The sequence below is a fragment of the Salmonella sp. A7 genome (assembly GCF_020181675.1).
GTDB lineage: Bacteria > Pseudomonadota > Gammaproteobacteria > Enterobacterales > Enterobacteriaceae > Salmonella > Salmonella enterica.
The window spans coordinates 3,324,154-3,380,849 of record NZ_CP084001.1 but is presented as its reverse complement, the minus strand read 5'-3'; the positions used below and the strand labels follow the sequence as shown (position 1 = coordinate 3,380,849).

Annotated in this window: 56 protein-coding genes and 2 pseudogenes (2 of these 58 only partly in view); 32 read left to right on the top strand and 26 right to left on the bottom strand. The window is 53.6% G+C overall.

Going from position 1 to position 56,696, the window contains the following annotated elements:
- A protein-coding gene (gene malZ, locus LCS67_RS16620; protein ID WP_080183958.1) for a maltodextrin glucosidase crosses the window boundary here: on the top strand, positions 1-1,096 show its 3' portion. It extends 722 nt beyond the left edge of the window; the window shows 1,096 of its 1,818 coding nt (coding positions 723-1,818); its start codon lies off the left edge, out of view; its stop codon occupies positions 1,094-1,096.
- Between the two features lie 71 nt (positions 1,097-1,167).
- On the opposite strand, the gene LCS67_RS16615 is transcribed toward malZ, so the two are convergent.
- Together LCS67_RS16615 and acpH are read right to left on the bottom strand one after the other, a co-directional pair.
- The gene (locus LCS67_RS16615; protein ID WP_000244731.1) at positions 1,168-1,770 is read right to left on the bottom strand and encodes a peroxiredoxin; all 603 of its coding nucleotides are present in this window, start codon (positions 1,768-1,770) and stop codon (positions 1,168-1,170) included.
- 209 nt (positions 1,771-1,979) lie between these two features.
- Complete coding sequence (gene acpH / locus LCS67_RS16610) at positions 1,980-2,561, bottom strand: ACP phosphodiesterase (RefSeq protein WP_001009858.1); 582 nt, start codon at positions 2,559-2,561, stop codon at positions 1,980-1,982.
- Positions 2,562-2,654: 93 nt separating this feature from the next.
- Between acpH and queA the strand changes: the two genes are divergently transcribed.
- The 8 genes and pseudogenes from queA (at position 2,655) to tnpA (ending at position 9,906) form a co-directional block, all read left to right on the top strand.
- Complete coding sequence (gene queA, locus LCS67_RS16605) at positions 2,655-3,719, top strand: tRNA preQ1(34) S-adenosylmethionine ribosyltransferase-isomerase QueA (protein WP_001266525.1); 1,065 nt, start codon at positions 2,655-2,657, stop codon at positions 3,717-3,719.
- A gap of 196 nt (positions 3,720-3,915) precedes the next feature.
- Positions 3,916-5,043: a tRNA guanosine(34) transglycosylase Tgt gene (tgt, locus tag LCS67_RS16600; RefSeq protein WP_000667310.1), complete on the top strand. Its 1,128-nt coding sequence runs from the start codon at positions 3,916-3,918 to the stop codon at positions 5,041-5,043.
- Positions 5,044-5,065: 22 nt separating this feature from the next.
- Positions 5,066-5,398: a preprotein translocase subunit YajC gene (gene yajC / locus LCS67_RS16595; RefSeq protein WP_000007628.1), complete on the top strand. Its 333-nt coding sequence runs from the start codon at positions 5,066-5,068 to the stop codon at positions 5,396-5,398.
- A gap of 27 nt (positions 5,399-5,425) precedes the next feature.
- The gene (secD, locus tag LCS67_RS16590) at positions 5,426-7,273 is read left to right on the top strand and encodes a protein translocase subunit SecD (protein WP_000934811.1); all 1,848 of its coding nucleotides are present in this window, start codon (positions 5,426-5,428) and stop codon (positions 7,271-7,273) included.
- 10 nt (positions 7,274-7,283) lie between these two features.
- Positions 7,284-8,255, top strand: a complete 972-nt coding sequence (gene secF / locus LCS67_RS16585; RefSeq protein WP_000046629.1) for a protein translocase subunit SecF — start codon at positions 7,284-7,286, stop codon at positions 8,253-8,255.
- A gap of 93 nt (positions 8,256-8,348) precedes the next feature.
- The gene (yajD, locus tag LCS67_RS16580; protein WP_000974826.1) at positions 8,349-8,696 is read left to right on the top strand and encodes an HNH nuclease YajD; all 348 of its coding nucleotides are present in this window, start codon (positions 8,349-8,351) and stop codon (positions 8,694-8,696) included.
- Between the two features lie 437 nt (positions 8,697-9,133).
- Positions 9,134-9,241 carry a type I toxin-antitoxin system toxin Ldr family protein gene (locus LCS67_RS22775; protein ID WP_000176312.1) on the top strand — a complete coding sequence of 36 codons (108 nt, stop codon included), beginning with the start codon at positions 9,134-9,136 and terminating at the stop codon, positions 9,239-9,241.
- Between the two features lie 220 nt (positions 9,242-9,461).
- Positions 9,462-9,906 (top strand): annotated as a pseudogene (tnpA, locus tag LCS67_RS16570) (IS200/IS605 family transposase).
- Positions 9,907-10,021: 115 nt separating this feature from the next.
- On the opposite strand, the gene LCS67_RS16565 reads toward tnpA, so the two are convergent.
- Both LCS67_RS16565 and LCS67_RS16560 read right to left on the bottom strand, forming a co-directional pair.
- Positions 10,022-10,885, bottom strand: coding sequence for a nucleoside-specific channel-forming protein Tsx (locus LCS67_RS16565; RefSeq protein ID WP_000752021.1), 864 nt, complete (start codon positions 10,883-10,885; stop codon positions 10,022-10,024).
- 299 nt (positions 10,886-11,184) lie between these two features.
- Positions 11,185-11,724, bottom strand: coding sequence for a DUF3251 domain-containing protein (locus LCS67_RS16560; RefSeq protein ID WP_000198486.1), 540 nt, complete (start codon positions 11,722-11,724; stop codon positions 11,185-11,187).
- A 151-nt stretch (positions 11,725-11,875) separates the two neighbouring features.
- Between LCS67_RS16560 and nrdR the strand changes: the two genes are divergently transcribed.
- From nrdR to pgpA, 6 genes are all read left to right on the top strand, one after another.
- On the top strand, positions 11,876-12,325 hold the full coding sequence (gene nrdR / locus LCS67_RS16555; RefSeq protein ID WP_000543533.1) for a transcriptional regulator NrdR: 450 nt from the start codon (positions 11,876-11,878) through the stop codon (positions 12,323-12,325).
- A 3-nt stretch (positions 12,326-12,328) separates the two neighbouring features.
- A complete protein-coding gene (gene ribD / locus LCS67_RS16550) occupies positions 12,329-13,432 on the top strand; it encodes a bifunctional diaminohydroxyphosphoribosylaminopyrimidine deaminase/5-amino-6-(5-phosphoribosylamino)uracil reductase RibD (RefSeq protein WP_001150223.1) in 1,104 nt (367 codons plus the stop codon).
- 88 nt (positions 13,433-13,520) lie between these two features.
- Entirely contained in the window at positions 13,521-13,991 is a 471-nt protein-coding gene (gene ribE, locus LCS67_RS16545; RefSeq protein WP_001021370.1) for a 6,7-dimethyl-8-ribityllumazine synthase, read from the top strand.
- Between the two features lie 20 nt (positions 13,992-14,011).
- Positions 14,012-14,431 carry a transcription antitermination factor NusB gene (nusB, locus tag LCS67_RS16540; RefSeq protein ID WP_000801129.1) on the top strand — a complete coding sequence of 140 codons (420 nt, stop codon included), beginning with the start codon at positions 14,012-14,014 and terminating at the stop codon, positions 14,429-14,431.
- Between the two features lie 78 nt (positions 14,432-14,509).
- Positions 14,510-15,487: a thiamine-phosphate kinase gene (gene thiL, locus LCS67_RS16535; RefSeq protein ID WP_000752146.1), complete on the top strand. Its 978-nt coding sequence runs from the start codon at positions 14,510-14,512 to the stop codon at positions 15,485-15,487.
- A complete protein-coding gene (gene pgpA, locus LCS67_RS16530) occupies positions 15,465-15,980 on the top strand; it encodes a phosphatidylglycerophosphatase A (protein WP_000154063.1) in 516 nt (171 codons plus the stop codon). Before thiL ends, pgpA begins: the two co-directional genes overlap by 23 nt.
- 103 nt (positions 15,981-16,083) lie before the next feature.
- Here the strand turns inward: pgpA and LCS67_RS16525 are convergent, their stop codons facing one another.
- Genes LCS67_RS16525 through xseB form a run of 4 tightly spaced genes read right to left on the bottom strand, consistent with a single transcriptional unit; the run spans position 16,084 to position 20,143 of the window.
- Positions 16,084-17,058, bottom strand: a complete 975-nt coding sequence (locus LCS67_RS16525) for an aldo/keto reductase (protein WP_001199854.1) — start codon at positions 17,056-17,058, stop codon at positions 16,084-16,086.
- Between the two features lie 56 nt (positions 17,059-17,114).
- A complete protein-coding gene (gene dxs / locus LCS67_RS16520) occupies positions 17,115-18,977 on the bottom strand; it encodes a 1-deoxy-D-xylulose-5-phosphate synthase (RefSeq protein ID WP_000006780.1) in 1,863 nt (620 codons plus the stop codon).
- A gap of 23 nt (positions 18,978-19,000) precedes the next feature.
- Positions 19,001-19,900 carry a (2E,6E)-farnesyl diphosphate synthase gene (gene ispA / locus LCS67_RS16515; RefSeq protein WP_000348074.1) on the bottom strand — a complete coding sequence of 300 codons (900 nt, stop codon included), beginning with the start codon at positions 19,898-19,900 and terminating at the stop codon, positions 19,001-19,003.
- The gene (gene xseB, locus LCS67_RS16510) at positions 19,901-20,143 is read right to left on the bottom strand and encodes an exodeoxyribonuclease VII small subunit (RefSeq protein WP_001124944.1); all 243 of its coding nucleotides are present in this window, start codon (positions 20,141-20,143) and stop codon (positions 19,901-19,903) included.
- Positions 20,144-20,352: 209 nt separating this feature from the next.
- On the opposite strand from xseB, the gene thiI reads away from it, so the two are divergent.
- Positions 20,353-21,801, top strand: coding sequence for a tRNA uracil 4-sulfurtransferase ThiI (thiI, locus tag LCS67_RS16505; RefSeq protein WP_000668648.1), 1,449 nt, complete (start codon positions 20,353-20,355; stop codon positions 21,799-21,801).
- A 43-nt stretch (positions 21,802-21,844) separates the two neighbouring features.
- On the opposite strand, the gene phnV is transcribed toward thiI, so the two are convergent.
- The 5 genes from phnV to phnR all read right to left on the bottom strand — a co-directional run bounded on the left by phnV (position 21,845) and on the right by phnR (position 26,553).
- Positions 21,845-22,642 (bottom strand): 2-aminoethylphosphonate ABC transport system, membrane component PhnV, encoded by a 798-nt coding sequence (gene phnV / locus LCS67_RS16500; RefSeq protein WP_000909790.1) that lies wholly within the window; start codon positions 22,640-22,642, stop codon positions 21,845-21,847.
- Between the two features lie 2 nt (positions 22,643-22,644).
- Positions 22,645-23,505 carry a 2-aminoethylphosphonate ABC transporter permease subunit gene (gene phnU, locus LCS67_RS16495; RefSeq protein ID WP_000052718.1) on the bottom strand — a complete coding sequence of 287 codons (861 nt, stop codon included), beginning with the start codon at positions 23,503-23,505 and terminating at the stop codon, positions 22,645-22,647.
- A 2-nt stretch (positions 23,506-23,507) separates the two neighbouring features.
- Positions 23,508-24,617, bottom strand: a complete 1,110-nt coding sequence (gene phnT / locus LCS67_RS16490; RefSeq protein WP_000928796.1) for a 2-aminoethylphosphonate ABC transport system ATP-binding subunit PhnT — start codon at positions 24,615-24,617, stop codon at positions 23,508-23,510.
- 5 nt (positions 24,618-24,622) lie between these two features.
- Positions 24,623-25,636: a 2-aminoethylphosphonate ABC transporter substrate-binding protein gene (phnS, locus tag LCS67_RS16485; RefSeq protein ID WP_000778000.1), complete on the bottom strand. Its 1,014-nt coding sequence runs from the start codon at positions 25,634-25,636 to the stop codon at positions 24,623-24,625.
- Positions 25,637-25,833: 197 nt separating this feature from the next.
- Complete coding sequence (gene phnR / locus LCS67_RS16480) at positions 25,834-26,553, bottom strand: phosphonate utilization transcriptional regulator PhnR (protein ID WP_031564525.1); 720 nt, start codon at positions 26,551-26,553, stop codon at positions 25,834-25,836.
- Between the two features lie 139 nt (positions 26,554-26,692).
- On the opposite strand from phnR, the gene phnW reads away from it, so the two are divergent.
- The 3 genes and pseudogenes from phnW to LCS67_RS22845 all read left to right on the top strand — a co-directional run.
- Positions 26,693-27,796 carry a 2-aminoethylphosphonate--pyruvate transaminase gene (phnW, locus tag LCS67_RS16475; protein WP_000203956.1) on the top strand — a complete coding sequence of 368 codons (1,104 nt, stop codon included), beginning with the start codon at positions 26,693-26,695 and terminating at the stop codon, positions 27,794-27,796.
- Between the two features lie 9 nt (positions 27,797-27,805).
- Positions 27,806-28,615: a phosphonoacetaldehyde hydrolase gene (phnX, locus tag LCS67_RS16470; protein WP_001527428.1), complete on the top strand. Its 810-nt coding sequence runs from the start codon at positions 27,806-27,808 to the stop codon at positions 28,613-28,615.
- Positions 28,616-28,620: 5 nt separating this feature from the next.
- Positions 28,621-28,703 (top strand): annotated as a pseudogene (locus tag LCS67_RS22845) (hypothetical protein); the annotation flags it as partial.
- An 8-nt stretch (positions 28,704-28,711) separates the two neighbouring features.
- Here LCS67_RS22845 and yajL read toward each other — a convergent pair.
- Both yajL and panE read right to left on the bottom strand, forming a co-directional pair.
- The gene (gene yajL, locus LCS67_RS16465) at positions 28,712-29,302 is read right to left on the bottom strand and encodes a protein deglycase YajL (RefSeq protein WP_001275803.1); all 591 of its coding nucleotides are present in this window, start codon (positions 29,300-29,302) and stop codon (positions 28,712-28,714) included.
- Positions 29,265-30,176 carry a 2-dehydropantoate 2-reductase gene (gene panE / locus LCS67_RS16460; RefSeq protein WP_000705814.1) on the bottom strand — a complete coding sequence of 304 codons (912 nt, stop codon included), beginning with the start codon at positions 30,174-30,176 and terminating at the stop codon, positions 29,265-29,267. The genes yajL and panE overlap by 38 nt, the downstream gene beginning before the upstream one ends.
- A gap of 125 nt (positions 30,177-30,301) precedes the next feature.
- Here panE and LCS67_RS16455 point away from each other — a divergent pair, with 125 nt between their 5' ends.
- Positions 30,302-30,793, top strand: coding sequence for a YajQ family cyclic di-GMP-binding protein (locus tag LCS67_RS16455; protein ID WP_001138913.1), 492 nt, complete (start codon positions 30,302-30,304; stop codon positions 30,791-30,793).
- Between the two features lie 46 nt (positions 30,794-30,839).
- Here LCS67_RS16455 and LCS67_RS16450 read toward each other — a convergent pair whose 3' ends face one another.
- The 8 genes from LCS67_RS16450 to LCS67_RS16415 form a co-directional block, all read right to left on the bottom strand.
- Positions 30,840-32,204 (bottom strand): MFS transporter, encoded by a 1,365-nt coding sequence (locus LCS67_RS16450; RefSeq protein WP_001000935.1) that lies wholly within the window; start codon positions 32,202-32,204, stop codon positions 30,840-30,842.
- Positions 32,205-32,424: 220 nt separating this feature from the next.
- Positions 32,425-33,315 carry a heme o synthase gene (cyoE, locus tag LCS67_RS16445; RefSeq protein WP_000971352.1) on the bottom strand — a complete coding sequence of 297 codons (891 nt, stop codon included), beginning with the start codon at positions 33,313-33,315 and terminating at the stop codon, positions 32,425-32,427.
- An 11-nt stretch (positions 33,316-33,326) separates the two neighbouring features.
- Positions 33,327-33,656, bottom strand: a complete 330-nt coding sequence (locus tag LCS67_RS16440; protein ID WP_000019878.1) for a cytochrome o ubiquinol oxidase subunit IV — start codon at positions 33,654-33,656, stop codon at positions 33,327-33,329.
- Positions 33,656-34,270, bottom strand: a complete 615-nt coding sequence (locus LCS67_RS16435; RefSeq protein ID WP_000179833.1) for a cytochrome o ubiquinol oxidase subunit III — start codon at positions 34,268-34,270, stop codon at positions 33,656-33,658. Before LCS67_RS16435 ends, LCS67_RS16440 begins: the two co-directional genes overlap by 1 nt.
- Positions 34,260-36,251 (bottom strand): cytochrome o ubiquinol oxidase subunit I, encoded by a 1,992-nt coding sequence (gene cyoB / locus LCS67_RS16430; RefSeq protein WP_000467158.1) that lies wholly within the window; start codon positions 36,249-36,251, stop codon positions 34,260-34,262. Before cyoB ends, LCS67_RS16435 begins: the two co-directional genes overlap by 11 nt.
- A gap of 10 nt (positions 36,252-36,261) precedes the next feature.
- Positions 36,262-37,218: a cytochrome o ubiquinol oxidase subunit II gene (gene cyoA / locus LCS67_RS16425; protein ID WP_001239448.1), complete on the bottom strand. Its 957-nt coding sequence runs from the start codon at positions 37,216-37,218 to the stop codon at positions 36,262-36,264.
- A gap of 452 nt (positions 37,219-37,670) precedes the next feature.
- Positions 37,671-39,146: a muropeptide MFS transporter AmpG gene (gene ampG, locus LCS67_RS16420; protein ID WP_000098467.1), complete on the bottom strand. Its 1,476-nt coding sequence runs from the start codon at positions 39,144-39,146 to the stop codon at positions 37,671-37,673.
- 43 nt (positions 39,147-39,189) lie between these two features.
- Positions 39,190-39,768, bottom strand: coding sequence for a lipoprotein (locus tag LCS67_RS16415; RefSeq protein WP_001539323.1), 579 nt, complete (start codon positions 39,766-39,768; stop codon positions 39,190-39,192).
- Positions 39,769-40,071: 303 nt separating this feature from the next.
- Between LCS67_RS16415 and bolA the strand changes: the two genes are divergently transcribed.
- The 9 genes from bolA (at position 40,072) to fadM (ending at position 50,637) form a co-directional block, all read left to right on the top strand.
- Positions 40,072-40,389, top strand: coding sequence for a transcriptional regulator BolA (gene bolA / locus LCS67_RS16410; protein ID WP_000973433.1), 318 nt, complete (start codon positions 40,072-40,074; stop codon positions 40,387-40,389).
- A gap of 346 nt (positions 40,390-40,735) precedes the next feature.
- Complete coding sequence (tig, locus tag LCS67_RS16405) at positions 40,736-42,034, top strand: trigger factor (protein WP_001198406.1); 1,299 nt, start codon at positions 40,736-40,738, stop codon at positions 42,032-42,034.
- A gap of 247 nt (positions 42,035-42,281) precedes the next feature.
- Positions 42,282-42,905 (top strand): ATP-dependent Clp endopeptidase proteolytic subunit ClpP, encoded by a 624-nt coding sequence (gene clpP / locus LCS67_RS16400; protein WP_000122257.1) that lies wholly within the window; start codon positions 42,282-42,284, stop codon positions 42,903-42,905.
- A gap of 251 nt (positions 42,906-43,156) precedes the next feature.
- Positions 43,157-44,428: an ATP-dependent protease ATP-binding subunit ClpX gene (clpX, locus tag LCS67_RS16395; protein WP_000130314.1), complete on the top strand. Its 1,272-nt coding sequence runs from the start codon at positions 43,157-43,159 to the stop codon at positions 44,426-44,428.
- 185 nt (positions 44,429-44,613) lie between these two features.
- Positions 44,614-46,968 (top strand): endopeptidase La, encoded by a 2,355-nt coding sequence (lon, locus tag LCS67_RS16390; protein WP_001067723.1) that lies wholly within the window; start codon positions 44,614-44,616, stop codon positions 46,966-46,968.
- A gap of 190 nt (positions 46,969-47,158) precedes the next feature.
- Positions 47,159-47,449 carry a nucleoid-associated protein HU-beta gene (gene hupB, locus LCS67_RS16385; protein ID WP_254888479.1) on the top strand — a complete coding sequence of 97 codons (291 nt, stop codon included), beginning with the start codon at positions 47,159-47,161 and terminating at the stop codon, positions 47,447-47,449.
- Between the two features lie 290 nt (positions 47,450-47,739).
- On the top strand, positions 47,740-49,611 hold the full coding sequence (ppiD, locus tag LCS67_RS16380; RefSeq protein ID WP_023197727.1) for a peptidylprolyl isomerase: 1,872 nt from the start codon (positions 47,740-47,742) through the stop codon (positions 49,609-49,611).
- Positions 49,612-49,760: 149 nt separating this feature from the next.
- Positions 49,761-50,135: a helix-hairpin-helix domain-containing protein gene (locus LCS67_RS16375; RefSeq protein ID WP_000680322.1), complete on the top strand. Its 375-nt coding sequence runs from the start codon at positions 49,761-49,763 to the stop codon at positions 50,133-50,135.
- Positions 50,136-50,238: 103 nt separating this feature from the next.
- Positions 50,239-50,637 carry a long-chain acyl-CoA thioesterase FadM gene (fadM, locus tag LCS67_RS16370; RefSeq protein WP_001194543.1) on the top strand — a complete coding sequence of 133 codons (399 nt, stop codon included), beginning with the start codon at positions 50,239-50,241 and terminating at the stop codon, positions 50,635-50,637.
- Positions 50,638-50,742: 105 nt separating this feature from the next.
- Here fadM and queC read toward each other — a convergent pair whose 3' ends face one another.
- On the bottom strand, positions 50,743-51,438 hold the full coding sequence (queC, locus tag LCS67_RS16365) for a 7-cyano-7-deazaguanine synthase QueC (RefSeq protein WP_023262843.1): 696 nt from the start codon (positions 51,436-51,438) through the stop codon (positions 50,743-50,745).
- Positions 51,439-51,508: 70 nt separating this feature from the next.
- Positions 51,509-53,203 carry an SgrR family transcriptional regulator gene (locus LCS67_RS16360; RefSeq protein ID WP_001238183.1) on the bottom strand — a complete coding sequence of 565 codons (1,695 nt, stop codon included), beginning with the start codon at positions 53,201-53,203 and terminating at the stop codon, positions 51,509-51,511.
- A gap of 99 nt (positions 53,204-53,302) precedes the next feature.
- Between LCS67_RS16360 and cof the strand changes: the two genes are divergently transcribed.
- Entirely contained in the window at positions 53,303-54,121 is an 819-nt protein-coding gene (cof, locus tag LCS67_RS16355) for an HMP-PP phosphatase (RefSeq protein ID WP_000113030.1), read from the top strand.
- A 48-nt stretch (positions 54,122-54,169) separates the two neighbouring features.
- Here the strand turns inward: cof and cdsH are convergent, their stop codons facing one another.
- Entirely contained in the window at positions 54,170-55,225 is a 1,056-nt protein-coding gene (gene cdsH, locus LCS67_RS16350) for a cysteine desulfhydrase (protein ID WP_000987850.1), read from the bottom strand.
- 112 nt (positions 55,226-55,337) lie between these two features.
- On the opposite strand from cdsH, the gene decR reads away from it, so the two are divergent.
- A complete protein-coding gene (gene decR, locus LCS67_RS16345) occupies positions 55,338-55,796 on the top strand; it encodes a DNA-binding transcriptional regulator DecR (protein WP_000884593.1) in 459 nt (152 codons plus the stop codon).
- A 40-nt stretch (positions 55,797-55,836) separates the two neighbouring features.
- A protein-coding gene (locus LCS67_RS16340; protein ID WP_001235559.1) for a SmdA family multidrug ABC transporter permease/ATP-binding protein crosses the window boundary here: on the top strand, positions 55,837-56,696 show its 5' portion. The gene runs 913 nt beyond the window's last position; only the first 860 of its 1,773 coding nucleotides appear in the window; its start codon is at positions 55,837-55,839; its stop codon lies beyond the right edge, outside the window.

The window sequence follows — 56,696 nt, the reverse complement described above, 5'->3', positions numbered from 1 at the left end:
GAGGCTGGTGCTGGATGGCGTGTTTAATCATAGCGGCGACTCGCATGCGTGGTTTGACAGGCATAACCGCAGCACTGGCGGCGCGTGCCATCACCCGGACTCGCCGTGGCGCGACTGGTACTCCTTTTCACCACAAGGCGTGGCGCTGGACTGGCTGGGTTATCCGAGCCTGCCGAAACTCGATTATCAATCAGAAACGCTGGTGGATGAGATCTATCGCGGTGAGGACAGTATCGTTCGTCACTGGCTAAAGGCACCGTGGAATATGGACGGCTGGCGGCTGGATGTCGTACATATGCTGGGTGAGGCGGGCGGGGCGCGCCACAATTTGCAGCACGTCGCCGGCATTACCCGGGCGGCAAAAGAGGCGCAGCCTGAAGCCTATATTGTGGGGGAACATTTCGGCGATGCGCGGCAGTGGCTACAGGCCGATGTGGAAGATGCCGCCATGAATTATCGCGGCTTCACCTTCCCGCTGTGGGGATTTCTCGCCAATACTGATATCGCTTACGAACCACAGCATATCGATGCCCGGACCTGTATCGCGTGGATGGATAACTACCGCGCCGGGCTGTCACATCAGCAACAACTGCGCATGTTTAATCAACTCGACAGTCATGATACTGCGCGCTTTAAAACTCTGCTGGGTAAAGACGCGGCGCGCCTGCCGCTGGCGGTGGTCTGGCTGTTTACCTGGCCCGGCGTGCCATGTATTTATTACGGCGATGAAGTCGGCGTGGACGGTGCAAATGACCCCATGTGCCGCAAACCGTTCCCGTGGGATGAACGCAAGCAGGACGGCAACTTGCTGGCGCTGTACCAGCGTATGGCGAAACTGCGTCAGCGCAGTCTGGCGCTGCGTCGTGGCGGATGCCAGGCGCTGTATGCCGAAGGTGACGTAGTGGTATTCGTGCGAGTTTATCAGCAGCAGCGGGCGCTGGTGGCGATTAACCGGGGCGAGGCCTGTGAAGTAGTGCTGGAAGCGTTGCCGTTGCTGAACGTGGCCGGATGGCAATGTAAAACGGGGAGCGGTGACATCCGCAAGGGAAGACTTAGTTTACCCGCGATTTCCGCGACGGTATGGATGAATCGTTGAGGCGAGGTGGTTCGTAACACCTCACGCATAAAAAAGGCTCGCGATGGCGAGCCTTTTATCAATGCACTGACTTACAGGCTGGAAATGTTCTCAGCCAGGTATTTAGCCACGCCGTCCGGAGAGGCGTTCATGCCTTCTTTGCCTTTTTCCCACTGCGCCGGGCAGACATCGCCGTGCTCTTCGTGGAACTGCAGCGCGTCGACCATACGCAGCATTTCGTCGATGTTACGACCCAGCGGCAGATCGTTTACGACCTGGTGGCGAACAATACCGTTAGCGTCAATCAGGAAAGAGCCGCGCAGCGCAACGCCTTCGTCCGGATGTTCGATACCGTAAGCTTTCTGAATTTCACGCTTCACGTCAGCAACCATTGCGTATTTCACCGGGCCAATGCCGCCTTTATCGACAGGGGTGTTACGCCATGCGTTGTGGACGAACTCAGAGTCGAAAGAAACGCCGACCACTTCAACGCCGCGCTTCTGGAATTCTTCATAACGTTTATCGAAGGCGATCAGCTCAGACGGGCAAACAAAAGTGAAGTCCATCGGCCAGAAGAACAGAACGGTTGTTTTACCATTGGTGTGCTGTTTGAAGTTGAATTTATCAACAATCTCACCGCTACCCAGTACCGCCGCAGCGGTGAAATCCGGGGCCTGACGAGTAACCAGTACCATAATAATTCTCCTGCAATATTAAGGGTTTTAGAACGCAACGCGGGCAGTATAGGGAGGGCGAAGCGACAAAACAATGCGGTCTTGACAATCAATGAGACAGCTTTTGCCTATCGATCGGGTCATTATAAATCGTAATGATGACCCCTTTATGACAGCGAACCATCTTTCTGCCAACGGCGGATCTGACGCACGCCCTCGCTATCAGGCCGTCACAGCGCTTTGCGGGCGGCCTGTGCCATCATACGCGGATAAAAATGCCAGAAGCGCTCTTCTAACGCGTCGTAGTGCGCGTCCAGATCGTACCAGGAATCACGCAAGGCATCCAGCCGGGGACGGCGATTCGCCATGCCATTCAGCACGTTTTGAATGAAATCCATATCGCGATACCGCTCTAACCATTTTTCTGACCAAAGATAATCATTCAGGTTGACAAAGCGCGGCGGGGAGTCGGGCAGAATCGTCGCGACCTGCGCATGGGCGTAGCCGACAAACGCCTGAAGTGGAAAATCAGGAGAGATTTGCGTCCAGTGGCGCGATAAAAAATGATCCCACATGACGTCCAGCGTAATGGGCGCCACGCGCCGCGTTTCATGGCGGAACCACTCTCGCGCCTCACGAACTTCCGGCAGGTTGTCGGTCATGACGTCAATACGCCGATGCATATAAATACCCTCTACGACGTCAGGAGGATAATGCGTTGCCGGGTTACCGCGGACAAAATCGGCCAGCAGATTACCGGAAAGCGAGCTGTCGGCAAGGTGCGCCAGATGCAGGTGAGCAAGAAAATTCATTATTGATTCTCTGTCCAAAAAGCGGGTAACGGTTGCAGCGGGAACGCCCCGGCACTAGACTACCCGCCTCTTATTTTAGTCTGAGTCAGAGTCATGCGCGTTACCGATTTTTCCTTTGAACTACCCGAATCCCTGATTGCCCACTACCCACAGCCGGAACGCAGTCGCTGCCGTTTGCTGTCATTAGAGGGGCCGACGGGCGCGCTGACGCACGGTACTTTCACCGATCTGCTCGATAAGCTCAACCCTGGCGATTTGCTGGTCTTCAATAATACCCGCGTGATCCCGGCGCGGCTGTTTGGCCGTAAAGCCAGCGGCGGCAAGATAGAAGTGCTGGTCGAACGTATGCTCGATGATAAACGCATCCTGGCGCATATTCGCGCTTCTAAAGCGCCAAAACCGGGCACGGAACTGCTACTGGGCGACGACGAAAGTATTCACGCGACCATGACTGCGCGTCATGGCGCTCTGTTTGAAGTTGAGTTTAATGACCCGCGTCCGGTGCTGGATATTCTTAACGCCATCGGCCATATGCCGTTGCCGCCGTATATCGACCGTCCGGACGAGGACGCCGACCGCGAACTGTACCAGACGGTCTACAGTGAAAAACCGGGCGCCGTCGCCGCGCCGACGGCCGGGCTGCACTTTGATGAGCCGCTGCTGGCGGCGCTTCGTGAGAAAGGTATCGAAATGGCGTTTGTTACGCTACACGTAGGCGCGGGCACTTTCCAGCCGGTGCGTGTCGATACCATTGAAGATCACATCATGCACTCCGAATATGCTGAGGTGCCGCAAGAGGTGGTCGACGCGGTGCTGGCGGCGAAAGCGCGCGGCAACCGCGTGATTGCGGTCGGCACCACCTCGGTACGCTCGCTGGAAAGCGCGGCGCAGGCGGCAAAAAGCGATTTGATTGAGCCATTCTTCGGCGATACGCAAATCTTTATTTATCCAGGTTATCAATACAAAGTGATTGATGCGCTGATCACCAACTTCCACCTGCCGGAATCGACGTTGATTATGCTGGTTTCCGCATTTGCCGGTTATCAACACACCATGAATGCCTATAAGACTGCGGTAGAACAAAAATATCGCTTTTTTAGCTACGGGGACGCGATGTTTATCACGTACAATCCGCAGGCTATTTCTGAGCGTCCGTAAGAAGGCTATCTCACTTGCCATTTTGACGCCGGGCAGTGCTCGCCATCCTCACGTACTGCGTGTACGCTCCGGTGGCTGTGCGCTGGCCGACCCCAAACTGGCTGCGCCGATGACGCCTTCGGGAATTTATTAGCTATGGAATCATTCCGTAGCGAGTCGTTAAACGTCGGACTGTTTTTCTGACGCAGGAGTGATAATGAAATTTGAGTTAGATACCACCGATGGTCGCGCGCGTCGCGGTCGTCTGGTGTTTGATCGTGGCGTAGTGGAAACGCCTGCTTTTATGCCTGTGGGTACTTACGGTACCGTGAAAGGCATGACGCCGGAAGAAGTGGAAGCGACCGGCGCGCAGATTATTCTCGGCAACACTTTCCACCTGTGGCTGCGCCCGGGTCAGGAAATCATGAAGCTGCATGGCGATCTGCACGATTTTATGCAGTGGAAAGGGCCGATTCTCACCGATTCCGGCGGCTTCCAGGTTTTCAGCCTCGGCGATATTCGTAAGATTACCGAGCAAGGTGTGCACTTCCGTAACCCGATCAACGGCGATCCGATTTTCCTCGATCCGGAAAAGTCGATGGAGATCCAGTACGATCTCGGTTCCGATATCGTGATGATCTTTGATGAATGTACGCCGTATCCGGCAAACTGGGACTATGCTAAACGCTCGATGGAGATGTCGTTGCGTTGGGCGAAGCGTAGCCGCGACCGTTTTGATAGCCTTGGCAATAAGAATGCGCTTTTTGGCATCATTCAGGGCAGCGTTTACGAAGATTTACGCGATATCTCGGTGAAAGGTCTGGTAGAGATTGGCTTTGATGGCTACGCTGTCGGCGGTTTGGCTGTCGGTGAGCCGAAAGCAGATATGCACCGCATTCTGGAGCACGTTTGCCCGCAGATTCCGGCTGACAAACCGCGTTACCTGATGGGCGTGGGTAAACCGGAAGATCTGGTGGAAGGGGTGCGTCGCGGTATTGATATGTTTGACTGTGTCATGCCAACGCGAAATGCCCGTAATGGTCATCTGTTTGTGACCGACGGCGTGGTGAAGATTCGTAATGCAAAGCATAAGAGCGACACCAGCCCGCTTGACGCCGAGTGCGATTGCTACACTTGTCGCAATTATTCACGCGCTTACTTGCATCATCTCGACCGTTGCAACGAAATATTAGGCGCGCGTCTCAATACCATTCATAACTTGCGTTACTACCAGCGTTTGATGGCGGGTTTACGCAAGGCTATTGAAGAGGGTAAATTAGAGAGCTTCGTAACCGAGTTTTACCAACGTCAGGGGCGACCCGTTCCACCTTTGAACGTTGATTAATTTTAATAATGAGGGAATTTGAATGAGCTTTTTTATTTCTGATGCGGTAGCGGCAACAGGTGCTCCGGCGCAGGGCAGCCCGATGTCTCTGATTTTAATGCTGGTGGTGTTTGGTCTGATTTTCTATTTCATGATCCTGCGCCCGCAGCAGAAGCGCACCAAAGAGCACAAAAAGCTGATGGACTCCATTGCGAAAGGTGATGAAGTTCTGACGAATGGCGGTCTGGTCGGTCGAGTGACCAAAGTAGCGGAAGCCGGCTACATTGCCATCGCGCTGAATGACACCACGGAAGTGGTTATCAAACGTGACTTCGTAGCTGCCGTTCTGCCGAAAGGCACCATGAAGGCGCTGTAATATTTCGTTTTCCCAAAGGGAACTGCCGTGTTAAACCGTTATCCTTTGTGGAAGTACATCATGCTGGTCGTCGTGATTATCGTCGGCCTGCTTTACGCACTTCCCAACCTGTATGGTGAGGATCCGGCTGTTCAAATCACTGGCGTGCGCGGCGTCGCCGCCAGTGAGCAAACGCTGATCCAGGTCCAGAAAACGTTACAAGAAGAAAAAATTCCCGCTAAGTCTGTGGCACTGGAAGAGGGCGCTATTCTTGCGCGCTTCGACACCACCGATACCCAGCTACGCGCCCGTGAAGCGCTGATGAGCGTGCTGGGGGATAAATATGTCGTGGCGCTTAACCTTGCGCCGGCTACGCCGCGCTGGTTGGCGGCTATTCACGCCGATCCGATGAAGCTCGGTCTTGATCTGCGCGGCGGCGTTCACTTCCTGATGGAAGTGGATATGGATACCGCGTTAGGTAAACTCCAGGAACAAAATATCGATAGCCTGCGCAGCGATCTGCGTGAAAAAGGCATTCCTTATACCACCGTTCGTAAAGAAAATAATTATGGGTTGAGCATCACGTTCCGTGACAGCAAAGCGCGTGATGAGGCGATCGCCTATCTGACGCCGCGTCATCGTGACCTGGTGATTTCCAGCCAGAGCGGCAATCAACTTCGCGCGGTAATGACCGATGCGCGCCTGAGCGAAGCGCGTGAATACGCCGTTCAGCAGAACATTAATATTCTGCGTAACCGTGTTAACCAACTGGGCGTCGCGGAGCCTGTCGTACAGCGTCAGGGCGCAGACCGTATTGTGGTTGAGCTGCCGGGTATCCAGGATACCGCTCGTGCGAAAGAAATTCTCGGCGCGACCGCGACGCTGGAATTCCGTCTGGTGAATACCAACGTTGACCAGGCCGCTGCTGCTGCCGGGCGCGTACCGGGTGATTCCGAAGTGAAACAGACCCGCGAAGGCCAGCCGGTGGTATTGTACAAACGCGTGATCCTCACCGGCGACCATATCACCGACTCGACGTCCAGCCAGGATGAATATAACCAACCGCAGGTTAACATCTCGCTGGATAGCGCAGGCGGCAATATCATGTCTAACTTCACTAAGGACAATATCGGCAAACCGATGGCGACCCTGTTTGTGGAGTATAAAGACAGCGGTAAGAAAGACGCTAACGGTCGCGCTGTACTGGTGAAACAGGAAGAGGTGATTAACATTGCCAACATCCAGTCTCGGCTGGGTAACAGCTTCCGTATTACCGGTATCAGCAACCCGAACGAAGCGCGTCAGCTCTCGTTGTTGCTGCGTGCGGGCGCCCTGATCGCGCCGATTCAGATCGTTGAAGAGCGCACCATTGGCCCGACTTTGGGTATGCAGAACATCAAGCAGGGCCTGGAAGCCTGTCTGGCCGGTCTGGTGGTCTCCATCCTGTTCATGATCTTCTTCTATAAGAAGTTTGGTCTGATTGCGACCAGCGCGTTAGTGGCTAACCTGGTGTTGATTGTCGGTATCATGTCGCTGTTGCCGGGGGCAACGCTCAGTATGCCGGGGATTGCGGGTATCGTGTTAACCCTTGCGGTGGCGGTCGACGCCAACGTTCTGATTAACGAACGTATCAAAGAAGAGTTGAGTAATGGCCGCACAGTACAGCAGGCAATAAACGAAGGCTATGCCGGCGCGTTCAGTTCCATCTTCGATGCGAACATCACGACGCTGATTAAAGTCATCATTCTGTATGCTGTCGGTACCGGGGCAATTAAAGGGTTCGCGATTACGACCGGTATCGGTGTGGCGACGTCGATGTTTACCGCGATTATCGGTACGCGTGCTATCGTAAACCTGCTATATGGCGGCAAGCGCGTCACTAAGCTGTCAATCTGAGGAGTGCGATGTGGCACAGGAATACACTGTTGAACAACTAAACCACGGCCGTAAAGTCTATGACTTTATGCGCTGGGACTTCTGGGCATTCGGCATCTCCGGGCTGTTGCTGATCGCGGCCATTGTCATTATGGGCGTACGCGGGTTTAACTGGGGGCTGGATTTCACCGGTGGCACGGTAATTGAAATCACGCTGGAAAAACCGGCTGAAATGGACGTGATGCGCGAAGCGCTGCAAAAAGCGGGCTATGAAGAGCCGCAGTTGCAGAACTTTGGCAGCAGTCACGACATTATGGTGCGTATGCCGCCAACCGAAGGTGAAACCGGCGGTCAGGTACTGGGTAGCAAAGTGGTGACGATCATTAATGAAGCCACCAACCAGAACGCGGCCGTGAAGCGTATTGAATTCGTGGGGCCAAGCGTGGGCGCCGATCTGGCGCAAACCGGCGCTATGGCGCTGCTGGTGGCGTTGATCTCTATCCTCGTTTATGTCGGTTTCCGCTTTGAGTGGCGACTGGCGGCAGGGGTGGTCATCGCGCTGGCGCACGACGTGATCATTACGCTGGGGATACTGTCGCTTTTCCATATCGAGATTGACCTGACCATTGTGGCATCGTTGATGTCGGTGATCGGTTACTCGCTGAACGACAGTATCGTGGTCTCTGACCGTATTCGTGAAAACTTCCGCAAAATCCGTCGCGGGACGCCTTACGAAATCTTTAACGTGTCGCTGACCCAGACGCTACACCGCACGTTGATTACCTCCGGTACGACGTTAGTGGTAATTCTGATGCTGTACCTCTTCGGCGGTCCGGTACTGGAAGGCTTCTCGCTGACGATGCTGATCGGTGTCTCTATTGGTACGGCATCTTCTATCTATGTCGCATCGGCGCTGGCGCTGAAACTCGGTATGAAGCGCGAGCATATGCTGCAGCAGAAAGTCGAAAAAGAAGGGGCGGATCAGCCGTCCATTCTGCCGTAAGCTGGCGTTAACATGACTGAAAAAAGCCGCAACATCGCAGGGTGCTGCGGCTTTTTATTATCCAGAATAAACTCGATTGCATGAGGAACTATCATGGCTATCATCCCAAAAAACTACGTGCGCCTGGAAAGCGGCTATCGTGAAAAAGCGCTGAAGCTGTTTCCGTGGGTGTGCGGACGTTGTTCCCGTGAGTTTGTGTATTCAAATCTGCGTGAGCTGACGGTGCATCATATCGATCATGACCACACCAATAATCCGGAAGACGGCAGCAACTGGGAGCTATTGTGCCTCTACTGCCACGATCACGAGCATTCCAAATATACCGAAGCCGATCAGTATGGTTCGACGGTCATTGCCGGGGAAGATGCGCAAAAAGATGTCGGCGAGGCGACTTATAACCCGTTTGCCGATCTGAAAGCGATGATGAACAAAAAGAAATAAGCAGGCTGCTGACAAAGTTGTTGGTGCTGTTGAATGTTAGGTTACGCTTCGCTCCACCCAACGGAATCCGCAATATAAATGAATTATTGGTTTTCGTAGGTCGGATGCAATCCGACATTTTTTCAGCCCCGGAGTTTGTCGCCAGCCCCAAACGTCCTGTAACGCATACATTGTCACTGGAATCCCGATCGCAAGGTTGGGATTTTTTTGTTTTTAATTCATGCCGATACTGGCGAGCAGAGTAGAATCAGCGGTAAGCCGGGGCAACCCGGTGAGGCGCAATGTTGCGGGGGCTTGATCCCCGGTGGCCTTGTCGCTGGAAAGAGAAAACCCCCGCACATTGTTCGGTATTCACCGGCAACATTACGGGGGCTAACTTGACCCTAGACAAGTTGAGGATAGCCGCGAACCGTTGCCATTGCAACAAAGGCGGCAATATGACGCTCACAGAGTTGAGCATTACTATCTGGCACGATCTGGCGGCACCAACGCTGGTCGGGATTGCGACAGGTCTGTTTTTAGGCTGGTGGCATCGCCGGAAGTAATGTGAAGTGGGCGCGACTCGCCGCCGGATGGCAGCATGCGCCCGAAACGGGCCAGAGGGCGACCTCTGGCCTTTTTTGTCTATGGAAAACCGCCAGCTAGGCTGGGGGTTCCGGAAAGCTTTCAGCTTTAAGTCAGTTATTAAAACCCCTTTTGATTTGTTAAAACATCTTGCGGTCTGGCAACTGCAAAAGTTCAACAAGAAATCAAAAGGGGGTCCCAATGGGGGACGAAAAGAGCTTAGCGCACACCCGATGGAACTGTAAATATCACATAGTTTTCGCGCCCAAATACCGAAGACAAGCGTTCTACGGAGAGAAGCGAAGGGCAGTAGGCAGCATATTAAGAAAATTGTGTGAATGGAAAAACGTACGAATTCTGGAAGCGGAATGTTGTGCAGATCATATTCACATGCTTCTGGAGATCCCGCCGAAGATGAGTGTGTCGAGCTTCATGGGATATCTGAAGGGTAAAAGTAGTCTGATGCTTTACGAGCAGTTTGGGGATCTAAAATTCAAATACAGGAACAGGGAGTTCTGGTGCAGAGGGTACTATGTCGATACGGTGGGTAAGAACACGGCGAAGATACAGGACTACATAAAGCACCAGCTTGAAGAGGATAAAATGGGTGAGCAATTCGGGCAGCCCGTTTACGGGCCGTAAGTAACGAAGTTTGATGCAAATGTCAGATCGTATGCGCCTGTTAGGGCGCGGCTGGTAAGAGAGCCTTACAGGCGCATCAGAAAAACCTCCGGCTATGCCGGAGGATATTTATTGCAGGTTTAGAAGTTGTAACCCACGACCAGGTAGCCGCCCCAGCCGGTAGATTTCGCGCTGAAATCGCCGTCGCCCCAGTTCAGTTTGGCGCCATTCTGCCACTGTCCGCCGTTATGGAAGTAACGCGCAACGACCGAGTAGTGCCAGTGATCGTAGTTCAGCGCCAGGATATGGCTGGAAGCGATGGAGTTGCTGGTACGGTTCGGATCGTCGCCTAAATCAGATCCCCAGTCAAAGTTGGTAAAGCCGATATAGCTCAGTTTACCGCCCCACAGATCGGTGATGGGGACGAAGTATTTCACTTTGAAACGGTAGCCGTCCCATTCGTTTTCATTGGACGCGCCGTAGTTTTGCCACTGATATTTCGCATACACGTTCAGCGACAGGCCCATCGGCAGGCCGGTGTCGATATCAGTCCCCAGACCCATATACCACGTGCTCTGGCGGCTGGCTTTGTTATCGCCCATATCGTAGATGTAGTTGTTGGCGAAATACCACTCTTTAAACGGACCGAAGCTCAGGTCTGCGCCGGTCAGCTTATCAATCGAGAAACGCGGTTCGATTTCCATGAACAGCGGAGAACCGTCGGACCAGATACCTTTATCGTTGCCGTTACCCCAATCAAAGGTTTTGGGAATATCGATATAGCCGTAGAAATCAAACCAGTCTTTTTTGGCAAATGCTTCATATTCCAGATAGACGTCGTTGTTCAATTTCGGCGAGAAACGGGTATGGTAGCTACCTACCACGTTTACGCTCTGGTGCCACCAGTCGGACAAATACTGCGGCTGATCATTTTCTGCTGCGTTAGCAGTAAAAGATGAGGTGAGCGCCAGCGCTGCGCTGACTGCGAGTAAAGTTTTTTTCATATGTATGCCACTGTTTGAAATCCCTTGCGGGAGTGAAAAGAACGCAATTTGCGTTTCTAAATATTTCGTGTTTCTGCGGAGCCTATTATAAAAATCATTGCTCACAAAAATATGTCTTGTTTCACATATCTATCATTTACGTAATCGATTGCGTTCACGTTTGCGCACTTTAGGCGCGGCGACAGTACTATCTTTCATGAATATTACCAATCCATGTCATAAATGACGGAAATGTCAGTAGGGCAACAAAAGTCGCGCGGGGGATGTTGCGGAACGCACAAAACGCTCCGCCAGAACGTTTATTGATTAACAGGCTGAATATCATGGATGCGAATGAAGCCTAACTGCGCCGGTGTGATCCCCTTCAACGGTAACGAAATATTGACATCACTGGGCGCCAGCAAACTGGCAGGGGCATTTACCAGAAGGCTCTGTGCATTTACCTCCTGATAGTTCTCCGTAGTGCCCTGAATTTGCCCGTACTCTACGGTAGCGCTGAATGCCGGCAGCGGATCGCGGGACTCGCCCTGAATGCGTAACGTTGCGTGAGCGCCGTCTGCGACAGGCGTAATCTCCAGCAATGTCATACGTAGCGTACCGATCTGACTCTCCAGCCGGGCAGGCGTATTGGCGCCAGGCAACAAATAGACGCCGCGGGTTGACTCCGCATTCAGCTTATTTTGTTGGGTAATTTTTACCGTTTCCTGATTCAGTTGGGTCATCTCTTTATTCAGGGTGCTAATGCTTTGATGCATCTGGCGAACTTCGCTCTGCGGCGCGCAGGCGGTCAGGCTCAAGAGACTTCCCACCAGGAGAATTCTTAGGTAACGTCTTGTCATGTCGATCATTTCCTTCGTGGTCCGATAGCGTAATGGTAGTGCGCTATACACACAAAGGCACCGATCCTTTATCTCAAAAGCGCTCCGCCTTTGTTGTCGCGCCAGTTCAGGGTAAAATAGCGTTTTCTAAATCATCTGGTCAGGACGCCGTATGCATTGCCCATTTTGTTTCGCCGTAGATACCAAAGTCATTGACTCTCGTCTTGTAGGCGAGGGCTCGTCCGTGCGCCGCCGTCGGCAGTGTCTGGTGTGTAATGAACGCTTTACGACCTTTGAAGTGGCTGAACTGGTCATGCCGCGCGTGATAAAAAGCAACGATGTGCGCGAACCCTTTAATGAGGATAAGCTGCGTAGCGGCATGTTGAGAGCGCTGGAAAAAAGACCCGTCAGCGCAGATGATGTTGAAATGGCATTGAACCATATTAAGTCACAATTACGTGCCACTGGGGAGCGTGAAGTTCCCAGCAAGATGATTGGCAACCTGGTCATGGAGCAGCTGAAAAAACTCGATAAAGTCGCGTATATTCGCTTTGCCTCCGTCTATCGCAGTTTCGAAGATATCAAAGACTTTGGCGAAGAAATCGCTCGCCTACAGGACTAAGCCATGCAGGATGAGTTTTACATGGCGCGAGCGCTCAAACTGGCGCAGCGTGGACGTTTCACCACTCACCCGAACCCTAATGTCGGCTGTGTCATTGTTAACAATGGCGACATCGTCGGCGAAGGTTATCACCATCGCGCCGGAGAGCCGCACGCCGAGGTCCATGCTCTGCGGATGGCGGGCGCAAAAGCCAAAGGCGCAACCGCCTATGTCACGCTTGAACCCTGTAGCCATCATGGGCGAACGCCGCCATGTTGCGATGCGCTGATTGCGGCCGGCGTCGCGCGCGTGGTCGCCGCGATGCAGGACCCAAATCCACAGGTCGCCGGGCGCGGGCTGTATCGCCTGCAACAGGCGGGTATTGCGGTCAGCCACGGGTTAATGATGAGTGAAGCGGAGGCGCTCAATAAAGGCTTCCTCAAGCGGATGCGTACCGGATTCCCTTATCTTCAGCTTAAACTGGGCGCCTCCGTGGATGGACGGACGGCGATGGCCAGCGGCGAAAGCCAGTGGATCACCTCGCCGCAGGCCCGGCGCGACGTACAGCGCTTGCGTGCGCAAAGCCACGCTATTTTAACCAGTAGCGCGACGGTATTGGCTGACGATCCGGCCTTGACGGTGCGTTGGACAGAGTTAGACGCTTCTACGCAGGCGTCTTACCCGCAGGAAAATCTGCGCCAGCCGGTGCGAATTGTTATCGACAGCCAAAACCGGGTAACGCCTGCGCATCGTATTGTGCAGCAGCCTGGCGAAACGTGGATTGCGCGTACCCAGGAAGATAGCCGCACGTGGCCCGATTCGGTTCGTACTATCAGCGTACCAGCGCACAACGGACATTTGGATCTGGTTGTGCTGATGATGCAGTTAGGCAGGCAGCAGATTAATAGCATATGGGTTGAAGCCGGACCGGGACTGGCGGGCGCGTTGCTGCAAGCCGGGCTGGTGGATGAACTGATTGTCTATGTCGCGCCTAAATTGTTGGGAACCCAGGCGCGGGGATTATGCGAATTGCCAGGGCTTGAGAAGCTCGCCGACGCGCCGCAATTTACCTTCAGCGAAATACGACATGTCGGCCCGGATGTTTGCCTGCATATGGTGAGCGTATGAGTTCTCCCGTCGAAAGGGGAGCAGCGCTCAAATTATTATGATAAAATCCGCCCCCCTGCGGGGCCAAATGAACCCTGGAAGAGAGAATATGAACATTATTAAAGCTAACGTTGCAGCCCCTGACGCTCGCGTCGCCATCACTATTGCGCGTTTCAATCAGTTTATCAACGACAGCCTGCTGGATGGCGCGGTTGATGCCCTGACGCGTATTGGTCAGGTAAAAGATGATAATATTACCGTAGTGTGGGTGCCTGGCGCCTATGAACTGCCGCTGGCGACCGATGCGCTGGCGAAAAGCGGTAAATATGACGCTGTGGTTGCGCTGGGAACCGTGATTCGCGGGGGGACTGCGCACTTTGAATATGTGGCAGGCGGCGCCAGCAATGGCCTGGCAAGCGTTGCCCAGGACAGTGGCGTGCCGGTAGCCTTTGGTGTTCTGACCACCGAGAGTATTGAACAAGCCATCGAACGTGCTGGTACAAAAGCCGGTAATAAAGGCGCAGAAGCTGCGCTGACCGCGCTTGAAATGATTAATGTATTGAAAGCCATTAAGGCCTGATTTTTTGTAAGGGGAATTCCGTGAAACCTGCTGCTCGTCGCCGCGCCCGTGAGTGTGCCGTCCAGGCGCTTTACTCCTGGCAGTTGTCCCAGAACGACATCGCTGATGTTGAATACCAGTTCCTGGCGGAACAGGACGTAAAAGACGTCGACGTTCTCTATTTCCGTGAACTGCTATCCGGGGTGGCGACTAACAGCGCGTACCTGGATGGTTTAATGAAACCGTATCTGTCCCGCCTGCTTGAAGAGCTGGGACAGGTTGAAAAAGCCGTGCTGCGTATTGCGTTGTTTGAGCTGTCAAAACGCAGCGATGTGCCTTATAAAGTGGCCATCAACGAAGCGATTGAACTGGCGAAAACCTTTGGCGCTGAAGACAGCCACAAATTCGTCAACGGCGTACTGGATAAAGCAGCTCCGGTGATTCGTCCTAACAAAAAGTGATTCACAGGCCGGAAAGATAGCGGGCGATCGATACCCGCCGTCTCCGGCCTTTTCTTTTTTTCTGCTGAGGCATAACGTATGGCATGTGGCGAGTTTTCCCTGATTGCCCGTTATTTTGACCGTGTAAGAAGCTCTCGTCTTGATGTTGAAACCGGTATTGGCGACGATTGCGCGCTCCTGAATATTCCTGAAAAGCAGACCCTGGCGATCAGTACCGATACGCTGGTGGCGGGCAACCACTTCCTCCCCAATATCGATCCTGCCGATCTGGCTTATAAAGCGTTGGCGGTGAATTTAAGCGATCTGGCCGCGATGGGGGCCGACCCGGCCTGGTTAACGCTGGCGTTAACGTTGCCGGAAGTGGATGAGCCGTGGCTGGAGGCTTTTAGCGACAGTCTGTTTGCGCTATTGAATTACTACGATATGCAGCTCATTGGCGGCGACACCACGCGTGGACCGCTGTCGATGACGCTGGGTATCCACGGTTATATCCCGGCAGGGCGCGCGCTCAAGCGATCTGGCGCGAAGCCGGGCGACTGGATTTATATCACCGGTACGCCGGGCGACAGCGCTGCCGGGCTGGCGGTTTTGCAAAACCGGCTACAGGTGTCGGAGGAGACAGACGCTCACTATTTAATTCAACGGCATTTACGCCCGACGCCGCGTATTTTACACGGCCAGGCGCTGCGTGATATCGCCAGCGCGGCTATCGATCTTTCCGATGGTTTGATTTCCGATCTGGGGCATATCGTCAAGGCCAGCGGCTGTGGGGCAAGAGTAGATGTTGATGCGCTGCCAAAATCCGATGCGATGATGCGCCATGTTGATGACGGGCAGGCGCTGCGTTGGGCGCTTTCCGGCGGCGAAGACTATGAGCTGTGCTTTACGGTGCCGGAACTGAATCGTGGCGCGCTGGATGTCGCCATTGGTCAACTGGGTGTTCCCTTTACCTGCATAGGTCAAATGAGCGCAGATATTGAAGGGCTGAATTTTGTACGTGACGGAATGCCTGTCACCTTTGACTGGAAAGGATATGACCATTTTGCCACGCCATAAAGATGTTGCGAAAAGCCGCCTGAATTTGCGCAATCCGTGGCACCTGCTCGCTACCGGCTTTGGCAGCGGGCTGAGCCCCGTGGTGCCGGGCACGATGGGCTCGCTGGCGGCGATCCCCTTCTGGTATCTGATGACGTTTCTGCCGTGGCAGCTTTATTCGCTGGTCGTGATGTTTGGGATCTGCATTGGCGTTTATCTTTGCCATCAGACGGCGAAAGATATGGGCGTACACGACCACGGCAGTATTGTCTGGGATGAATTTATCGGTATGTGGATAACGCTGATGGCGTTGCCGACGACGGACTGGCAGTGGGTGGCTGCCGGGTTCGTTATTTTCCGCATTCTGGATATGTGGAAACCCTGGCCGATCCGTTGGTTTGATCGCAACGTGCACGGCGGCATGGGGATTATGATCGATGATATCGTCGCCGGGGTGATATCCGCCGGCATACTGTATTTTATCGGTCATCACTGGCCGCTCGGTATTATTTAAAGGGTTTGCCGGATGGCGGCGTAAACACCTTATCCGGCCTAACCCCGAACAATATGTCGATTTCACAGGCCCGATAAGCGTCGCGCCATCGGGCAATGGCGGATTATTTAAATCCCACCACCGGATGCTGTTTGTACGGTGTTTCGAGTTCGGCAATCTGCTCCGGTTTGAGCGTTAAATCAACGGCATTCAGCAACTCATCTAACTGCTCTTCACGCGAAGCGCCGATAATCGGCGCGGCGACGCCTCGTTTGCTGAGTAGCCAGGCCAGCGCGACCTGCGCTCGCGTTGCGCCAAGCGCCTCGCTGACGCCAGCCAGCCGTTCCGCTATTTGCGCATCATTTTTATCGCTTTCAGCGTATAAATTTTTACCCACGTCATCCGAGACCAGCCGGGCCGTGGTTTCTCCCCAGGGGCGAGTTAAGCGCCCGCGCGCCAGCGGACTCCACGGAATCACGGCGACGCCTTCCTGCCAGCACAGCGGTAGCATCTCACGCTCTTCCTCGCGGTAGATCAGGTTATAGTGATCCTGCATGGTGACAAACGGCGCCCAGCCGTGTTGTTTTTGTAGCGCCAGCGCCTGGGCAAATTGTGAGGCGTGCATTGAGGAAGCGCCGATATAGCGGGCTTTACCCGCCTTCACCACGTCGTTTAGCGCTTCCAGAGTTTCTTCTATCGGCGTGGTGTAATCCCAGCGGTGGATTTGCAGGATATCGACATACTCCATTCCCAGACGGGTGAGGCTATCGTCAATAGAGCGCAGGATTTGCGCGCGGGACAATCCTTCCGGCAGATCGCCGACGCGATGGAAGACTTTCGTCGCTACCACCACCTCGTCGCGCCGGGCGAAATCACGCAGCGCGCGACCGACAATCTCTTCGCTGCTGCCGTCGGAGTAGCTGTTGGCGGTATCAAAAAAGTTAATGCCGCCCTCAAGGGCGCGCTTGATGATGGGACGGCTGCTCTCTTCGGGAAGCGTCCAGGCATGATTGCCGCGACTCGGCTCGCCGAATGTCATGCAGCCCAGACAAAGGCGGGACACCTGAAGATCTGTATTTCCTAACGTGTTGTATTGCATGACTCCGCTCCTGTTATACCCGTCACTCTTCAAGCATAGCAGGAGCAAAGAGGGGATTATGCCAGCCAGGCCTTGATTTTGGCTTCAATGCCTGCGGCGTCGAGCCCCAGTTCCGTGCGGGCTTCTTCCTGCGTTCCTTGCGGGATAAAGAAATCCGGAAGACCGATATTCAGCACAGGTACAGGTTTACGATGGGCCATTAGCACTTCGTTTACGCCGCTGCCAGCGCCGCCCATAATGGCGTTTTCTTCCAGCGTCACCAGCGCGTCATGCTGCGCGGCCATCTCCAGAATTAACGTGTCGTCCAGCGGTTTAACAAAGCGCATGTCGACCAGCGTGGCGTTCAGCGCTTCGGCGACTTTCGCCGCCTCAGGCATTAAGGTACCAAAGTTCAGAATCGCCAGTTTTTCGCCATGACGCTTCACAAGGCCTTTACCAATAGGCAGTTTTTCCAGCGGGGTTAGCGCCACGCCCTGCGCATTACCGCGTGGATAACGTACTGCCGTCGGGCCGTCGTTATAGTGATACCCGGTAAATAACATCTGGCGACATTCGTTTTCGTCGCTTGGCGTCATGATCACCATATCCGGGATGCAGCGCAGATAGGAGAGATCGAACGCGCCCTGGTGTGTTTGTCCATCCGCGCCAACGATACCGGCGCGATCGATGGCGAACATGACCGGCAGTTTCTGGATAGCGACGTCATGGATGACCTGATCGTAGGCGCGTTGCAGGAAAGTAGAGTAGATCGCCACGACGGGCTTATAGCCGCCAATCGCCAGACCTGCGGCGAAGGTGACGGCATGCTGCTCGGCGATGGCGACGTCAAAATAGCGATCCGGGAATTTACGTGAAAATTCCACCATGCCGGAACCTTCGCGCATTGCCGGGGTGATCGCCATCAGTTTGCTGTCTTTGGCGGCGGTTTCACACAGCCAGTCACCGAAGATTTTTGAATAACCGGGCAGACCGCCGCTGCTTTTCGGCAAACATCCGCTGGAAGGATCAAATTTAGGCACCGCATGGAAAGTGATCGGATCTTTTTCCGCGGGCTCATAGCCGCGGCCTTTCTTGGTCATGATATGCAGGAACTGCGGGCCTTTCAGGTCGCGCATGTTCTTCAATGTGCTGATAAGCCCCATGACATCGTGACCATCGACCGGCCCGATGTAGTTAAAGCCCAGCTCTTCGAACAGTGTGCCCGGCACAACCATGCCTTTAATATGTTCTTCGGTACGCTTGAGCAGTTCTTTAATTGGCGGTACGCCGGAGAAGACCTTTTTTCCGCCTTCGCGCAGAGAAGAGTAAAGCTTACCGGAAAGTAGCTGCGCCAGATGGTTGTTGAGCGCGCCGACGTTTTCCGAAATCGACATTTCATTGTCGTTCAGAATGACCAGCATGTCGGGCCGGATATCGCCTGCGTGATTCATTGCTTCAAACGCCATACCGGCGGTGATGGCGCCGTCGCCTATCACACAGACGGTGCGGCGATCTTTGCCTTCTTTCTCCGCCGCCACGGCAATGCCGATACCGGCGCTGATGGAGGTGGAGGAATGCCCAACGCTCAGCACATCGTATTCGCTTTCTCCGCGCCACGGGAACGGGTGCAGACCGCCTTTCTGGCGAATGGTGCCGATTTTGTCGCGACGACCGGTAAGGATTTTATGTGGATAAGCCTGGTGTCCAACATCCCAGATTAGCTGGTCAAACGGGGTGTTGTAGACATAATGCAGCGCCACGGTAAGTTCTACCGTGCCCAGCCCGGAAGCGAAGTGCCCGCTGGAACGGCTTACGCTGTCGAGTAAGTAGCGGCGTAGCTCGTCGCAGAGTTTCGGCAGACTCTCTTTCGGTAACAGTCGTAACTCCTGGGTGGAGTCGACCAATGCCAGGGTAGGGTATTTGGCTATATCAAAACTCATCGCAAGCTCATTGGATATGGGGTTTATTTATCACGCTGGATTATGTAGTTCGCTAGCGCTTCCAGTGCCGAGGTGTCCAGTGATTGCGCGGCCAGCTGATGTAACGACTGACGGGCGTCCTCTATCAGGTCCCGGGCTTTATTCCGGGCTTGCTCAAGACCCAGAAGTGCAGGGTAGGTACTTTTGCCAAGCTGCTGGTCTGCGCCCTGACGTTTACCTAACGTTGCAGTATCGCCCACCACATCCAGAATGTCATCCTGAACCTGGAAGGCAAGGCCGATACTCTCTGCATAGCGGTCAAGTATCGGCAGAGTATTCCGTCCTTTATCGCCCGCGCTCAACGCGCCAAGTCTAACGGCGGCGCGAATGAGCGCGCCGGTCTTATGGCGATGAATGCGTTCCAGCGCGTCCAGAGTGATCCGCTGGCCTTCTGCCGCCAGATCCAATGCCTGACCGCCGCACATACCGGCGATGCCGCTGGCGTTCGCCAGTTCGGCGATCATCGCGATACGATCGCGATCGGCGACTTCCGGCATCGGCGCGTCGCTGATAATGGCAAACGCCAGCGTTTGCAACGCGTCTCCCGCCAGGATTGCGTTGGCTTCGCCAAATTTAATATGGCAAGTCGGCAGGCCGCGACGCAAATCGTCATCGTCCATTGCTGGCAGGTCGTCATGGATCAGCGAATAGGCATGAATGCATTCGACCGCCGCAGCTGGCGCATCCAGCGTTGCCGTACTGACGCCAAACATTTGACCGGTGGCGTAAACCAGAAATGGCCGCAGGCGTTTACCGCCTAATAATGCGCCATACTGCATGGCTTCGACCACGGGAGTGTTCTGAAAGGGCAGTGGCGCGATAAAACGGCTCAGCGCCTGATTCGCTTGCGTTACGCAAGCCTGTAGCTGCTGCGTAAAGTCCATTTACTCATTATCCGCGATAAAAGGCTCAGGTGAAGCCTCTTCATTATCAGACAGCAAAATTTGCACGCGCTGTTCCGCCTGCTGCAGTTTTGCCTGCCCCTGACGCGCCAGTTGTACGCCGCGCTCGAATTCATTCAGCGCGTCTTCCAGCGGCAAATCGCCGCTTTCCAGGCGGGTAACAATATGTTCCAGCTCGCTCAGCGCAGTTTCAAAGCTGGCGGGCGCCTCATTTTTCTTCGGCATGATGACTGTTTGACTCTCTGTAATGGCAGCACAAGTCTATGGTAACGGACTCACACTGATAAGCAAATAACGCGCAATGGTAAGGGGAAATGCGCAAGATGTCCGTGATAGTGATATACTTCCGCGCCTGGATGCAGCCGTAGGTATGGGCTGCTGTACTATTTCTCCACGACAAGCCTTAGATAGCTTGCTAAAGAACCATTGCCGCCATGAAGTTTATCATTAAATTGTTCCCGGAAATCACTATCAAAAGCCAATCTGTGCGTTTGCGCTTTATAAAAATTTTAACCGGGAACATCCGTAACGTTTTAAAGCACTACGATGAGACCCTCGCGGTTGTCCGTCACTGGGATAACATTGAAGTTCGCGCCAAAGATGAAAACCAGCGTCTGGCGATTCGCGACGCGCTGACCCGCATTCCGGGGATTCACCATATTCTTGAAGTCGAAGATGTGCCGTTCACCGATATGCACGACATTTTCGAGAAAGCGTTGGCGCAGTATCGCGAGCAGCTTGAAGGCAAAACCTTCTGCGTGCGCGTAAAACGTCGCGGTAAGCATGAGTTTAGCTCCATTGAGGTGGAGCGCTATGTCGGCGGCGGATTAAATCAGCATATTGAATCGGCGCGCGTGAAGCTCACTAACCCGGATGTGACGGTGCATCTGGAAGTGGAAGATGATCGCCTGCTGTTGATCAAAGGGCGTTATGAAGGTATTGGCGGTTTCCCGATTGGCACCCAGGAAGATGTGCTGTCGCTGATCTCCGGCGGTTTTGACTCCGGCGTCTCCAGCTATATGCTGATGCGTCGCGGCTGCCGCGTACACTACTGCTTCTTTAACCTCGGCGGCGCGGCGCATGAAATCGGCGTTCGCCAGGTGGCGCATTACCTGTGGAACCGCTTTGGCAGCTCCCATCGCGTGCGTTTTGTAGCGATTAACTTCGAACCGGTGGTCGGCGAGATTCTGGAGAAAGTTGACGACGGCCAGATGGGCGTGGTGCTCAAACGTATGATGGTACGCGCGGCGTCGAAAGTGGCGGAACGTTACGGCGTACAGGCGCTGGTGACCGGCGAAGCGCTGGGCCAGGTGTCCAGCCAGACGCTAACCAACTTGCGCTTGATCGATAACGTGTCTGACACGCTGATCTTGCGCCCGCTGATCTCTTACGATAAAGAGCACATTATCAACCTGGCGCGCCAGATTGGTACGGAAGATTTTGCCCGTACGATGCCGGAATACTGTGGCGTGATTTCCAAAAGTCCGACGGTGAAAGCCATTAAAGCGAAAATTGAAGCCGAAGAAGAAAATTTCGACTTCAGTATTCTCGATAAGGTGGTAGAAGAAGCGAACAACGTCGATATTCGTGAAATCGCCCAGCAGACCCAGCAGGAGGTGGTGGAAGTAGAAACCGTGAGCGGTTTTGGCGCCAACGATGTGATTCTGGATATCCGTTCTGTCGATGAGCAGGATGACAAGCCGCTGAAAGTGGAAGGCGTCGACGTCGTTTCGCTGCCTTTCTACAAGCTGAGCACTAAATTTGGCGACCTCGATCAGAGCAAAACCTGGCTGCTATGGTGCGAACGCGGCGTAATGAGTCGCCTGCAGGCGCTCTATCTGCGCGAGCAGGGGTTTGCCAATGTGAAGGTGTATCGTCCGTAATTCCTTTGCCGGGTGGCGGCTATGTCCTACCCGGCCTACCGTTTTATTTGTGCCCCAACCGTTTTGCAATGCGCTCCAGCTTCATCATCAGCAGCAGCGTAATGGCCACCAGCACAATGGTCAGCGCCGCGCCGTCGGCGATATTTCCACGGTCGGTCAGGCTAAAGATAGCCACCGGTAGCGTCGTCCAGCCCGGCGGATAAATCATCATCGTCGCGCCCAACTCCCCCATGGAGAGCGATAAACTCAGCGCCAGCGCTGACATCATCCACGGCATCAATAACGGCAACGTCACGTGACGCAGACGATACCAGGGCGATGCCCCCAGACTCGACGCGACGTTTTCAATATCGGCGGAAATTCGCGCCAGTCCGGTCGACACGTTACTGAAGGTAAAGGCGGAAATCAGCACAAAGTGCGCTGTCAGCACAATCCATAGGGTGCCGTTCATTTGCAATGGCCCCTGGCTGAAAGCAACCAGAATGCCCAGGCCCACGGATACTGACGGAATCGCACTCGGCAGATAGAACACCATACTTAACCATTTCTGCGTTTTCACCCCATATTGACGCAGCGCCAGCGCCGCCCAAACGCCGCAAAGCAGCGCAAACAGGCTGGCGCAAAAGCCAATCGTGAGGCTGGCAAGTAGGGCGTCCCATGCCGCACCGTGCAGAGCGTTAACAAAGTGGTTCAGTGTGAAGCCACTCGGCAGAATACCGTTCCACTGCTGGCTAAGGCTGGACATCAGAATCACTGCCAGCGGCAGGAAAAAGAACACGATAAACAGTACGCTAGCCACAACGCCCGCCGCTGCGCGTCCTTTAGGTGACCAAATTAGCATGGCTAGCTCCTTACGCTGGTACGCGATGCCGCCAGGCGATAGAGGGAGAACAGCCCCAGCGACAAGACAATGTTAATCAACGCAATCATGCAGGCGACCGTATAGTCGGACTCCAGAATCGCTTTGCTGTAAACCATCATCGGCAGGGTGTTAACTCCCTTCGCGCCAATAAACAGTACGATGCCAAACTCGTTAGTGGTCAACAGCAGGCACAGGCTGCCACCAGCCATCAGCGCCGGTAGCGCCGCCGGGAAAATCACCTGCCCAATCACCCGTAATGGGTGCGCCCCCAGAATGCTGGCTGCCTCTAGCTGGCTTTTATCAATTTGCCGCAGCGCGGCCATCAGTGGCCGCATCACCAGCGGAGTGAACACCGTGATCTCCGCCAGAATGACGCCCTGCATCGAGTAGAGAAAATCCACCGGCGGTAGCTCAAAGGCAAACAGGCTCATCAGCGTACCGTTGAGCAGACCCGCTGACCCATAAATAAAGGTGAACGCCAGCGTAATCAGGAAGGTCGGCAGCGCAATAAAAGTATCGACGACCCGACCAATCAACTCGCTTCCGGGGAAAGGAATAAACACCAGAATCAGCGACATCACGCTGCCCAGCAGCAGGCAACCGGCGGTGGCGAAAAAGGCGATTTGCAACGTGTTCAGCAACGCGCCGACAAAGCGTTTCGAGTCGACCACCTGGCGGAAGGTCTCGAGCCCGATCTCGCCATTGGCACCGCGTAGCGCCTGTTCAACGATGAGCGACAGAGGCCAGAAAAACAGTGTCGCCAGCACCAGCAACGGGAGCAGCAGCCACAGCAGCGGGCGTAGGTTAAGCGCCGGTTTTTCCAGAGGTAAAATGAGTGACATGGTTATACCTCAATCAGGACCGCATCATCCGGTTCGAACCACAGCGCCAGCTTGTCGCCCACGCGCGGCAGCGGATTGACATGCGTCAACACCATCCGCACCGTTTCGCCAGCAACGTCACACAACAGATGGGTTAAATCGCCCTGCCAGTGCACCGATTGCAGTGTGGCGTTGAAGCGGTTGCTGTAGGCCGAACGCGGCGTCAGGCTGAGGTGCTGAGGACGAATGCACAGCAGTTTGTTGTAACCGTGGTGGCTGCCCCGGCTGAACGCGCGAATCACCGCACCGCCGCAGCTGACGTCCACCAACCCCGGAATCTCCGTTATCCCCAGCGCAATGGCGGAGAGAATATTGGCGCGACCTAAGAATTCGGCGGCAAAACGATTGGGCGGATGCTGATATAGCGCGCGGGTTTCGCCGTGAGCAATCAGCGAGCCATCCTTCATAATGCCGATTTTATCGGCCAGGGTGAGCGCTTCCGTTTGATCGTGGGTGACGTAGAGAATAGTGAGTTCCGGCAGCTCACGGTGAAGACGGGCGATTTCTTCCACCATATTATGACGAATCTGTGCGTCCAGCGCTGACAGTGGTTCATCCAGCAACAGCACGCGCGGGCGCACGGCAATCGCGCGGGCGATGGCCACGCGTTGCTGCTGGCCGCCGGAAAGTTGATGCGGATAACGGGTGGCGTAATCACTCATGCCAACCGTTTTCAGCGCCTGCGTTACACGCTCATTAATTAGCGCCTTTGGCTGCTTCTGCGCACGCAGGCCAAAAGCGACGTTGTCTTCCACTTTCAGATGCGGGAACAAGGCGTAGTTCTGCACCACCATCGCCAACCCGCGTTTATAGGGTGGCAGATGGGTGACGTCCGTATCGCCAATCAGAATACGGCCGCCTGCAGGTTGCACAAAGCCCGCAACCGCACGCAGCACCGTCGTTTTTCCAGATCCTGATGGGCCAATCAGCGCCAGCACTTCGCCAGGTTCAATCGTCAAAGAGAGCGGTTTAAGCACCACGTTGCCGTGATACGCAACGCGCAGTGAGTCGAGGACTATCCCCGATGTCCCCTGCGATGCAGGGGCGTGAACGGCGGTCGTTTTCATCAGCATCAGGCTTACTCGCTTTCGGTCACTTTGTGCCAACGGCTAATATCTGCCGACAGCGAAACGGCTACGTCATCCCAATTTGGCTGCCAGCTCTGCACGCCTTCTAACGCGGCAGTGGCGGCCTTGTAATGTTCGTCGCTCGGCGTCACGTCGCTGCGTACCGGCATTCCCCAGGAGAGTTCGCTGACGCGAGTCTGCGCTTCTTTACTCAGCAGGAAGTTAATCAGCTTTTTACCGTTTTCACTCTGCGGTGCCCCCTGGACCAGGCCAATGACATAAGGGATGGCCAGCGCGCTGCGCTCGCCTTTGTCGTTGGCCGGCCAGAAGATTTTCACGTTCGGGTTACGTTCCATCTGCGCGAGGTTCATTTGCAGGTCGCCGTTAGCGACGTAGATTTCACCTTTATTAACCAGCGCGGTTAGCTTGCCGGTAGAGGCAGATGGCCCGACGTTATTGGCCTGCAGCTTGCCGAGATACGCAAAACCGGCATCTTTACTGCCGAAGCTGTGGAAAGCCTGCAGCATTACCGCCGTGCCGTCAGCGGCCTGACCTGGCGTGGAATACTGGAGTTTATTTTTGAATTTACCGTCAAGCAGATCCTGCCAGCTCGCCGGGGCAGTTTTCAGCAGTTTGCTGTTGTAGATAAAGCTCAGATAGTTCTTTACCAGCGGCGAATAAAGGTTGTTGGCATCGGGGATAGCCGATGCGGCGTCGGTGTTAAAGTTCGCCAGCAGCTTTTCGGCGGCGGCGCGCTGAATGAATGGCGGCGCGGTTACCAGCACGTCGGCTTGCGGATTCGTACGCTCTTTTGCCAGACGTTCCACTACCACGCCACCACCGCCTTCAACATAGCGTACGGTAATGCCGGTCGCTTTAGTGAATGCGTCAAACTGCACCTGGTACCAGCTGTTATCGCCATCGTGCAGCCCGTCGATGGAGTACACTGTGACCACTGATTCCGCCCATGACGGTGCGCTGGCGAGAGCGAAGGCAGACAGCAGAGCAAGTCGGGAAAGTTTCATCGTAATAGCCTCATAGCGTACATTGCATTTTCTGGCCTATACCAGGTTTGCTTTTTACGCTAAACGGCTTATGTGACAAAACGATGAAAAAGAAATAAATCAGTCCACGCTGGATGATGCTGCGCTTATCCGGATAGCCGTGAGACGATACGATTGACAGGCCGGATAAGGCTCGCAGCCAACATCCGGCGCACCCGCTAGTGGGTATCTACCTCAATGCGCAGGCTGTCGTGACGCCAGTATTCGATATCCAGATCCAGCACTCGCCCGTGTTGATCGTAGTTCAGACGGCGCAGCAACAGCGCCGGGCGTCCTTCCATAACTCCCAGCGCATGTGCGGCCTGCGCAGGCATGGCGGTGGGGTAGAACGACAGATGCATGCTGGTATAGGTGAGGTTGTAGTGCGACTCGTATACCTCGGTCAGGCTGCCGTTGAGATCGTACTGCAGCAGCTCAGGCACGCGGGCGGGCAAACAATGGTTTTCGCAGTAGCACACGGCGCGGCCATCGGCGTAACGCAGACGGGTCAGCAGATAGATTTGATCAAACGGCTGGAGCTGGAGGGGCTCCATAACCTCGACAGGCACGGTGGTTAACACGCCGCTCAGTAGCGCGGTTTTTGGCTCCCGCCCCTGCTCGCGACAAAGCTTATGGAAGTTGGTGTTCTGGGTCGGATCCAGCCACAGGCGTTCCGGCGTAACGAACCAACCGCGACGATCGGCGCGCCAGATAAGCCCACTGGACTCCAGCTGCGCCAGACTTTCGCGGATAGTAATGCGCGTGGTGTTGAAGATCGCGCACAGTTCGCGTTCAGACGGCAGTTTATCACCGCTTTTCAACGCACCGCTCTGAATACGCGCCTGAAGCTGCGCCTTGATCAACAGGTACTGCGGGATATCGCCCGGGATAGATTTCATGCTTACTCGCTTCCGTTTTGCCTGCCGCCATTATACAAGCAGAGATGAATTTTTTGTTGCAGCGCGATTTTCTCTTTGACCCGTCGCGGCAAAGATCGTCATGATAAATGCAATCTGGTATAGACCAAAGGTAAATAACATGACTTCGCGTAACTATCTGCTGCTGACTCCTGGCCCGCTCACCACCTCTCGCACCGTGAAAGAAGCGATGTTGTTCGATAGCTGTACCTGGGATGATGATTACAATATCGGCGTGGTAGAACAGATCCGCCAGCAGTTGACCGCACTGGCAACGGCCTCCGAAGGCTACACCTCCGTACTGCTGCAAGGCAGCGGCAGCTATGCTGTGGAAGCCGTACTGGGCAGCGCATTGGGGCCGCAGGATAAGGTGCTGATCGTCAGCAACGGTGCATACGGCGCACGAATGGTCGAGATGGCCGGCCTTATGGGTATCGCCCATCACGCTTACGACTGCGGCGAAGTTGCGCGCCCGGACGTGCAGGCGATCGACGCGATCCTCAACGCCGACCCGACGATCAGCCATATCGCCATGGTGCATAGCGAAACGACCACCGGGATGCTCAACCCCATTGATGAGGTGGGCGCTCTGGCGCATCGCTATGGCAAAACCTACATCGTTGACGCCATGAGCAGCTTCGGCGGCATCCCCATGGATATTGCAGCATTACACATCGATTATCTGATCAGCTCCGCCAATAAATGCATTCAGGGCGTGCCGGGTTTTGCTTTCGTGATTGCCCGCGAGCAAAAACTGGCCGCGTGCAAAGGGCGTTCCCGCTCGCTGTCGTTAGATCTCTACGCCCAGTGGCGCTGCATGGAGGATAACCACGGCAAATGGCGTTTTACTTCGCCCACTCATACCGTCCTGGCGTTTGCCCAGGCGTTGAAAGAGCTGGCGGAAGAAGGTGGCGTGGCGGCACGTCATCAACGCTATCAGCAAAATCAGCGCAGCCTGGTGGCCGGAATGCGGGCGCTGGGCTTTAACACGCTGCTGGATGACGAACTTCATTCGCCCATTATCACCGCCTTTTATTCACCGGAAGACCCGCAGTATCGCTTTAGCGAATTTTATCGCCGCCTCAAAGAGCAGGGCTTTGTTATCTATCCAGGCAAAGTGTCGCAAAGCGACTGCTTTCGCATCGGCAACATTGGTGAAGTATATGCCGCCGATATCACTGCCCTGCTGACCGCCATTCGTACCGCCATGTACTGGACGAAATAAGGAACCATGATGAACCGTATTCACGCTGTTATTCTCGACTGGGCGGGCACCACCGTCGATTTTGGCTCCTTCGCGCCGACGCAAATTTTCGTCGAGGCGTTCCGTCAGGCATTTGATGTGGAGATCACCCTCGCCGAAGCACGCGTGCCAATGGGGCTGGGTAAATGGCAACACATTGAAGCGCTGGGAAAATTACCTGCTGTTGACGCGCGCTGGCAGGCAAAGTTTGGCCGCTCCATGAGCGCAGCAGATATTGATGCCATCTATGCCGCCTTCATGCCGCTACAGATTGCTAAAGTTGTCGATTTTTCTTCTCCTATTGCCGGAGTTATCGACACGATCGCGGCGCTACGAGCCGAGGGTATCAAGATAGGCTCCTGCTCCGGTTACCCACGAGCGGTGATGGAGCGCCTGGTTCCCGCCGCCGCCGAGCATGGCTATCGTCCGGATCATTGGGTGGCAACGGACGACCTGGCCGCGGGTGGTCGCCCGGGGCCGTGGATGGCGCTGCAAAACGTGATTGCGCTGGGCATTGATGCGGTCGCGCACTGCGTGAAGGTAGATGATGCCGCGCCGGGCATTAGCGAGGGGCTTAACGCGGGGATGTGGACGGTGGGGCTGGCGGTATCGGGTAACGAATTCGGCGCAACATGGGACGCCTATCAGACAATGTCGCAAGAGGACGTTGCGACCCGCCGCGAGCACGCGGCCAGCAAGCTGTATGCCGCCGGGGCGCATTACGTGGTGGATTCACTGGCGGATTTACCTGGGGTGATTGCGCATATTAATGCGCGTCTGGCGCAGGGCGAACGCCCGTAAAATAACTGCCGGATGGCGCTGCCGCTTATTCGGCCTACAGACTGTACCGTTTTGTAGGCCGGATAAGGTATTTACGCCGCCATCCGGCAATCATTCTTACTCGTAGTAGTTATAAATCCCCGCCGCCATCACCAGTTGCGAAGCCACTTCATGCGCTTTTTCACGACCAACCAATAGGTCGATGATTTTCAAACCAAAATCGATAGCGGTACCCGGTCCCTGGCTGGTTAATAATTTTACCCGCGCATCCCACACCACACGCTTATCCTGCCACTGTTCGGCGGGGATCTTATCTTTCAGTGCCGGAAAACCGGTCATATTGCCGATAGGGAAGATATCGTGCGGCACGAGCACTGTGGCGGCTGCGGCGCAAATGGCTGCGACAATGCGCCCGGAGCGGTGAAACTGCTTTACGGTTTCGACCAGCAGCGGGCTGTCGCGAAAGCACTCGGCGCCTTTAATTCCGCCGGGCAACACGATGATGTCATAATCGCCGTCGGCAACTTCAACCAGCGGCGCATCCGCCAGTAGCTTTACACCGCGCGAGCAGACAATCGTCAGGCCGCCATCGCTGGCGACGCTGGCGGTAGTGACGTGGATTCCGCCGCGAACCAGCAGATCGATAGTGGTGACCGCTTCGGTCTCTTCACTACCAGGGGCGAGGCATACCAGTGCCTGAGCGCTCATATTCACTCTCCTTTCGCTTTACCATTTCAAACAGGCGGCTATTTTCCGGAACGGCGAGACCGTGCACGCGGGCGCGCTTGAGTAAATAACCGGTGATGTAGTCAATTTCGGTATGGCGCATGGCGCGCACGTCCTGCAACATGGATGAGATGTTTTCTGCCGTACTGTCAATCACTTGCTCAACATAATAGCGTAAATCGTCTGCCGATGTGTGGTAGCCTTCACGTTCAATCACGGCGGCGACCTCTTCGCAAATCGCGTTGATTTCATCAGGATGATGGCGCAGCTCGCCGTTCGGGCAGTTCCAAAGCGCGGTGAGCGGGTTGATAACACAGTTGACGGCCAGTTTGCGCCACATCTCTGCGCGGATATTGTTATGCCAGGCGACATCGGGCAGTACCCCCTGCAGGATATCGGCGAGATAACTGTAATCGCCGTCTTGCTCGCGCGCCGGGCCAATATGCGTAGTACCGTTAGCGACATGAATAATGATATTACCGTCGCGGCGCGCAGCATGGGTGATAGTCCCCATCAACATCGGCTGTTGGATATTTTGCAGTTCTTCTATGGTTCCCATTCCATTATGAATGAGCAGGATAGGCGATGTCACCGGTAGGGTTGACGCCAGGGTTCGTACTGCGTCGGAAACCTGCCACGCTTTCAGCGTGACTAATAACAGTTCGCTCTTCGCCAAAAAATCCGGATCGTTTGCCGTCAGTGATTCGTTGAAAAAGGAACCATCGGTATCGATCAGATTTACGCTGCAATAAGGTTGTGGCACCCGTAGCCAGCCCTGTACGTCATGTCCGTGTTTGCACAGTGCCGAAAGCCAAAGTTGTCCTAAGGCTCCGCATCCCAGTACAGTAATTTTCATTGTTCCTCCTCACCTGCAACAGCGCCAGGTGTTATGGCGCTAATTATAGCGTCATCAGCTAAGCTTCTCGTTAAGCCTCGTTGCAGGTATTATGCAACGCAACGAAAATGAAGGGAGAAGAAAAGATGCCATCTTTCGATATTGTTTCTGAAGTTGATCTGCAGGAAGCGCGTAACGGCGTGGATAACGCGGTTCGCGAGGTTGAGTCTCGTTTTGACTTTCGTGGCGTAGAGGCGACTATTGAACTGAACGATGCCAATAAAACCATCAAGGTGCTGAGCGAGTCCGATTTCCAGGTCAATCAGTTGCTCGATATTCTGCGCGCCAAGCTGCTTAAACGCGGTATTGAAGGCGCTTCGCTGGATGTACCGGACGAGTTCGTGCATAGCGGTAAAACCTGGTATGTGGAAGCGAAGCTGAAGCAGGGCATTGAAAGCGCCGTGCAGAAGAAAATCGTCAAGCTGATTAAAGACAGCAAACTGAAGGTGCAGGCGCAAATTCAGGGGGAAGAGATTCGCGTGACGGGCAAATCACGTGACGATCTGCAATCGGTAATGGCGCTGGTTCGCGGCGGCGATTTGGGCCAGCCGTTCCAGTTCAAAAACTTCCGCGATTAAGTTGTTATGCCGGATAGAGCTTCGTCGCCATCCGGCAATGCTGCATTCATCCTTTGCTGATAAGCTGTTCAACTTCAAAGCGATTGGTCACTTTGCTGTCGATTTTGACGTAAGCGGAATGCTCTTCCGCCACGATCAGCGCTTCGCTTACGCCTTTCATTGCCAACAGTCGCTGTTTTAGCCTGTCGTCAGCAACGATATCCGCTGGAATTTCCACACGCAGGCTGCTGACATAGGGCGGCTCTTTCATGGTACTTGCCACCGCCAGCCATACCATCGCCAGTACGGCCCCGGCAAGAAAAACGGTTTGCCCATCAAACGTGCCGTCTATCCAGCCGCCCAGCGAGCCGCCAAGCGCCACGCCAAGAAACTGACTGGTAGAATAGACGCCCATCGCCGTTCCTTTATACCCCGCGGGCGACTCTTTGCTAATAAGAGAAGGCAGCAGCGCCTCCATCAAATTAAAGGCAAGGAAAAAGAGTTGTACGCCAATCACCAGCTCCCAGAAATGCTGGCCCGCTCCCCACAACACGATTTCCGCGACGATAATGAGCCCCACGCAGAACAGGAATACCTGCTTCATCCGCCGTTTGACTTCAGCATAGATGATAAAAGGCACGACGGCGGCAAAGGCGATCACCATGGTTGCCAGATACACCTTCCAGTGTTCGGCGGCAGGGAAACCGGCATCGGCAAGCTGGCCGGGCAGGGCGACAAAGGTGGACATCAATAAAATATGCAGACACATAATGCCGAAATTGAGCTTGAGCAGCCTCGGCTCCGCCAGCACTTTACTGAAGCTGCCTTTGACCATCCCGGATTCGCGATTCAGCACATGGTTGGTACTGTTGGGAACCACCCAGATCGTCAGAAGAATGCCCAGGGTGGCGAGGGCGGCGATCATCCAGAACAACGCGTTCAATCCCAGACTATGGGTAACAATCGGCCCTAATACCATCGCAATCGCGAAGGTGATACCAAAGCTGACGCCGATAAACGCCATCGCTTTGGTGCGGTTTTGCTCTCGGGTCAGGTCAGACAGGAGCGCCATGACGGCGGCGGCAATAGCGCCGGACCCCTGTAGCGCTCGCCCCAGAATAATGCCCCAGATTGAGTGGGAGAGCGCGGCAATGACGCTGCCCGCGACAAATACCGCCAGTCCGCCGACAATCAGCGGCTTACGGCCAATGCGGTCGGACAGCAGTCCAAAGGGAATTTGAAAGATAGCCTGCGCCAGCCCGTAAATGCCGATCGCAATGCCGATTAATGCTTCGCTGGCGCCCTGTAGCGCCATACCGTATGTGGTCAGTACCGGTAGAACCATAAACATGCCCAGCATACGCAACGAAAAGACGGTCCCTAAACCCCATGTGGCACGCAGCTCCCCTGGCGTCATTTTATAATCGTTCATTGCCACCTCTGTATGAAATTCGCACCTAGTGTAAAGCGCCAGGTTGGTTGGGTAAATATGCGCTTTATTAACAAATGTTGTGGTGGTGAGGGTAGGCCACGAGAGACGAAAAATGCCGGATGGCGATACTCACGTCGCTTATCCGGCCTACAGGTAACGTGCTTTTGTAGGCCGGATAAGGCATAAGCCGCCATCCGGAATAGAAGAGGTGACGATGAACTTACCAGACGTAAGTCAGCAGATTCTGCGAATTCGGCACCATAAAATCAACGGACATCATGATACTCAGCGCGGTAATCGCAATGATAGAGAAGCCGAACAGCTTGCGCGCCCAGACCTTATCATCTTCCACTTTGTAACCGCGTAGCGCCATGCCGAGCCACCAAACGCTGACCGCCGCGGCGACCACCAGGTATTTGTAACCGGCATAACCGCCCAACGTTAGCATTAGCGTTGCAACGGCAAACGCAATGATGTACAGCGTGATGTGGTTTTTAGCGACTGAGATTCCTTTTACCACCGGCAGAACCGGGATATTGGCCGCCTGATAGTCCTTAAAGCGGAAAATGGCGATGGCGTAAGAGTGCGGCATCTGCCAGAGGCTGAAAATAGCCAGCAGGATCGCCGCGCCGCTGTCAAAGTCGCCCGTTACGGCGCAGTAGCCAATCACCGGCGGCGCTGCGCCGGAGAGAGAACCAATCAGCGTTCCGTAGACGGAGTGACGCTTCATGTACAAGCTGTACACGCCAACGTAGACCACAAAGCCCATCACCCCCAGCCAGCAGGCCAGAGGATTAGCGCCAAACCACAGCAGCATAAAGCCAGCAATACCCAGCAGGGTGGCGTATACCAGCGAGACGCCAGGAGAAATCAGGCCTTTGACCAGCACCCGATTCTTGGTCCTTTCCATCTTCCTGTCGATATCCCTGTCGATGTAGTTGTTAAATACACAACCCGACGCCACAACCAGTGACACCCCGACCAGCGTATAAATGAACAGGGGATAGTCAATGCTGCCCTTTGAGGCCAGCAGAAATCCCCCGATCACCGAGATCAGGTTGCCAAAGATGATGCCTGGTTTCGTTACTTGCAGGTATTGCTTAAACATCATACTCGCCGCTCTTAGTGCATCATCATGTTGTAGTTGAGGTTCCACATAATCCAGATGGAGCCCACAACCAGGATGGCGATGATCAGCACGGTAAAGATGAAGGCCGTCATGTTCCAGCCTTCATCAGATTTGGTGTTCATGTGCAGGAAACACACCAGATGCACCAAAATCTGCACCACTGCCATTGCCAGGATAGATCCCAGAATAACGGCCGGAGAGGCAGCGCCGGTCATCACCATCCAGAATGGAATAACCGTCAGGATGACCGACAGGATAAAGCCGGTCATGTACGTTTTTACGCTGCCGTGGGATGCGCCGCCGCTCTCGGTAGAATGACTCATTACATCGCCCCCATCAGATAAACAACAGTGAATACGCAAATCCAAATCACATCCAGGAAGTGCCAGAACAGGCTCAGGCACATGATGCGGGTACGGTTAGTGCTGGTCAGACCGCGACGGGCAACTTGCACCATCAGCACCGCCATCCAGATCAAACCGGAAGTGACGTGCAGACCGTGCGTGCCGACCAGCGCGAAGAACGCAGACAGGAAGCCGCTGCGATCCGGGCCCATACCGTTAACAATCAGGTGATGGAATTCATAGAGTTCCATCCCGATAAATCCGGCGCCAAACAAGAAGGTCAACGCCAACCAGGAGATAACCTGGCTCTTGTTGTTCTTGTGCATGGCGATCGCCGCCATGCCGTAGGTAATGGAGCTAAATAACAGCAGGAAGGTTTCAACCAGAACGAACGGCAGTTCGAAAATGTCCTTACCTGTCGGGCCGCCAGCGGTGCCGTTCACCAGAACGGCATAGGTAGCAAACAGAATAGAGAACAGAATGCAGTCGCTCATCAGGTAGACCCAAAATCCGAAGATTTTGTTCTGGCCTGCGTCATGGTGCCCGTGTTCGTGCGCGTGGGCAGTCGCGTGCGTTAAAGTATCAGTTGCCATTTTTCAGCCCTGCCTTAGTAATCTCATCGAAATGCTGGTTTTCCAGTTTTTCGACTTCCGGGACCGGCACGTAGTAATCCACATCTTCATCAAAGCTTTTTACAATCCAGCTGATGATCATGCCTGCGAAACCCACTATCGCCAGCCACCAGATATGCCAGATCATGGCGAAGCCAAATACCGTCGCGAAGGCGGCGATAACAATACCGGCACCACTATTTTTCGGCATATGAATCTCTTCATACTGTCCAGGCTGTTGGTACGCTTCGCCTTTTTCTTTCATTTCCCAGAAGGCGTCACGTTCGTGAACGTGCGGCACAACGGCAAAGTTATAGAACGGCGGCGGAGACGAGGTTGACCACTCCAGCGTACGGCCACCCCATGGGTCGCCGGTCAGATCGCGGTTCTGATCGCGGTCGCGAATAGAAACGAAGATCTGAATCAGTTGGCACAGGATACCCAGCGCAATCAGCGCGGCACCGGCGGCGGCAACCATCAGCATCGTATGGAACTGCGGATCAATTTGCTGGCTGAGGCGACGGGTCATGCCCATGAAGCCCAGTACGTACAGCGGCATAAAGGCTACAAAGAAACCGATAATCCAGAACCAGAAGGCGCGTTTACCCCAGGTTTCGTTCAGCTTGAAGCCAAACGCCTTCGGCCACCAGTAGGTCATACCCGCGAAGCAGCCAAACACCACGCCGCCGATGATCACGTTATGGAAGTGCGCAATCAGGAACAGACTGTTGTGCAGGACGAAGTCCGCGCCCGGTACCGCCAGCAGAACGCCGGTCATACCGCCGACCGAGAAGGTCACGATAAAGCCGATGGTCCACATCATTGCGGAATGGAAGACGATACGGCCCTGATACATGGTGAACAACCAGTTGAAGATCTTCACCCCGGTCGGGATGGCGATAATCATGGTGGTGATACCGAAGAAGGCGTTAACGTTCGCGCCCGCACCCATCGTGAAGAAGTGGTGCAGCCAAACGATAAACGACAGTACGGTAATACAGACGGTCGCCCAAACCAGCGAGGTATAGCCGAACAGACGTTTACGCGAGAAGGTCGCTGCGATTTCGGAGAATACCCCGAAGACCGGCAGAATCAGAATGTACACTTCCGGATGGCCCCAGGCCCAAATCAGGTTGATGTACATCATCATGTTGCCGCCCATATCGTTGGTAAAGAAATGGGTGCCCAGATAGCGATCCAGGGTCAGCAACGCGACGGTAACCGTCAGAATCGGGAAAGAGGCGATGATCAGTACGTTGGCGCACAAAGAGGCCCAGGTAAAGACCGGCATCTTGAACATTGTCATACCCGGCGCACGCATCTTCAGGATCGTCACGAAGAAGTTGATACCGGTTAACGTCGTACCAATACCCGAGAGTTGCAACGCCCATATCCAGTAATCGACCCCGACGCTGGGACTGTACTCTATTCCCGATAGCGGCGGATAAGCCAGCCACCCTGTCTGCGCGAATTCACCCACGCCCAGTGAGAGGTTAACCAGGATAACGCCGACAACGGTGAACCAGAAGCTCAGGTTGTTCAGGAAAGGGAACGCAACGTCGCGCGCGCCGATCTGCAGCGGAACCACCAGGTTCATCAGACCGATAACGAAGGGCATCGCCACGAAGAAGATCATGATTACGCCGTGAGCGGTAAAGATCTGATCGTAGTGGTGCGGCGGTAGAAAACCCGCTTCGCCTGCGGAGGCAAGCGCCTGCTGGCTACGCATCATGATGGCATCGGCGAAACCACGTAACAGCATCACAATTGCGACGATGATATACATGATGCCGAGGCGTTTATGGTCAACCGACGTTAACCACTCTTTCCATAGGTAGGTCCACTTACCGAAGTAAGTAATCGCTGCCAGTATCGCCAGTCCCCCGACGATAATTGCAGCGATCGTTACCATGACGATAGGTTCATGGAACGGTACTGCATCCAGTGATAATTTTCCGAACATCTTATCTTCCTCAACCCTTGGAGTTGGCGGATTCCGCGTGGCTCATGTCCATACCTTCCATTCCTTCATGCGAGCTGTGCTCACCTTCAGGTTGGGTCATGTCCATGCTCTTACCGTGGTCCATGAATTTGTTAATAACGTCCTTGAACAAATCTGGTTTCACGCTGGAGAAATATTCCACCTTGTTGTACTCGCTTGGCATAGCCACTTTCTCGAACGCCGCCATATCATTCATGGTGTTCGGAGACTGCTTCGCTTTTGCGACCCATTGGTCGAATTCTGCGCGGTCTTTGGTGGCGATAGCTTTAAACTTCATACCAGAGAAGCCCGGGCCGCTATAGCTGGCGGAGATGCCATCGTAGGTTCCGGGTTCGTTGGCGATCAGATGCAAACGTGTTTGCATACCGGCCATGGCATAAATCTGGCTACCCAGACGCGGGATAAAGAAGGAGTTCATCACGGAGTTGGAGGTCACTTTGAAATAAACCGGCGTGTTCGCCGGGAAGGCGATCTCGTTGACGGTGGCGATACCCTGCTCCGGATAGATGAAGAACCATTTCCAGTCCATGGAAACCACTTCGATGGTGATCGGTTTTTCGTCATGCGCCAGCGGCTTGCTTGGTTCAAGCGCGTGCGTGGTTTTCCAGGTCAGTACGGCAAGGAAAATGATGATTAAGATAGGCACCGTCCAGACCACGGCTTCCACTTTATTGGAGTGTGACCAGTTCGGGCTATACTTCGCATCCTTATTACTCGCACGATACTTCCAGGCGAAACCAACAGCCATCAAGATGGCGGGAATAACGACGATCAACATCAGGCCAAATGCCGTCAGTATCAGCGAACGTTGCTCCAGTCCAATCTGTCCTTTGGGATCCAGCAGCGCAGAATTACAGCCACTGAGTAATGCAGTGCCTGCAATTAATGACAACCATCCCAAACTTTTATTGTATTTCCTGAGTCTCATTTAACGACCTCAATTCCACGGGACCTGGTGGCGTTTAAAGTGTAGGGGCATTTTACGGTAAGGTTACATTACTGTAAACATGATTGGTTCTGTGTTACCAAGTTCTGCCGCGCATGTCACATATGTTGCCAAGTATGTCGAAATAACTTTAAGACACTGTTGAAACTTTGCGTTATAACGGATGAGGTCTGTAAGTGTGATGTTGAGGGATAATTGGTATAACCAATGTAAAAATAAAACAATTACTTAACAATTTATTATCAATAAAAGGACAATCAACGGCGGAAATTTAAATTTAATCGGCTGAATCGTGTAAAGAAAATAGGTAGCGTAGAAATTACCAATAATTTCCAAAATTCTGTTGCGCACAAAAAGACAAATATATTTTTTATCAATTGATGGTTATTTAGCCGTTATAATTCCGGGTCGTTATTACAACGGCAAATAATGTTTTAGAGCAGGCGTGTTTTTCGTAGCGCCAGGTAGTCCAGCAACCCGCCAAAGACAATGCCGCACACGGCAACCACTACCGCGGTCTCAAGCAATCCGGGCAGGAATGAGAAGTTGGTGTAATCCACCGCGTTCATGGTCAGCAGGAGTACCCATACCGCCAGCAAAGCGACGCCCGCGAGCAGGATTGAAAGCGCGAAATTGTAGGCGCCACGGTATTGCGTGCGGGGAATGAAACGCTCGCTCTGCCAGCTATATTCCAGCGTTTGCCGACAGACCAGCAACAGTAACAGCCCGGGAACGGCGGCGACAACCGAGAAGAGGTAGAATGTCGGCCAGCCGTGCGCTTCAACGAACCAGCCCGCTACAGGACCAACATAAACGCGGCCTACTGCGGAGAGGGCCGACAGTAGGGCAAACTGTGTTGCGGAAAACGACTTATTACATAGCGTCATTAATAAGGCGACAAAGGCGGCAGTACCCATCCCGCCGCACAGATTTTCGAAAAAGACCGCCGCGCCCATGCTGAACATGTTTTTATCGGTAATGGAGAGCAACCAGTAACCGGCGTTGGACGCGCCTTGCAAAATGCCGAAAATCAGCAGCGCGCGAAACAGCGAAAGACGCTGCATTAATATGCCGCCGTATAACGCGCCGACGATTGTCGCCAACAGGCCCAGCGTTTTATTGACCACGCCGACTTCGCCGGCGTCAAAGCCGACGCCGCGAATCAAAAAGGTGGTGGTCAGGCTCATGGCGAAGGCGTCACCCAGTTTATAAAGCACAATGAGCAGTAAAATCAGCCAGGCGTTATTACGGCCAAAGAAATCGCGTAGCGGCGCGACGACGGCCTGTTCCAGCGATTTCGGGGACGGGATACTATCGGTCGGTTCCGGCGCCAGTAAGGTGGCGATAATGCAGGGGATCAGCAATGCCGCCATCAGCCAGTACATGCCCTGCCAGCCGAGCCAGCGATCGGCCAGCCATAGCGCCAGTCCGCCGGAAACCAGCATCCCCAACCGGTAGCCAAGCACGCTGATTGCCGCGCCAGCGCCGCGTTCTTCTGCGGGTAAAACATCGGTTTTCCAGGCGTCGAACACGATATCCTGCGAGGCGGAGCAAAAAGCAATCACCACCGCCAGCGCCGCCATCCAGCGTAGCTGCGTGCCGGGTTCAAGAAAGCCCATCGCCGCAATCGCCGCCAGTAACAACAGTTGGGTGGCGAGTAACCAACCGCGACGACGACCTAAAAAAGGCGGCGTGTAGCGGTCCATCAGCGGGGACCAGAGAAACTTAAACACATAGGCCTGACCAACCAGCGAGAAGAAGCCAATCGTTTTAAGATCGATATTCTCGACGGTCATCCACGCCTGTAGCGTACCGGAGGTGAGCGCCAGCGGGAGGCCGGAGGCAAAACCCAATATCAGCAGAATGGCTGAACGCGGTTGCTGGAAAATACGTAAATATTGACTTGACATAGGCATCTACAGACCCGGCTTCTGCCGGGTCTTGTTGTTGCTATTAACGGGCGTTTTGCTTGATAAAATCGTGAATACTGGTGTCCTGAGACATATCAGCGATAGTATCGGTCAGAACACTGTTCACCGCGTCGGCAATATTCTGGTTAGAGGCCTGGAATGCCCCTTCAATAGAGTAGTTGGCGCGATAGTTTTTGGTCATCTTGTTGCCATTTGCCGCGGTCGCAATAATCGCGATATCCGCTTTGGTCGCGATGTTGTAGCGCACGCTGCCCTGGGAAACATCAGCATACAGTTGGTTAACAATAATCTGCAGATTAACCGCGCCGTTAGGCCCGATCATATAGCCCCGCGCCGTCATCTGTTTTTCCAGGACTTCTTGTAACAGGAAGCGTAAATCGCGGGAGGCGGTTAACGTTACCAGCTGGTTGTTACGCGTGACTTTCGCTAACGCTTGATCCTGGCGTTGGTCCGCGCCGGTAATGCTAACGGTGACGCCCATCAGGCTCGGATCCTGCTGTGGCAAGGTGATCTTCGGCGCGACGTCAATGGTCGTCGGCGGTGTGGCGCATCCTGCCAGCATAAACAGAGCGACTAACGGAAAGAGAAGTTTTTTTAACATATTCAGGCTCTCAATGACGCTTAAAACGTGATAGGTAAAAATTCCCGCCATCATAACACCGCTAACGGCGAGGGGAAGTGGTCAACGCAGGTAAATTCGTCGTAATGTCCGATTTGGTATTGATAACGGCGCGAGCGGGGATTTTGAGCGCTAAAAGAATGATTAAGGCAGTAAACTTCATACGTTTGGCTGAAATAATCAGACGAAAGCTAAATTTTTGTTGTCATGCTGTAATGGAAACGGTAAAAGCGGCTAGTATTTAAAGGGATGGGTGACATCACAGCGTTGTCGGAGGAGATTTTCATGATGATACGTGAGCAAATAGAAGAAAAATTAAGGACAGCGTTCGACCCCGTGTTTCTCGAAGTTGTGGATGAAAGCTATCGTCACAATGTTCCAGCAGGATCGGAAAGCCATTTTAAGGTCGTGCTGGTGAGCGATCGCTTTACAGGCGAACGTTTTCTTAATCGTCATCGGATGATTTACGGTACGTTAACGGCGGAACTTTCCACAACCGTACATGCGCTGGCACTGCATACTTATACCCTCAAAGAGTGGGAAGGATTGCAGGATACTATCTTCGCGTCGCCTCCTTGTCGCGGCGCGGGAAGCATCGCGTAGCAAAACGGATTTGCAACTACCTCCGCTTTTCCAGTATGTTGCTACAGAATTATGTGAAAACGGCCTGCGGGCCGTTTTGTTTTGTCTGAATTTTGAGCATGTCGTACAGTATTCAGACAAAAATTAGCCGAGAATTGTGAAAACCGCCGCAGCATCGCACAATCACCGTTCTCGACTCACAAAAGTGATGCCGCTATAATGCGCCGTCTTATATATGAACGTCTTCGGGATGATTCTGACGACAGGGAATGTGATTGATTATGAGAACATCCCGGTTCCGCGAAGCAAATAGCACGTGCTTGCGGAGTAGAGTTGACCGAGCACTGTGATTTTTTGAGGTAACAAGATGCAAGTTTCAGTTGAAACCACTCAGGGCCTTGGCCGCCGTGTAACGATTACAATCGCTGCTGACAGCATCGAGACCGCTGTAAAAAGCGAGCTGGTCAACGTAGCGAAAAAAGTACGTATTGACGGCTTCCGTAAAGGCAAAGTACCGATGAATATCGTCGCTCAGCGTTATGGCGCTTCTGTTCGCCAGGACGTGCTGGGCGATCTGATGAGCCGCAACTTCGTTGACGCGATCATCAAAGAAAAAATTAACCCGGCAGGCGCGCCGAACTATGTTCCGGGCGAATACAAAGTGGGTGAAGACTTCACTTACTCCGTCGAGTTTGAAGTCTATCCGGAAGTTGAACTGACCGGCCTCGAGTCCATCGAAGTTGAAAAACCGGTTGTTGAAGTCACCGACGCTGACGTTGATGTGATGCTGGACACCCTGCGTAAGCAGCAGGCGACCTGGAAAGAAAAAGACGGCGCTGCTGATGCGGAAGACCGCGTGACCATCGACTTCACCGGCTCTGTAGACGGCGAAGAGTTCGAAGGCGGCAAAGCGACCGATTTCGTTCTGGCGATGGGCCAGGGGCGTATGATTCCGGGCTTTGAAGACGGCGTTAAAGGCCACAAAGCTGGCGAAGAGTTCACTATCGATGTGACCTTCCCGGAAGAGTACCATGCTGAAAACCTGAAAGGTAAAGCGGCTAAGTTCGTTATCAACCTGAAGAAAGTTGAAGAACGCGAACTGCCGGAACTGACCGAAGAATTCATCAAACGTTTCGGCGTTGAAGATGGTTCCGTAGCCGGTCTGCGCGCTGAAGTGCGTAAAAACATGGAGCGCGAGCTGAAAGGCGCGGTACGTAACCGCGTTAAGTCTCAGGCGATCGAAGGTCTGGTAAAAGCTAACGACATCGACGTACCGTCTGCGCTGATCGACAGCGAAATCGACGTTCTGCGTCGTCAGGCTGCGCAGCGTTTTGGTGGTAACGAGAAACAGGCTCTGGAGCTGCCGCGCGAACTGTTCGAAGAACAGGCTAAGCGTCGTGTAGTTGTAGGTCTGCTGCTCGGCGAAGTCATTCGTACCAACGAGCTGAAAGCGGACGAAGAACGCGTTAAAGGCCTGATCGAAGAGATGGCGTCTGCTTACGAAGATCCGAAAGAAGTGATTGAGTTCTACAGCAAAAATAAAGAGCTGATGGACAATATGCGTAACGTCGCTCTGGAAGAACAGGCTGTTGAAGCGGTTCTGGCAAAAGCGAAAGTGTCTGAAAAAGCCACTTCCTTCAATGAGCTGATGAACCAGCAAGCGTAATTTTTCGCGTTAAAAGCACGAAATTTGCACAAAAACCCGTCACCTTTCAGTGACGGGTTTTTTTTTGTCACGCATTTTGCATGGTAAGGGTGCGAAAACCGCGTTTCAGTGTTAGCGTTAGAGCAAAAGATTGTTATGCTTGAATTATGGCGATGCCGTACCCATTACAGAGGGACTGGCTGATAATCCGTCCATCAGGTTACAATCAGTACAGCAGGTTTTTTCAATTTTTATCCAGGAGACGGAAATGTCATACAGCGGAGAACGAGATAATTTGGCCCCTCATATGGCGCTGGTGCCGATGGTCATTGAACAGACCTCACGCGGTGAGCGCTCTTTTGATATCTATTCTCGTCTACTTAAGGAACGCGTCATATTTCTGACCGGCCAGGTCGAAGACCATATGGCTAACTTGATCGTGGCGCAGATGCTGTTCCTGGAAGCGGAAAACCCGGAAAAAGATATCTATCTGTACATTAATTCTCCTGGCGGCGTAATTACTGCGGGGATGTCCATCTATGACACCATGCAGTTTATTAAGCCAGACGTCAGCACCATTTGTATGGGACAGGCGGCCTCTATGGGGGCGTTTTTGCTGACTGCCGGGGCGAAAGGCAAACGTTTCTGCTTGCCGAACTCTCGCGTCATGATCCACCAGCCGCTGGGCGGCTACCAGGGCCAGGCGACGGATATTGAAATTCACGCCCGCGAAATTTTGAAAGTAAAAGGGCGCATGAATGAACTTATGGCGCATCATACGGGTCAATCTCTTGAGCAGATTGAACGTGATACTGAGCGCGATCGCTTCCTCTCCGCGCCTGAAGCGGTAGAGTACGGTTTGGTTGACTCAATTTTGACCCATCGTAATTGATGCCCTGGACGCAAGTGTGCCGCTATACACTTCATCCTTCACGCTACCTCGGTGTTGGCTGCCAGCGCGCCTCCCGGTGACTTACTTATGTAAGCGCGTGGGGAGTCGCTGAGTTGCCGCCTTGATGTAGCTCGAATGATTTTGTGTATATACTAATGAAGGGCGGCACAACGCTGATTAGCGGCTTGCGCCTGAGAATGGCATTTGCGTCGTCGTGTGCGGCACAAAGAACAAAGAAGAGGTTTTGACTCATGACAGATAAACGCAAAGATGGCTCGGGCAAATTGTTGTACTGCTCTTTTTGCGGCAAAAGCCAGCATGAAGTGCGCAAGCTGATTGCCGGTCCATCCGTGTATATCTGCGACGAATGCGTCGATTTATGTAACGACATTATTCGCGAAGAAATTAAAGAAGTTGCTCCGCACCGTGAACGTAGTGCGCTGCCGACGCCGCATGAAATTCGTACTCACCTGGACGATTACGTTATCGGCCAGGAGCAGGCGAAAAAAGTGCTGGCGGTGGCGGTCTATAACCACTACAAGCGTCTGCGTAACGGCGATACCAGCAATGGCGTCGAGTTAGGCAAAAGCAACATTCTGCTGATTGGACCGACCGGTTCCGGTAAAACGCTGCTGGCGGAAACGCTGGCGCGCTTGCTGGATGTGCCGTTCACTATGGCGGATGCGACCACGCTGACCGAAGCGGGTTACGTGGGTGAAGACGTCGAGAATATCATTCAGAAACTGTTGCAGAAATGCGACTACGACGTGCAAAAAGCGCAGCGTGGGATTGTCTACATTGATGAAATCGATAAGATTTCGCGTAAATCAGACAATCCGTCCATTACCCGCGACGTTTCCGGCGAAGGCGTACAGCAGGCGTTGCTGAAACTGATCGAAGGCACCGTCGCCGCGGTTCCACCGCAGGGCGGTCGCAAACATCCGCAGCAGGAATTCTTACAGGTAGATACCTCTAAGATTCTGTTTATCTGCGGCGGCGCGTTTGCCGGTCTGGATAAAGTGATCGCTAACCGTGTTGAAACCGGCTCCGGCATTGGTTTTGGCGCGACGGTGAAAGCGAAGTCCGACAAAGCCAGCGAAGGCGAGCTGTTGTCGCAGGTTGAACCGGAAGATTTGATCAAATTTGGTCTGATTCCTGAGTTTATCGGTCGTCTGCCAGTGGTGGCGACGCTGAACGAACTCAGCGAAGAAGCGCTGATTCAAATCCTGAAAGAGCCGAAAAATGCGCTGACCAAGCAGTATCAGGCGCTGTTTAACCTGGAAGGCGTCGATCTGGAATTCCGTGACGAAGCGCTGGACGCTATCGCCAGGAAAGCAATGGCGCGTAAAACCGGCGCCCGTGGCCTGCGTTCTATCGTCGAAGCGGCGCTGCTGGATACCATGTACGATTTGCCATCTATGGAAGACGTCGAAAAAGTGGTGATCGACGAGTCCGTTATTGCCGGTCAGAGTAAGCCGTTGCTGATTTACGGCAAACCGGAAGCGCAGGCTTCTGGCGAATAATTAAACATTCATACAATCAGTTAGCCAAAAAAGGGGGGATTTTATCTCCCCTTTCGTTTTTCCTGTAAACACGCCGTTGAATGTGTGGGAAACATCCCCATATACTGACGTACATGTTATAGGTGGTATGGAGCACAGCTATACTATCTGATTACCTGGCGGACACTAAACTAAGAGAGAGCTCTATGAATCCTGAGCGTTCTGAACGCATTGAAATCCCCGTATTGCCCTTGCGCGATGTGGTGGTTTATCCGCACATGGTCATACCCTTATTTGTAGGGCGGGAAAAATCTATCCGTTGTCTGGAAGCGGCTATGGACCATGATAAAAAAATCATGCTGGTCGCCCAGAAGGAAGCATCAACGGATGAGCCGGGTGTAAACGATCTTTTCACCGTCGGGACCGTGGCCTCTATTTTGCAGATGTTGAAACTGCCTGACGGCACCGTAAAAGTGCTGGTCGAGGGGTTACAGCGCGCGCGTATTTCCGCGCTGTCTGACAACGGCGAACATTTCTCCGCGAAGGCGGAGTACCTTGATTCGCCAGCCATTGATGAGCGAGAACAAGAAGTGCTGGTGCGTACCGCTATCAGCCAGTTCGAAGGCTACATCAAGCTGAACAAAAAAATTCCGCCGGAAGTGCTGACGTCACTCAATAGCATTGACGACCCTGCACGTCTGGCTGACACCATCGCCGCGCATATGCCGCTGAAACTGGCGGATAAACAGTCCGTACTGGAGATGTCCGACGTTAACGAACGTCTGGAATATCTGATGGCGATGATGGAATCTGAAATCGATCTGCTGCAGGTTGAGAAACGCATTCGCAACCGCGTGAAAAAGCAGATGGAGAAATCCCAGCGCGAGTACTATCTGAACGAGCAAATGAAAGCGATTCAGAAAGAACTTGGCGAGATGGACGACGCGCCGGACGAAAACGAAGCGCTGAAGCGTAAGATCGACGCGGCGAAAATGCCGAAAGAGGCGAAAGAGAAAGCGGAAGCGGAACTGCAGAAGCTGAAAATGATGTCTCCGATGTCGGCGGAAGCGACCGTGGTGCGCGGCTACATCGACTGGATGGTGCAGGTGCCGTGGAATGCGCGTAGCAAGGTCAAAAAAGACCTGCGTCAGGCGCAGGAAATCCTCGATACTGACCATTATGGTCTGGAGCGCGTGAAAGACCGCATCCTTGAGTATCTCGCGGTTCAAAGCCGTGTAAATAAAATCAAGGGGCCGATCCTGTGTCTGGTGGGGCCGCCGGGGGTAGGTAAAACCTCGTTGGGCCAGTCCATCGCTAAAGCAACAGGGCGTAAATACATCCGTATGGCGCTGGGCGGCGTGCGTGATGAAGCGGAAATCCGCGGTCATCGCCGGACTTACATTGGCTCTATGCCGGGCAAACTGATCCAAAAAATGGCCAAAGTGGGGGTTAAAAACCCACTGTTCCTGCTCGATGAGATCGACAAAATGTCCTCGGACATGCGCGGCGATCCGGCTTCCGCACTGCTGGAAGTGCTGGATCCAGAGCAGAACGTGGCGTTCAGCGATCATTACCTGGAAGTGGATTACGATCTCAGCGATGTGATGTTCGTCGCCACCTCCAACTCCATGAACATTCCGGCGCCGCTGCTGGATCGTATGGAAGTGATCCGTCTGTCCGGTTATACCGAAGACGAGAAGCTGAATATTGCTAAACGTCACCTGCTGCCGAAGCAGATCGAGCGTAACGCGCTGAAGAAAGGCGAACTGACGGTCGACGATAGCGCGATTATCGGTATTATTCGCTATTACACGCGTGAAGCGGGCGTGCGTAGTCTGGAGCGTGAAATCTCCAAACTGTGCCGCAAAGCGGTTAAACAACTGTTGCTCGATAAGTCGTTAAAACATATCGAAATTAACGGCGATAATCTGCACGACTACCTCGGTGTGCAGCGCTTTGATTATGGCCGCGCGGATAGCGAAAACCGCGTAGGTCAGGTGACGGGGTTGGCGTGGACGGAAGTGGGCGGCGATCTGTTGACCATCGAAACCGCCTGCGTACCGGGCAAAGGCAAGCTGACCTACACCGGTTCGCTCGGTGAAGTGATGCAGGAATCCATTCAGGCGGCGCTGACCGTGGTGCGCGCGCGCGCGGAAAAACTGGGTATTAATCCGGACTTTTACGAAAAACGCGATATCCACGTTCACGTGCCGGAAGGCGCAACGCCGAAAGACGGTCCAAGTGCCGGTATCGCGATGTGTACCGCGCTGGTTTCCTGCCTGACCGGTAATCCGGTGCGCGCAGATGTGGCAATGACCGGTGAGATCACGCTGCGCGGTCAGGTGTTGCCGATCGGCGGCCTGAAAGAAAAACTGTTGGCGGCGCATCGCGGCGGGATTAAAACGGTCTTAATTCCATTCGAAAATAAACGTGACCTGGAGGAAATTCCGGACAACGTGATTGCCGATCTGGATATTCACCCGGTTAAGCGTATTGAGGAAGTTCTGACGCTTGCTCTGCAAAACGAACCGTCTGGAATGCAGGTTGTAACCGCAAAATAGTGACCTCGCGCAAATAGCGCTAATAAAAACAGGGCTGGCAGGCTATTTCGGACTTGCCAGCCTTTTTTTGTATAGCTAATTTAGATGGTTGATTGGGTCTGCCACCATTAACGGGTGTTGTAAGGGCGTGGCAGGCCTGATATAACTGCTGCGCGGTCGTACTTCGAAGGATTCAGGTGCGATATAAATTATAAAGAGGAAGAGAAGAGTGAATAAATCTCAACTGATCGAAAAAATTGCTGCAGGGGCTGATATCTCTAAGGCTGCGGCTGGACGTGCGTTAGACGCGATTATTGCTTCTGTTACCGAATCTCTGAAAGAAGGGGATGACGTTGCACTGGTAGGCTTTGGTACTTTTGCTGTTAAAGAGCGTGCTGCCCGTACTGGTCGCAACCCGCAAACAGGTAAAGAGATCACCATCGCCGCAGCCAAAGTGCCGAGTTTCCGTGCAGGTAAAGCGCTGAAAGACGCGGTAAACTAAGCGTGATCCCCTCGGGGGATGTGACAAAGTACAAGGGCGCATCAACTGATGTGCCTTTTTTATTGACGATTCGGGACTTTCTGCGCGTTGCGGGCTGACAATTGCCCTCGTTTCTTGTCACAATAGGCTTTTGCGCGCCGCGTTCAGAAAATGCGATGCGCGTGAAGTCTATATACGCAAATCATTCAGGTTGCGTCGACGCGGCAACTGAGCGAATCACTCGGTAGCCAGCAGAGAAGCCGCCTGAAAGATAAAGTGTAAAGTCACCTACAGCGGAGTGTGGTTACACCATGATGGACAGCTTACGCACGGCTGCAAACAGTCTCGTGCTCAAGATTATTTTCGTTCTCATTATCGTATCGTTCATTTTGACCGGCGTTAGTGGTTACCTGATTGGCGGAAGCAATAACTACGCCGCAAAAGTGAATGGCCAGGAAATCAGCCGGGCACAGTTTGAGAATGCGTTTAATAACGAACGTAACCGTATGCAGCAGCAGTTGGGCGACAGGTATTCTGAACTGGCGGCCAACGAAGGTTATATGAAAAGCCTGCGCCAGCAGGTGCTGAATCGTCTGATAGATGAAGCGCTGTTGGATCAATATTCCCGCGAACTGAAACTGGGCATCAGCGATGAGCAGGTAAAGCAGGCGATTTTCGCCACTCCCGCTTTTCAGGTGGACGGTAAGTTTGACAACAACCGCTATAACGCGATTGTGAATCAGATGGGAATGACGGCCGATCAGTATGCTCAGGCGCTGCGTAACCAGCTTACCACTCAGCAACTGATCAACGGCGTGGCCGGTACTGATTTTATGCTGAAAGGGGAAACCGACGAACTGGCGGCATTAGTCTCTCAACAGCGCGTGGTGCGTGAAGCCGTTATTGATGTCAACGCGCTGGCGGCGAAGCAGCAGGTGACCGATCAGGAAGTGTCCAGCTACTACGATCAGAATAAAGCCCGCTTTATGACGCCGGAACAGTTCCGCGTAAGCTATATCAAACTGGATGCCGCGACGATGCAGGCACCGGTCAGCGATGCGGATATTCAGGCCTATTATGACCAGCATGTAGATCAGTTTACTCAGCCGGAGCGCATTCGTTACAGCATTATTCAGACCAAAACGGAAGATGATGCGAAAGCGGTACTGGATGCGCTGAACAAGGGCGAAGATTTCGCCACGCTGGCGAAAGAGAAATCTACCGATATCATCTCTGCGCGTAATGGTGGCGATATGGGCTGGCTGGAAGAGTCTGCCACGGTGCCGGAACTGAAAAACGCCGGATTAAAAGAAAAAGGCCAGATATCTGGCGTGATTAAGTCGTCTGTCGGTTTTCTGGTGGCGCGTCTGGATGATATTCAGCCTGCCAAAGTGAAACCGTTAAGCGAGGTTCGCGACGACATTGCCGCGAAAGTGAAACAAGAAAAAGCGCTGGATGCTTACTATGCGTTGCAGCAGAAGGTGAGCGATGCGGCAAGCAACGACAATGAGTCGTTAGCAGGCGCTGAACAGGTCGCTGGCGTAAAAGCCGTTGAAACCGGCTGGTTTAGCCGTGACACCTTACCGGAAGAGCTGAACTTCAAACCGGTAGCCGATGCTATCTTTAATGGCGGTCTGGTGGGCGAAAATGGTACGCCGGGGCCGAATTCAGACATTATCACCGTAGATGGCGACCGGGCTTTTGTCGTGCGCGTGAGTGAACATAAACCTGAAGCCGTGAAACCGTTGGCAGAAGTGAAAGAACAGGTCACTGCCCTGGTGAAGCATAACAAAGCGGAACAACAGGCGAAGCTGGATGCGGAAAAACTGCTGGTCGAGCTGAAAGCGGGCAAAGGCGCGGAAGCAATGAAAGCGGCGGGTCTGAGTTTTGGCGAGCCTAAAACGTTAAGTCGTACCAGTCAGGATCCGGTGAGTCAGGCGGCCTTTGCGTTAAGCCTTCCGACGAAAGATAAGCCAGTTTATGGCGTGGCGAACGATATGCAGGGTAACGTCGTTCTGCTGGCGTTTGACGAGGTGAAAGCGGGCGCCATGCCGGAAGCGCAGAAAAAAGCGATGGTGCAGGGCATCACGCAGAACAATGCGCAAATTGTCTTTGAGGCGCTGATGAGCAATCTGCGTAAAGAGGCGAAAATCAAAATCGGCGATGCTCTGGAACAGCAGTAATCGTCGAGGCGCTTCGCAAAAAATTGCAAAATGTTGTATCCCACAAAGGCCGCTTTCGCGGCCTTTTCCATTTCTGAAAATTGCCGTTTGTTCGTTTTTCTCCGTCCCGCTATCGTGGCTGCACTGTTAACAAACAAGGAGAAAACAGTATGAAACACGGAATTAAAGCACTGCTTATTACACTTTCTTTAACCTGCGCGGGCATGGCCCATAGCGCACTGGCGGCGACGCCTGTCGCAAAAAATGCAGCGGTGGAAACAAAAGCGGATACGCCTTCTTCATCCTCCGCCAAAGCGGCATTACCTGCTAAAGCCAGCGATGATGAAGGTACCAGGGTGAGCATTAATACCGCGTCTGCGGAGGATCTGGCGCGGGTGATGAACGGCGTTGGGCTGAAAAAAGCGCAGGCTATTGTGAGCTATCGGGAGGAGTATGGTCCTTTTAAAACGGTGGATGATTTAAAGCAGGTGCCGGGAATGGGAAGCGCGCTGGTGGAGCGTAATCTGGCAGTTTTAACATTGTAATCACTTGCACAGTGGCAAAAATTTGCCAGACTGTAGAGGTCATACCAGTTATGACCTCTGTACTTGTCGTTTACTTATAACAACAACGTAAGGTTATTGCGCTATGCAAACACAAATCAAAGTCCGTGGATATCATCTTGATGTTTATCAACATGTTAATAATGCCCGCTATCTGGAGTTTCTGGAAGAGGCCCGTTGGGATGGGCTGGAAAACAGCGACAGCTTTCAGTGGATGACGGCCCGCAATATTGCTTTTGTGGTGGTAAACATCAACATAAATTACCGTCGCCCGGCGGTATTGAGCGATCTACTGACCGTGACCAGCCAGGTACAACAGCTTAACGGTAAAAGCGGCGTATTAAGCCAGACGATTACGCTGGAACCAGAAGGTCAGGTGGTGGCTGATGCGCTCATCACGTTTGTTTGTATTGATTTAAAAACGCAAAAAGCGCTGCCGCTGGAAGGCGAATTGCGTGAAAAGCTGGAACAGATGGTGCAATAACGCCTCGCTGTCTGATGGCGTTGAACTTGTCCGGCCTGGCGATATTGACCATGGTGAATATCGCCAGGCCGGATAAGGCACGTGCGCCGCCATCCGGCAAAACAATCACCTTAACCCGGTTTTTTGCTTCATTGCCGCCATCACCGCCGCTTTATTCGACAGATAATGATTCAGGCCGTTAGCGCGCAGATTACAGGCCGCGCAATGACCACAGCCATCGCCTCTAATGCCGTTATAGCAGGTCAGCGTGTCTTCGCGAACCAAATCCAGTTGGCCCCAATAATCGGCCAGCGCCCAGGTCTCAGCTTTATCAATCCACATTAAGGGCGTTTCGAAACGGATATCTTTCGCCATGCCCAGATTCACCGCGTGATTCAGCGCTTTGACGAACTCATCGCGACAGTCTGGATAGCCGGAAAAATCGGTCTCGCAAACGCCGGTGATCACCGCCTCGGCTTTGACCTGATAAGCGTAAATCGCCGCCAGCGTCAGAAAGAGAATATTGCGTCCCGGTACGAAAGTATTGGGGATACCGTCAGCGTTCGGTTCATAGTCCGGCACCGGAATGCTATCCCGCGTCAGGCTGCTGACCGCCAGTTCGTTCAGCAAAGTGACATCCAGCACTTTATGCGCGCGTGCGCCAAGTTTTAACGCCAGCGCGCGCGCGACATCAATCTCTGCGCGGTGGCGCTGACCATAATCAAACGTGACACAATGCACTTCATCATACTGATGCCGCGCTTGCGCCAGACAAGTGGTGGAGTCCTGACCTCCACTAAATACAACAACGGCGCGTTTCATAGTTATCCTGATCAATGACGAAAGCCAATATGGTAACGCGTACGGATAATCCCGACCAGCTTCTTCACGGCTAAGGCGGCGGAAGCCAGGCTTCGCTAAATTCAAACCAGCCGCGAGGGGTGAGTCGAACGCCGTTAACGCCCGGTGGGGCGCTGATGCGATAGTGATAATTAAACAGCGGCGTAAGTGTGGCGTCATCCATCAGGTTGGCAAAAACTTGTTGTAGCGCGGCGCGGCGATCTTTTTCATTGGGCTGAATTTGCAGAGCGTCAAGCGTAGCCTGCAGATGGGAAAACGCAGGCGCGTCCAGGACATGTGACCAGATCTGATCGCAACGTAGCCACTGCTCCAGCGTATATTCCGGCGCTTCGCCGATCAGCCTGTCGCCCATCATCAGATCCGCTTGCGCCAACGCAGGGCAGTTATCCCAGTTTTTGGCATTATGAAAAATCAATGTTAACTCACAGCCGAGCGTCGCCAGGTAATGTCGAAGCTGTTCCGCCATCGTATGCAGCTCTACGGGAAGGTGGTACGCCAGGGTAAGTTTTTTCGGCAATGGCGTTTCATCAACGTCCTGCCATTGCGGGATTGTCCAGCCGGGTAGCAGCCCCTGACTTGGCATAATCAAGTTCTCATCTACCGGCAAGGTTTTCAGCAGCGAAGTATGATGGATAATATGTATCAGACGCCGCGCCTGCTGTACGTTGAGCCGTGAGCCCTTTTTGAGGGTTAAATAGCAAAAACCCAGACTAATACCACTACTTACCTGACTCAGCGTCGCCAGCTCTTCCGGTTTGCCGATGGCAATCTGCACCGGATGGCGGCAACTGGTGCCCAGATCTTGGGCAAACAGTTGCGGGGTGATCCAGAATTCAATCGCTTTCAGCAGCGGATGGCTGAGGTGATAATGGTCATGACTTTCCAGACGCACCAGTTCCGGCGTGAACAACGCCAGGCGAAAAGGACCGGTGCCGATAAGCGGCAGGTCAGGATGCGCCAGACCGCTACAATAGCTCGCCAGACGATGCGCCAGCCAGTAATCAGGTCGGTGAAGGAGAAAGGTCAGGCACTGAGGATGCGTTACTTCGATCCGTGCGACGCTAATAAACAATTTGCTTAGCGCGGGTAGGGTAAGCAGTCTTTCCAGGCGTTCGTGTAGCTGCGCGGTATCCACCGCATCGCCATTATGCCAGTGCAGCGTGGAGCGAATATAAAAATCCCAGCGTAAACCGTCGGCGGAAACCTTCCAGTGATGCGCCAGATCCCCGCAAGGATATTGGCTATCGCGGTCGAAGCGCGTTAACCCGGAAAAAACTTGCCCTGTGAGATGCTGTTCCGCGCGTCCTGGCAGGAAACCCGGCTGCAGCGGATCAAGCGGACGATAGTAGGGAATACGCAATGTCGGCGTATCGTTTTGCCATTGGCCGCCCATAAAAGGCTGGAGCATCGCCCGTAACTCGCCAGGCGCCAGCTGCGCCAGTTCCAGTACGTTGAGCTGCTGCCCTTTTTCCAGCGCCTGTTCCATCATGGCGGTGCGGAGCGATTCCGGCGTGACCAGAAACTGGAGCCGTCCACGTTTCCCGCGCCCGGACTGCGCCTCCCATCTTAGCCAACCAGCCTGCTGGGCCTGACGCAGCAGCGTTCGCAGATGGCGCTCGCTACAAAAACAGCGTTCGGCCAGTTCGCTAACGGTGACATGTTGCGTTTCCCCGGCGGAAGGCTGCCAGAGGCGTTGATATTGATTAAGCCGATTCAGTAGCCTCATAAAACCCGGAACACTTCCTTTTATCTGTTCACTATTACTTCCGTATATCTCAGGTAATACTGAACAACAAGTTAACCGCGTCACAGTGTGGAGAAAGAGATGGCCCGTCTGGCAGCATTTGATATGGATGGCACGTTATTAATGCCCGATCACCATTTGGGTAGAGAAACGATCGCCACGCTGGCGCGTCTGCGCGAACGCGATATCACTCTGACATTCGCTACGGGTCGTCATGTGCTGGAAATGCGGCATATTCTGGGGACGCTTTCACTGGACGCTTATCTTATTACCGGTAACGGGACGCGAATTCACTCGCTGGAAGGCGACGTGCTGCATCGTCAGGATCTCGATCCTCAGGTTGCCGATACGGTGATGCACCATGCCTGGGATACCCGAGCCAGTATGCATGTGTTTAATGACAACGGCTGGTTTACAGGCCAGGAGATCCCCGCGCTACTCCAGGCGCACGTCTACAGCGGTTTTCGTTATCAGGTTATCGATATAAAAAGCATTCCGGCCCATCAGGTGACGAAGATCTGTTTTTGCGGCGATCATGACGATCTGATCCGTTTGCGCATTCAGCTCAATGAGGCGCTGGAAGAACGCGCGCACCTCTGTTTCTCTGCCGTCGACTGCCTGGAAGTGCTACCGCTGGGGTGCAATAAAGGATCGGCGCTGGCGGTATTGAGCAATCATTTAGGGCTTTCACTGGCAGATTGCATGGCGTTTGGCGACGCGATGAACGATCGGGAAATGCTGGGCAGCGTCGGGCGGGGGCTCATTATGGGCAATGCCATGCCGCAGCTTATCGCCGCGCTGCCACACCTTTCGGTTATCGGACATTGTGGTAATCAAGCGGTATCACACTTTTTGACGCATTGGCTGGACAATCCGCATCTACCTTATTCCCCCGAATGAGAGATCTCTTCCAGCAAGCCAGACATTCAGTCTGGCTTTTTTTTGTTTCTAGTCGCCGGTAAGTAATTTTGCGATGGCCGCTGACCACGGCGTCAAATCGCCGATATGGTCGCTAACCCAGGACGGATGGTAATAGGTATCCAGATAGCGATCGCCGCTATCGCACAATAACGTCACGATAGCGCCGGTTTCTCCAGCCTCGCGCATCCGGGCCGCAAGCTGCAGCGCTCCCCACATATTCGTGCCGGTAGAGGCGCCGACTTTACGGCCTAGCTGCGTTTCCAGCCAGTGTGCGGTGGCAACGCTGGCGGCGTCCGGCACGCGCAGCATCTCATCTACGACATCCGGAATAAAAGAAGGCTCTACTCGCGGACGACCAATTCCTTCAATTTTACTGCCCACCGGGCTGCGTAATGAAGCGTCGCGATCCTGCCAGTAAGGTAAAAAGACGGAATTTTCCGGATCCACCACCATGAGCTGAGTATCATAGCCCTGGCAGCGAATATAGCGCCCAATCGTCGCAGAGGTTCCGCCCGTTCCGGCGCTCATGACGATAAATCGCGGTACCGGATGGGGTTCGTTGCGCATCTGGCGGAAAATACTGTCGGCAATATTATTGTTGCCCCGCCAGTCGGTAGCTCGTTCTGCGTAGGTAAACTGGTCCATATAGTGACCGTTCAGTTCATGCGCCAGCCGCTCGGAGGCGGCATAAATTTCGCAGGCGCTCTCCACAAAATGACAGTGGCCGCCGTAAAATTGAATCTGTTCGATTTTACGTTTTGCGGTACAGGCGGGCATGACGGCGATGAACGGCAGTCCCAGTAAACGCGCGAACCAGGCTTCGGAAATCGCCGTTGAGCCTGATGATGCTTCAATAATCGGAGTGCCTTCTTTAATCCAGCCATTGCACAGCCCATAAAGGAACAGCGAGCGCGCCAGGCGATGCTTGAGGCTACCGGTGGGATGCGTGCTTTCATCTTTCAGGTAAAGCTGGATACCTGGAAATGCCGACAGGGGCAAACGAATAAGATGCGTATCCGCTGAGCGCTGGTGGTCAGCGTTAATTTCATTAATGGCATTTTTAACCCAATTGCTACTCATCATTAATATCCATTTATCATTTTGTGCCAAGAGTAGCGAAAAGTACGGAAAAAATTGTTGCTATTTGACCTTTAAATTACAATATAAGGAGAAAAATATTCTCTATGGAGTGGGTATGTTAGATAAAATTGACCGTAAACTGCTTTGCTTATTGCAGCAGGACTGTACCCTCTCTTTGCAGGCGCTGGCGGATGCCGTTAATCTGACGACAACGCCTTGCTGGAAGCGGCTTAAACGCCTGGAAGATGACGGTATCCTGCTTGGCAGGGTCGCGCTGCTGGACCCGGAAAAACTGGGGCTGGGGTTAACCGCTTTTGTGTTGATAAAAACGCAGCACCACAGCAGTGAATGGTACTGTCGGTTCGTGACCGTCGTCTCTGAGATGCCGGAAGTGCTTGGCTTCTGGCGGATGGCGGGGGAATACGACTATCTGATGCGAGTTCAGGTGGCCGACATGAAGCGGTATGACGACTTCTATAAACGTCTGGTCAATAGCGTCCCGGGACTGTCAGACGTCACCTCCAGTTTTGCGATGGAACAGATTAAGTACACCACATCTCTGCCCATTGAATAATTCTCCCGGTATTGCCGGAAATCATATCAGGAAATAACGCGTGCGATTATTTGCTCAATTAAGCTGGTACTTTCGCCGGGAATGGCGTCGCTATCTTGGCGCGGTGGCCCTGCTTATGCTTATTGCGATGCTTCAGCTGATCCCGCCCAAAGTGGTGGGGATTGTCGTGGATGGCGTAACCGCACAGCATTTTACTCCAGGCCGAATAGCGATGTGGATTGGCACCATTGCCCTGATCGCCGTAGTGGTCTATTTGTTGCGCTATGTCTGGCGCGTGCTGCTATTTGGCGCTTCTTATCAATTAGCCGTCGAACTGCGTGAAGATTATTATCGCCAGCTGAGCCGTCAGCATCCTGAATTTTATCAGCGCCATCGAACGGGCGATCTTATCGCGCGCGCGACGAATGATGTGGATCGCGTCGTATTTGCGGCGGGTGAGGGCGTTCTGACGCTGGTTGACTCGCTGGTAATGGGCTGCGCGGTACTGATTGTCATGTCGACGCAAATTAGCTGGCAGCTAACGCTATTAGCGCTGTTGCCGATGCCGATTATGGCGCTGATGATCAAACGTTACGGCGATCGGCTGCATGATTATTTCAAACTGGCGCAGGCCGCCTTCTCCAGCCTGAACGACCGCACGCAGGAGAGTCTGACCAGCATCCGCATGATCAAAGCGTTTGGTCTGGAGGACCGCCAGTCTTCGCTGTTTGCGGCGGATGCCGAAGATACCGGCAAGAAAAATATGCGCGTGGCGCGTATTGACGCGCGTTTTGATCCAACCATTTACATCGCCATTGGCATGGCGAACCTGCTCGCGATTAGCGGCGGAAGCTGGATGGTGGTTAACGGCAGCCTGACGCTGGGCGAACTCACCAGCTTTATGATGTATCTGGGGTTGAT

Excerpts from the sequence above, each read along its gene's own strand:
- ispA (WP_000348074.1), bottom strand. The coding sequence starts at position 19,900 with ATGGACTTTACGCAGCAGCTACAGGCTTGCGTAACGCAAGCGAATCAG.
- ribD (WP_001150223.1), top strand. The coding sequence starts at position 12,329 with ATGCAGGATGAGTTTTACATGGCGCGAGCGCTCAAACTGGCGCAGCGT.
- dxs (WP_000006780.1), bottom strand. The coding sequence starts at position 18,977 with ATGAGTTTTGATATAGCCAAATACCCTACCCTGGCATTGGTCGACTCC.
- ampG (WP_000098467.1), bottom strand. The coding sequence starts at position 39,146 with ATGTCAAGTCAATATTTACGTATTTTCCAGCAACCGCGTTCAGCCATT.
- tig (WP_001198406.1), top strand. The coding sequence starts at position 40,736 with ATGCAAGTTTCAGTTGAAACCACTCAGGGCCTTGGCCGCCGTGTAACG.
- cyoB (WP_000467158.1), bottom strand. The coding sequence starts at position 36,251 with ATGTTCGGAAAATTATCACTGGATGCAGTACCGTTCCATGAACCTATC.
- cyoE (WP_000971352.1), bottom strand. The coding sequence starts at position 33,315 with ATGATGTTTAAGCAATACCTGCAAGTAACGAAACCAGGCATCATCTTT.
- phnU (WP_000052718.1), bottom strand. The coding sequence starts at position 23,505 with ATGTCACTCATTTTACCTCTGGAAAAACCGGCGCTTAACCTACGCCCG.
- LCS67_RS16440 (WP_000019878.1), bottom strand. The coding sequence starts at position 33,656 with ATGAGTCATTCTACCGAGAGCGGCGGCGCATCCCACGGCAGCGTAAAA.
- panE (WP_000705814.1), bottom strand. The coding sequence starts at position 30,176 with ATGAAAATTACTGTACTGGGATGCGGAGCCTTAGGACAACTTTGGCTT.
- clpX (WP_000130314.1), top strand. The coding sequence starts at position 43,157 with ATGACAGATAAACGCAAAGATGGCTCGGGCAAATTGTTGTACTGCTCT.
- decR (WP_000884593.1), top strand. The coding sequence starts at position 55,338 with ATGTTAGATAAAATTGACCGTAAACTGCTTTGCTTATTGCAGCAGGAC.
- thiI (WP_000668648.1), top strand. The coding sequence starts at position 20,353 with ATGAAGTTTATCATTAAATTGTTCCCGGAAATCACTATCAAAAGCCAA.
- cyoA (WP_001239448.1), bottom strand. The coding sequence starts at position 37,218 with ATGAGACTCAGGAAATACAATAAAAGTTTGGGATGGTTGTCATTAATT.
- yajL (WP_001275803.1), bottom strand. The coding sequence starts at position 29,302 with ATGAGCGCTCAGGCACTGGTATGCCTCGCCCCTGGTAGTGAAGAGACC.
- pgpA (WP_000154063.1), top strand. The coding sequence starts at position 15,465 with ATGACCATTTTGCCACGCCATAAAGATGTTGCGAAAAGCCGCCTGAAT.
- phnX (WP_001527428.1), top strand. The coding sequence starts at position 27,806 with ATGAACCGTATTCACGCTGTTATTCTCGACTGGGCGGGCACCACCGTC.
- LCS67_RS16450 (WP_001000935.1), bottom strand. The coding sequence starts at position 32,204 with ATGAACGATTATAAAATGACGCCAGGGGAGCTGCGTGCCACATGGGGT.
- lon (WP_001067723.1), top strand. The coding sequence starts at position 44,614 with ATGAATCCTGAGCGTTCTGAACGCATTGAAATCCCCGTATTGCCCTTG.
- queC (WP_023262843.1), bottom strand. The coding sequence starts at position 51,438 with ATGAAACGCGCCGTTGTTGTATTTAGTGGAGGTCAGGACTCCACCACT.
- queA (WP_001266525.1), top strand. The coding sequence starts at position 2,655 with ATGCGCGTTACCGATTTTTCCTTTGAACTACCCGAATCCCTGATTGCC.
- cof (WP_000113030.1), top strand. The coding sequence starts at position 53,303 with ATGGCCCGTCTGGCAGCATTTGATATGGATGGCACGTTATTAATGCCC.
- phnV (WP_000909790.1), bottom strand. The coding sequence starts at position 22,642 with ATGCTAATTTGGTCACCTAAAGGACGCGCAGCGGCGGGCGTTGTGGCT.
- thiL (WP_000752146.1), top strand. The coding sequence starts at position 14,510 with ATGGCATGTGGCGAGTTTTCCCTGATTGCCCGTTATTTTGACCGTGTA.
- LCS67_RS16360 (WP_001238183.1), bottom strand. The coding sequence starts at position 53,203 with ATGAGGCTACTGAATCGGCTTAATCAATATCAACGCCTCTGGCAGCCT.
- LCS67_RS16525 (WP_001199854.1), bottom strand. The coding sequence starts at position 17,058 with ATGCAATACAACACGTTAGGAAATACAGATCTTCAGGTGTCCCGCCTT.
- tgt (WP_000667310.1), top strand. The coding sequence starts at position 3,916 with ATGAAATTTGAGTTAGATACCACCGATGGTCGCGCGCGTCGCGGTCGT.
- yajC (WP_000007628.1), top strand. The coding sequence starts at position 5,066 with ATGAGCTTTTTTATTTCTGATGCGGTAGCGGCAACAGGTGCTCCGGCG.
- LCS67_RS16615 (WP_000244731.1), bottom strand. The coding sequence starts at position 1,770 with ATGGTACTGGTTACTCGTCAGGCCCCGGATTTCACCGCTGCGGCGGTA.
- LCS67_RS16565 (WP_000752021.1), bottom strand. The coding sequence starts at position 10,885 with ATGAAAAAAACTTTACTCGCAGTCAGCGCAGCGCTGGCGCTCACCTCA.
- LCS67_RS16455 (WP_001138913.1), top strand. The coding sequence starts at position 30,302 with ATGCCATCTTTCGATATTGTTTCTGAAGTTGATCTGCAGGAAGCGCGT.
- LCS67_RS16375 (WP_000680322.1), top strand. The coding sequence starts at position 49,761 with ATGAAACACGGAATTAAAGCACTGCTTATTACACTTTCTTTAACCTGC.
- phnW (WP_000203956.1), top strand. The coding sequence starts at position 26,693 with ATGACTTCGCGTAACTATCTGCTGCTGACTCCTGGCCCGCTCACCACC.
- yajD (WP_000974826.1), top strand. The coding sequence starts at position 8,349 with ATGGCTATCATCCCAAAAAACTACGTGCGCCTGGAAAGCGGCTATCGT.
- LCS67_RS16435 (WP_000179833.1), bottom strand. The coding sequence starts at position 34,270 with ATGGCAACTGATACTTTAACGCACGCGACTGCCCACGCGCACGAACAC.
- phnS (WP_000778000.1), bottom strand. The coding sequence starts at position 25,636 with ATGAAACTTTCCCGACTTGCTCTGCTGTCTGCCTTCGCTCTCGCCAGC.
- nrdR (WP_000543533.1), top strand. The coding sequence starts at position 11,876 with ATGCATTGCCCATTTTGTTTCGCCGTAGATACCAAAGTCATTGACTCT.
- LCS67_RS22775 (WP_000176312.1), top strand. The coding sequence starts at position 9,134 with ATGACGCTCACAGAGTTGAGCATTACTATCTGGCACGATCTGGCGGCA.
- cdsH (WP_000987850.1), bottom strand. The coding sequence starts at position 55,225 with ATGATGAGTAGCAATTGGGTTAAAAATGCCATTAATGAAATTAACGCT.
- LCS67_RS16560 (WP_000198486.1), bottom strand. The coding sequence starts at position 11,724 with ATGACAAGACGTTACCTAAGAATTCTCCTGGTGGGAAGTCTCTTGAGC.
- clpP (WP_000122257.1), top strand. The coding sequence starts at position 42,282 with ATGTCATACAGCGGAGAACGAGATAATTTGGCCCCTCATATGGCGCTG.
- ppiD (WP_023197727.1), top strand. The coding sequence starts at position 47,740 with ATGATGGACAGCTTACGCACGGCTGCAAACAGTCTCGTGCTCAAGATT.
- xseB (WP_001124944.1), bottom strand. The coding sequence starts at position 20,143 with ATGCCGAAGAAAAATGAGGCGCCCGCCAGCTTTGAAACTGCGCTGAGC.
- phnR (WP_031564525.1), bottom strand. The coding sequence starts at position 26,553 with ATGAAATCTATCCCGGGCGATATCCCGCAGTACCTGTTGATCAAGGCG.
- bolA (WP_000973433.1), top strand. The coding sequence starts at position 40,072 with ATGATGATACGTGAGCAAATAGAAGAAAAATTAAGGACAGCGTTCGAC.
- ribE (WP_001021370.1), top strand. The coding sequence starts at position 13,521 with ATGAACATTATTAAAGCTAACGTTGCAGCCCCTGACGCTCGCGTCGCC.
- acpH (WP_001009858.1), bottom strand. The coding sequence starts at position 2,561 with ATGAATTTTCTTGCTCACCTGCATCTGGCGCACCTTGCCGACAGCTCG.
- fadM (WP_001194543.1), top strand. The coding sequence starts at position 50,239 with ATGCAAACACAAATCAAAGTCCGTGGATATCATCTTGATGTTTATCAA.
- phnT (WP_000928796.1), bottom strand. The coding sequence starts at position 24,617 with ATGCTGATGAAAACGACCGCCGTTCACGCCCCTGCATCGCAGGGGACA.
- LCS67_RS16415 (WP_001539323.1), bottom strand. The coding sequence starts at position 39,768 with ATGTTAAAAAAACTTCTCTTTCCGTTAGTCGCTCTGTTTATGCTGGCA.